This is a genomic window from Marinobacter sp. F3R11 (genome assembly GCF_003318275.1).
In the GTDB taxonomy this organism is placed as follows: Bacteria; Pseudomonadota; Gammaproteobacteria; order Pseudomonadales; family Oleiphilaceae; genus Marinobacter.
In genome coordinates, this window is sequence record NZ_QOCH01000015.1 from 1,234,311 (window position 1) to 1,291,981 (window position 57,671).

At 54.5% G+C, this 57,671-nt stretch carries 51 protein-coding genes and 2 riboswitches (1 of these 53 only partly in view); of the genes, 16 read left to right on the forward strand and 35 right to left on the reverse strand.

Features of this window, described 5'->3' with window-relative positions; genetic code table 11:
• On the reverse strand, window positions 1–939 hold the 5' portion of the coding sequence (ppk2, locus tag DS878_RS14095; protein ID WP_113816544.1) for a polyphosphate kinase 2. It extends 93 nt beyond the left edge of the window; the window shows 939 of its 1,032 coding nt (coding positions 1–939); the start codon lies at window positions 937–939; its stop codon lies beyond the left edge, outside the window.
• Between the two features lie 181 nt (window positions 940–1,120).
• Between ppk2 and DS878_RS14100 the strand changes: the two genes are divergently transcribed.
• Together DS878_RS14100 and DS878_RS14105 are read left to right on the forward strand one after the other, a co-directional pair.
• Entirely contained in the window at window positions 1,121–2,011 is an 891-nt protein-coding gene (locus DS878_RS14100) for a prenyltransferase (protein WP_113816545.1), read from the forward strand.
• A 126-nt stretch (window positions 2,012–2,137) separates the two neighbouring features.
• Window positions 2,138–4,639: an acyl-CoA dehydrogenase gene (locus DS878_RS14105; protein ID WP_113816546.1), complete on the forward strand. Its 2,502-nt coding sequence runs from the start codon at window positions 2,138–2,140 to the stop codon at window positions 4,637–4,639.
• A 186-nt stretch (window positions 4,640–4,825) separates the two neighbouring features.
• Here the strand turns inward: DS878_RS14105 and DS878_RS14110 are convergent, their stop codons facing one another.
• On the reverse strand, window positions 4,826–5,776 hold the full coding sequence (locus DS878_RS14110; RefSeq protein WP_113816547.1) for a LysR family transcriptional regulator: 951 nt from the start codon (window positions 5,774–5,776) through the stop codon (window positions 4,826–4,828).
• Window positions 5,777–5,901: 125 nt separating this feature from the next.
• Between DS878_RS14110 and DS878_RS14115 the strand changes: the two genes are divergently transcribed.
• Window positions 5,902–6,840: a DMT family transporter gene (locus tag DS878_RS14115; RefSeq protein WP_113816548.1), complete on the forward strand. Its 939-nt coding sequence runs from the start codon at window positions 5,902–5,904 to the stop codon at window positions 6,838–6,840.
• On the opposite strand, the gene DS878_RS14120 is transcribed toward DS878_RS14115, so the two are convergent.
• From DS878_RS14120 to DS878_RS14165, 10 genes are all read right to left on the reverse strand, one after another.
• Window positions 6,818–7,117 carry a hypothetical protein gene (locus DS878_RS14120; protein WP_148707081.1) on the reverse strand — a complete coding sequence of 100 codons (300 nt, stop codon included), beginning with the start codon at window positions 7,115–7,117 and terminating at the stop codon, window positions 6,818–6,820. The genes DS878_RS14115 and DS878_RS14120 overlap by 23 nt on opposite strands.
• Before the next feature lie 150 nt (window positions 7,118–7,267).
• Entirely contained in the window at window positions 7,268–7,852 is a 585-nt protein-coding gene (locus tag DS878_RS14125; RefSeq protein ID WP_113816550.1) for a gamma-glutamylcyclotransferase, read from the reverse strand.
• A 22-nt stretch (window positions 7,853–7,874) separates the two neighbouring features.
• Complete coding sequence (locus DS878_RS14130) at window positions 7,875–8,498, reverse strand: MarC family protein (RefSeq protein WP_113816551.1); 624 nt, start codon at window positions 8,496–8,498, stop codon at window positions 7,875–7,877.
• An 89-nt stretch (window positions 8,499–8,587) separates the two neighbouring features.
• A complete protein-coding gene (locus DS878_RS14135; protein WP_113816552.1) occupies window positions 8,588–9,571 on the reverse strand; it encodes a transglutaminase N-terminal domain-containing protein in 984 nt (327 codons plus the stop codon).
• A 10-nt stretch (window positions 9,572–9,581) separates the two neighbouring features.
• The gene (locus DS878_RS14140; protein WP_113816553.1) at window positions 9,582–12,086 is read right to left on the reverse strand and encodes a circularly permuted type 2 ATP-grasp protein; all 2,505 of its coding nucleotides are present in this window, start codon (window positions 12,084–12,086) and stop codon (window positions 9,582–9,584) included.
• A gap of 92 nt (window positions 12,087–12,178) precedes the next feature.
• Window positions 12,179–15,502 (reverse strand): DUF2126 domain-containing protein, encoded by a 3,324-nt coding sequence (locus DS878_RS14145; protein WP_113816554.1) that lies wholly within the window; start codon window positions 15,500–15,502, stop codon window positions 12,179–12,181.
• 35 nt (window positions 15,503–15,537) lie between these two features.
• Window positions 15,538–16,476: an alpha-E domain-containing protein gene (locus DS878_RS14150; protein WP_113816555.1), complete on the reverse strand. Its 939-nt coding sequence runs from the start codon at window positions 16,474–16,476 to the stop codon at window positions 15,538–15,540.
• Window position 16,477: 1 nt separating this feature from the next.
• Window positions 16,478–17,938 (reverse strand): circularly permuted type 2 ATP-grasp protein, encoded by a 1,461-nt coding sequence (locus tag DS878_RS14155; RefSeq protein WP_113816725.1) that lies wholly within the window; start codon window positions 17,936–17,938, stop codon window positions 16,478–16,480.
• Between the two features lie 55 nt (window positions 17,939–17,993).
• The gene (locus tag DS878_RS14160; RefSeq protein ID WP_113816556.1) at window positions 17,994–19,055 is read right to left on the reverse strand and encodes a putative zinc-binding metallopeptidase; all 1,062 of its coding nucleotides are present in this window, start codon (window positions 19,053–19,055) and stop codon (window positions 17,994–17,996) included.
• Window positions 19,056–19,297: 242 nt separating this feature from the next.
• Entirely contained in the window at window positions 19,298–20,410 is a 1,113-nt protein-coding gene (locus DS878_RS14165; protein ID WP_113816557.1) for an NADH:flavin oxidoreductase, read from the reverse strand.
• Between the two features lie 137 nt (window positions 20,411–20,547).
• Here DS878_RS14165 and DS878_RS14170 point away from each other — a divergent pair, with 137 nt between their 5' ends.
• Together DS878_RS14170 and DS878_RS14175 are read left to right on the forward strand one after the other, a co-directional pair.
• Window positions 20,548–21,021 (forward strand): winged helix-turn-helix transcriptional regulator, encoded by a 474-nt coding sequence (locus DS878_RS14170; RefSeq protein WP_113816558.1) that lies wholly within the window; start codon window positions 20,548–20,550, stop codon window positions 21,019–21,021.
• A 151-nt stretch (window positions 21,022–21,172) separates the two neighbouring features.
• Window positions 21,173–21,886, forward strand: coding sequence for an OmpW/AlkL family protein (locus tag DS878_RS14175; protein WP_113816559.1), 714 nt, complete (start codon window positions 21,173–21,175; stop codon window positions 21,884–21,886).
• Between the two features lie 173 nt (window positions 21,887–22,059).
• Here the strand turns inward: DS878_RS14175 and DS878_RS14180 are convergent, their stop codons facing one another.
• The 6 genes from DS878_RS14180 to rlmE all read right to left on the reverse strand — a co-directional run bounded on the left by DS878_RS14180 (window position 22,060) and on the right by rlmE (window position 27,459).
• Window positions 22,060–23,376: a DEAD/DEAH box helicase gene (locus DS878_RS14180; RefSeq protein ID WP_113816560.1), complete on the reverse strand. Its 1,317-nt coding sequence runs from the start codon at window positions 23,374–23,376 to the stop codon at window positions 22,060–22,062.
• 270 nt (window positions 23,377–23,646) lie between these two features.
• Window positions 23,647–24,951, reverse strand: a complete 1,305-nt coding sequence (locus DS878_RS14185; protein WP_113816561.1) for a hypothetical protein — start codon at window positions 24,949–24,951, stop codon at window positions 23,647–23,649.
• Window positions 24,952–25,048: 97 nt separating this feature from the next.
• Complete coding sequence (locus DS878_RS14190; protein WP_113816562.1) at window positions 25,049–25,504, reverse strand: DUF302 domain-containing protein; 456 nt, start codon at window positions 25,502–25,504, stop codon at window positions 25,049–25,051.
• A gap of 104 nt (window positions 25,505–25,608) precedes the next feature.
• Window positions 25,609–26,367: an SGNH/GDSL hydrolase family protein gene (locus DS878_RS14195; RefSeq protein ID WP_113816563.1), complete on the reverse strand. Its 759-nt coding sequence runs from the start codon at window positions 26,365–26,367 to the stop codon at window positions 25,609–25,611.
• Between the two features lie 15 nt (window positions 26,368–26,382).
• On the reverse strand, window positions 26,383–26,673 hold the full coding sequence (locus DS878_RS14200) for an encapsulin-associated ferritin-like protein (RefSeq protein ID WP_113816564.1): 291 nt from the start codon (window positions 26,671–26,673) through the stop codon (window positions 26,383–26,385).
• A gap of 165 nt (window positions 26,674–26,838) precedes the next feature.
• The gene (gene rlmE, locus DS878_RS14205) at window positions 26,839–27,459 is read right to left on the reverse strand and encodes a 23S rRNA (uridine(2552)-2'-O)-methyltransferase RlmE (protein ID WP_113816565.1); all 621 of its coding nucleotides are present in this window, start codon (window positions 27,457–27,459) and stop codon (window positions 26,839–26,841) included.
• A 171-nt stretch (window positions 27,460–27,630) separates the two neighbouring features.
• On the opposite strand from rlmE, the gene DS878_RS14210 reads away from it, so the two are divergent.
• From DS878_RS14210 to DS878_RS14220, 3 genes are all read left to right on the forward strand, one after another.
• Window positions 27,631–29,268: an NAD(P)/FAD-dependent oxidoreductase gene (locus DS878_RS14210; RefSeq protein WP_113816566.1), complete on the forward strand. Its 1,638-nt coding sequence runs from the start codon at window positions 27,631–27,633 to the stop codon at window positions 29,266–29,268.
• Entirely contained in the window at window positions 29,265–29,999 is a 735-nt protein-coding gene (locus DS878_RS14215; RefSeq protein ID WP_113816567.1) for a TrmH family RNA methyltransferase, read from the forward strand. Before DS878_RS14210 ends, DS878_RS14215 begins: the two co-directional genes overlap by 4 nt.
• 131 nt (window positions 30,000–30,130) lie before the next feature.
• A complete protein-coding gene (locus DS878_RS14220) occupies window positions 30,131–30,799 on the forward strand; it encodes a transglutaminase-like domain-containing protein (RefSeq protein ID WP_113816726.1) in 669 nt (222 codons plus the stop codon).
• On the opposite strand, the gene DS878_RS14225 is transcribed toward DS878_RS14220, so the two are convergent.
• Both DS878_RS14225 and ahpF read right to left on the reverse strand, forming a co-directional pair.
• A complete protein-coding gene (locus DS878_RS14225; protein ID WP_148707082.1) occupies window positions 30,727–31,893 on the reverse strand; it encodes an ABC transporter substrate-binding protein in 1,167 nt (388 codons plus the stop codon). The genes DS878_RS14220 and DS878_RS14225 overlap by 73 nt on opposite strands.
• A 282-nt stretch (window positions 31,894–32,175) precedes the next feature.
• Window positions 32,176–33,741, reverse strand: a complete 1,566-nt coding sequence (gene ahpF, locus DS878_RS14230; RefSeq protein WP_113816569.1) for an alkyl hydroperoxide reductase subunit F — start codon at window positions 33,739–33,741, stop codon at window positions 32,176–32,178.
• 285 nt (window positions 33,742–34,026) lie between these two features.
• Between ahpF and DS878_RS14235 the strand changes: the two genes are divergently transcribed.
• Both DS878_RS14235 and DS878_RS14240 read left to right on the forward strand, forming a co-directional pair.
• Complete coding sequence (locus DS878_RS14235) at window positions 34,027–34,758, forward strand: DUF3581 domain-containing protein (protein WP_113816570.1); 732 nt, start codon at window positions 34,027–34,029, stop codon at window positions 34,756–34,758.
• Window positions 34,759–34,834: 76 nt separating this feature from the next.
• Window positions 34,835–37,693 carry a cation-translocating P-type ATPase gene (locus DS878_RS14240; protein ID WP_113816571.1) on the forward strand — a complete coding sequence of 953 codons (2,859 nt, stop codon included), beginning with the start codon at window positions 34,835–34,837 and terminating at the stop codon, window positions 37,691–37,693.
• A 103-nt stretch (window positions 37,694–37,796) separates the two neighbouring features.
• On the opposite strand, the gene ahpC is transcribed toward DS878_RS14240, so the two are convergent.
• From ahpC to DS878_RS14260, 4 genes are all read right to left on the reverse strand, one after another.
• Window positions 37,797–38,360, reverse strand: coding sequence for an alkyl hydroperoxide reductase subunit C (ahpC, locus tag DS878_RS14245; RefSeq protein WP_113816572.1), 564 nt, complete (start codon window positions 38,358–38,360; stop codon window positions 37,797–37,799).
• A 143-nt stretch (window positions 38,361–38,503) separates the two neighbouring features.
• The gene (locus DS878_RS14250; protein WP_113816573.1) at window positions 38,504–39,808 is read right to left on the reverse strand and encodes a TRAP transporter large permease; all 1,305 of its coding nucleotides are present in this window, start codon (window positions 39,806–39,808) and stop codon (window positions 38,504–38,506) included.
• Entirely contained in the window at window positions 39,798–40,292 is a 495-nt protein-coding gene (locus DS878_RS14255) for a TRAP transporter small permease (RefSeq protein WP_113816574.1), read from the reverse strand. Before DS878_RS14255 ends, DS878_RS14250 begins: the two co-directional genes overlap by 11 nt.
• 84 nt (window positions 40,293–40,376) lie before the next feature.
• The gene (locus DS878_RS14260; RefSeq protein ID WP_113816575.1) at window positions 40,377–41,387 is read right to left on the reverse strand and encodes a DctP family TRAP transporter solute-binding subunit; all 1,011 of its coding nucleotides are present in this window, start codon (window positions 41,385–41,387) and stop codon (window positions 40,377–40,379) included.
• A 236-nt stretch (window positions 41,388–41,623) separates the two neighbouring features.
• Between DS878_RS14260 and DS878_RS14265 the strand changes: the two genes are divergently transcribed.
• Window positions 41,624–42,790, forward strand: coding sequence for an AI-2E family transporter (locus DS878_RS14265; RefSeq protein WP_113816576.1), 1,167 nt, complete (start codon window positions 41,624–41,626; stop codon window positions 42,788–42,790).
• A gap of 15 nt (window positions 42,791–42,805) precedes the next feature.
• Here the strand turns inward: DS878_RS14265 and DS878_RS14270 are convergent, their stop codons facing one another.
• The 4 genes from DS878_RS14270 to DS878_RS14285 form a co-directional block, all read right to left on the reverse strand.
• The gene (locus tag DS878_RS14270; RefSeq protein ID WP_113816577.1) at window positions 42,806–44,680 is read right to left on the reverse strand and encodes a Gfo/Idh/MocA family oxidoreductase; all 1,875 of its coding nucleotides are present in this window, start codon (window positions 44,678–44,680) and stop codon (window positions 42,806–42,808) included.
• Window positions 44,681–44,735: 55 nt separating this feature from the next.
• Window positions 44,736–45,656, reverse strand: coding sequence for a lysophospholipid acyltransferase family protein (locus DS878_RS14275; RefSeq protein ID WP_113816578.1), 921 nt, complete (start codon window positions 45,654–45,656; stop codon window positions 44,736–44,738).
• A gap of 111 nt (window positions 45,657–45,767) precedes the next feature.
• A complete protein-coding gene (locus DS878_RS14280) occupies window positions 45,768–47,102 on the reverse strand; it encodes an LLM class flavin-dependent oxidoreductase (RefSeq protein WP_222837471.1) in 1,335 nt (444 codons plus the stop codon).
• A complete protein-coding gene (locus DS878_RS14285) occupies window positions 47,102–47,875 on the reverse strand; it encodes a 3-oxoacyl-ACP reductase (protein WP_113816579.1) in 774 nt (257 codons plus the stop codon). Before DS878_RS14285 ends, DS878_RS14280 begins: the two co-directional genes overlap by 1 nt.
• A gap of 58 nt (window positions 47,876–47,933) precedes the next feature.
• A riboswitch (TPP riboswitch) is annotated at window positions 47,934–48,029 on the reverse strand.
• 80 nt (window positions 48,030–48,109) lie between these two features.
• Window positions 48,110–48,217, forward strand: a riboswitch (TPP riboswitch).
• A 98-nt stretch (window positions 48,218–48,315) separates the two neighbouring features.
• On the opposite strand from DS878_RS14285, the gene DS878_RS14290 reads away from it, so the two are divergent.
• Entirely contained in the window at window positions 48,316–49,755 is a 1,440-nt protein-coding gene (locus tag DS878_RS14290) for a sodium:solute symporter family transporter (protein ID WP_113816580.1), read from the forward strand.
• Window positions 49,756–49,765: 10 nt separating this feature from the next.
• Here the strand turns inward: DS878_RS14290 and DS878_RS14295 are convergent, their stop codons facing one another.
• From DS878_RS14295 to DS878_RS14305, 3 genes are all read right to left on the reverse strand, one after another.
• Window positions 49,766–50,635, reverse strand: a complete 870-nt coding sequence (locus DS878_RS14295) for a phytanoyl-CoA dioxygenase family protein (protein WP_113816581.1) — start codon at window positions 50,633–50,635, stop codon at window positions 49,766–49,768.
• An 87-nt stretch (window positions 50,636–50,722) separates the two neighbouring features.
• The gene (locus DS878_RS14300) at window positions 50,723–51,079 is read right to left on the reverse strand and encodes a YkgJ family cysteine cluster protein (protein ID WP_113816582.1); all 357 of its coding nucleotides are present in this window, start codon (window positions 51,077–51,079) and stop codon (window positions 50,723–50,725) included.
• A complete protein-coding gene (locus DS878_RS14305; RefSeq protein WP_113816583.1) occupies window positions 51,066–51,776 on the reverse strand; it encodes a pseudouridine synthase in 711 nt (236 codons plus the stop codon). Before DS878_RS14305 ends, DS878_RS14300 begins: the two co-directional genes overlap by 14 nt.
• 93 nt (window positions 51,777–51,869) lie before the next feature.
• Between DS878_RS14305 and rlmF the strand changes: the two genes are divergently transcribed.
• Window positions 51,870–52,826 (forward strand): 23S rRNA (adenine(1618)-N(6))-methyltransferase RlmF, encoded by a 957-nt coding sequence (gene rlmF, locus DS878_RS14310; protein ID WP_113816584.1) that lies wholly within the window; start codon window positions 51,870–51,872, stop codon window positions 52,824–52,826.
• A gap of 61 nt (window positions 52,827–52,887) precedes the next feature.
• Here rlmF and DS878_RS14315 read toward each other — a convergent pair whose 3' ends face one another.
• From DS878_RS14315 to DS878_RS15495, 3 genes are all read right to left on the reverse strand, one after another.
• Window positions 52,888–53,796 carry an alpha/beta hydrolase gene (locus DS878_RS14315; protein WP_222837472.1) on the reverse strand — a complete coding sequence of 303 codons (909 nt, stop codon included), beginning with the start codon at window positions 53,794–53,796 and terminating at the stop codon, window positions 52,888–52,890.
• 82 nt (window positions 53,797–53,878) lie between these two features.
• Complete coding sequence (locus tag DS878_RS14320) at window positions 53,879–54,244, reverse strand: hypothetical protein (RefSeq protein WP_113816585.1); 366 nt, start codon at window positions 54,242–54,244, stop codon at window positions 53,879–53,881.
• 101 nt (window positions 54,245–54,345) lie between these two features.
• The gene (locus tag DS878_RS15495) at window positions 54,346–54,486 is read right to left on the reverse strand and encodes a hypothetical protein (RefSeq protein ID WP_187298799.1); all 141 of its coding nucleotides are present in this window, start codon (window positions 54,484–54,486) and stop codon (window positions 54,346–54,348) included.
• Window positions 54,487–54,522: 36 nt separating this feature from the next.
• Between DS878_RS15495 and DS878_RS14325 the strand changes: the two genes are divergently transcribed.
• The 3 genes from DS878_RS14325 to DS878_RS14335 all read left to right on the forward strand — a co-directional run bounded on the left by DS878_RS14325 (window position 54,523) and on the right by DS878_RS14335 (window position 57,048).
• Window positions 54,523–55,218 carry a GntR family transcriptional regulator gene (locus tag DS878_RS14325; protein WP_113816586.1) on the forward strand — a complete coding sequence of 232 codons (696 nt, stop codon included), beginning with the start codon at window positions 54,523–54,525 and terminating at the stop codon, window positions 55,216–55,218.
• Between the two features lie 111 nt (window positions 55,219–55,329).
• Window positions 55,330–56,040, forward strand: a complete 711-nt coding sequence (locus DS878_RS14330; protein ID WP_113816587.1) for an SDR family oxidoreductase — start codon at window positions 55,330–55,332, stop codon at window positions 56,038–56,040.
• A gap of 27 nt (window positions 56,041–56,067) precedes the next feature.
• Window positions 56,068–57,048, forward strand: coding sequence for an isopenicillin N synthase family dioxygenase (locus DS878_RS14335; protein WP_113816588.1), 981 nt, complete (start codon window positions 56,068–56,070; stop codon window positions 57,046–57,048).
• 70 nt (window positions 57,049–57,118) lie between these two features.
• On the opposite strand, the gene DS878_RS14340 is transcribed toward DS878_RS14335, so the two are convergent.
• Window positions 57,119–57,520 carry a nuclear transport factor 2 family protein gene (locus DS878_RS14340; protein WP_113816589.1) on the reverse strand — a complete coding sequence of 134 codons (402 nt, stop codon included), beginning with the start codon at window positions 57,518–57,520 and terminating at the stop codon, window positions 57,119–57,121.
• Between the last annotated feature and the right edge of the window lie 151 nt (window positions 57,521–57,671).

The window sequence follows — 57,671 nt, forward strand, 5'->3', positions numbered from 1 at the left end:
GTTGGGGCCGCGCACAACATGGCGGTCTTTATCCGGGTAATTCAGTTTACTGAGAAAATGCTGCATGCAGTCAAGCCGCGCACGTTTCTTGTCATCAGACTTGACCACCATCCAGGGTGCGTCTGCGGTATCCGTGTAGAAAAACATGGCTTCCTTGGCCTCGGTGTAGTCCGCCCATTTTTCCTGTGCTAGCTGGTCGATCGGGCTAAGCTTCCACTGTTTTAAAGGGTCCATTTTCCGTTTATTGAATCTGGCGGTCTGTTCCTTCTCGCTCACCGAAAACCAGTATTTGAATAGATGAATATCACTGCGCACCAGCATGCGCTCCAGTTCCGGCGTCTGGCGCATGAATTCCAGGTACTCGTTGGGTTCACAGAAACCCATCACGCGTTCTACACCCGCACGGTTGTACCAGGAGCGGTCGAACAGCACTATTTCGCCACCCGTGGGCAGGTGTTTGATATAGCGCTGGAAATACCACTGGCCTTTCTCTTCCTCGTTAGGCTTTTCAAGTGCCACAACGCGAGCGCCCCGGGGGTTGAGGTGTTCCATAAAGCGCTTGATGGTGCCACCTTTCCCGGCGGCATCCCGGCCTTCAAAGATAATGACAACTTTCTGTCCGGTTTCCTTGATCCATTTCTGGGCCTTAAGCAGTTCTATCTGTAGCTCTTGCTTATGGCTTTCATAAGCCTTACGGCTGATTTTTGTCTTATAAGGGTATTCTCCGCTCCGGAAAGCTTCTGCGATGTATTCCGGATCATGGCGATGTTCTGCAATTGCATGTAGCTGAGCACCAACGGAGGGTTTCGGTTCAGATTTGGTAGCGTTAGCAGGAGCCGAACCCTCCACGGAGTTTTTGGTTTTGGGCTTGGTTTTTGGCTTGGGCGTGGTTTTGGGCTCGGTTTTACTGGCAGTTACTGAGTCTTGGGTATTAGCCATGGGGGCTCCTCTCTTGATTGCTGGTATAGCTACCAGTTTACGCCCAAAAGTGCTCCTCCAGTGCCTTAACCAAGCTTGCATTGACCCACGTCAGTGAGCGAGGTTGTGGTTATAATCACGGGCTAGGGTATGTCTTTCATTGCTATGGCCCGCCAGCACTGTTTTGTCGAGGAAAACGTCTATGTCCGAATCCATTGCGGTGGTTCGCGCCTCCCGCCCCAATTTTCTGGTTCTTGCACCTCTGTGTGTCGGGCTGGGGGTTGCTGTAGCATGGCAACAAGGCTCCCCACCAGCACTACTGGACACGCTTCTGGTTTTTGTTGGCGCCATTCTGGCCCATGCGGCGGTAAACCTGTTCAACGAGTACGAGGATTTCGTGTCCGGGCTGGATATGATTACCACCCGCACTCCGTTTTCCGGTGGTAGCGGAGCACTCCCGGAAACACCCGATGCAGCAAAGTACGTGCTATCGGCAGCCATAGGCACACTGGCTCTGGTTATCCTTATCGGTCTCTATTTTCTGTGGCAGCGCGGCCTGCCAATGCTTGTTCTGGGTGCCGCAGGGGTCATGCTGGTGCTTACCTATACCCGCTGGATTACCCGCTCTCCCCTGTTCTGTCTGTTTGCACCCGGCATCGGCTTCGGGCCAGTAATGATTCTCGGCACCCTGGTAGCGCTCGGTGGCCGGCTTGATGCTACCGCCATCACCGTATCCATTGTCGGCCTGTTCCTGGTGAGCGAGCTGTTGCTGATCAATCAGATCCCGGATGCGGAAGCCGATCGCAAAATAGGTCGTCGCCACCTGGTCATCACCCTCGGGACTCTTGCTGCCGCCCGGCTGGTGTCCGTTCTGTTTCTTTCAGGCTACATTGCTGTGGTAGCAGGTATTCTTGCTGGCTGGTTGCCATTCCCGTCTATACTGTCATTGGCAACTGCGCCCTTCGCACTCTGGCTTTCCTGGCGGTTGCCGGGGGCGGTCAATCAGCCAGATTCTCTCAACGTGTTGCTGGGCACCAATGTAGCCATTCTTCTGGCAACGCTGGCCCTGCTGATCGTTGGCCTGAGCCTGTAAGACTGAATCCGGAAGTCAGCGGGGCGACAAACAGATACTCAGGCGCTGCCCTTGCATGTGCAGGGACTTTCGCCGAAGGTTAAAACTGACATTCTCTGATTTCATCCAAGATACGGAGGTCTGCCCATGAGTGTACTGTTCCTGCTTATCAGCGCCCTGATTCTGATTTATCTGGGAGTTGGCGGCACCATCGCTGCTCTGGTGATGTCCATTGCCACCCTGGTGGGTCTGTTTCAGGATGAATGGCATATCGCCAGCATTGTTTTTGGCGGTCTTTTTCTGGCTCTGGCCCTGATTCTGGCTATCCCCAGCGAACTGCGCCTCGACAAATTCAGCCGCCCGCTTCTGGGCTGGGTTCGCAACCGCCTTCCCAGGTTATCATCCACCGAAGAAGAAGCCCTGAAGTCCGGCTCTGTAGACTGGGATGGCGAACTCTTCTCCGGCAAACCCCAATGGTCAAAACTTCTGGACGCCAAGCCTGCACACCTGACCAGTGAAGAGCAGGCATTTCTGGACGGCCCGGTAGAAAAACTCTGCGCCATGCTGGATGACTGGAAGATTACCCATGAGCACTACGACCTGCCGGAAAAAGCCTGGAAGTTTATCCGGGAGAACGGCTTCTTTGGCCTGGTAATCCCGAAAGAAGACGGTGGTATGGGCTTCTCCAACACAGCCCATTCAGAAATCGTGATGAAGATTTCTACCCGCAGCGTTTCAGCAGCCGTTACCGTGATGGTACCCAACTCCCTCGGCCCGGGTGAGTTGCTGATGCACTATGGTACTGACGAGCAGAAAAAACATTACCTGCCCCGGCTCGCCGGTGGCGAGGAAGTTCCCTGTTTTGCCCTGACCTCTCCAGTCGCCGGCTCCGATGCGGGCGCGATTCCGGACAAGGGTATTGTGTGCAAGGGTGAATGGAACGGCAAAGAAGTTCTGGGCCTGAAAGTAACCTGGAACAAGCGGTACATCACCCTGGCCCCGGTCGCCACGCTTATCGGCCTCGCCATCAAGGTTTACGATCCGGAAAATCTGCTGGGTGACAATGCCGACATAGGCGTAACCTGTGTTCTGGTTCCCCGCGAAACCGAAGGTGTGCATGCAGGTGCACGACACCTTCCCATGAATACGGTATTCATGAACGGCCCGACCTGGGGCAAGGATGTATTCATTCCCATGGATCAGGTCATCGGTGGCCAGGACATGCTCGGCAAGGGCTGGACCATGCTGTTGGAATGCCTTTCCATCGGCCGCTCAATATCATTGCCTGCGCTGGGAACAGGTGCCGGCAAGGTTGCCAGCCTGGCGACCGGCTCTTACGCCTATACCCGGGAACAGTTTGGCCGCTCCATCAGCCAGTTTGAGGGCGTTCAGGAAGCTCTGGAGCCCATTGCCGGCTATACCTATATGATGGATGCTGCGCGCCTGCTGACTTCCGGCATGCTCGACAGAGGCGTCCGGCCCGCGGTGCCCTCAGCGCTGCTGAAATACCGCAATACGGATCTGATGCGGATAGTCATCAACCACGCAATGGATGTGGTCGCGGGCCGCGGTGTCATCACCGGCCCCCGCAACTTCCTCGCTCGCGCCTATCAGGCTGTACCCATAGGCATTACCGTGGAAGGCGCGAACATCCTGACCCGCAGCCTGATGGTATTCGGCCAGGGAGCCATTCGCTGCCACCCCTTTATTGTTGATGAAATTGCAGCTGCCGGTATGGAAGATGAAGATCAGGCTGCCAAAAAATTCGACAGCATTTTCTACCGGCATCTGGCCCACACCACACGCAACGCACTGCGGGCTCTGGTTCTGGGTCTTACCGGCGGGCTGCTGGAGACAGTTCCCAGACAAGGCAATATCCAGTCATCTTACCGCCAGCTGGCCCGATTCTCGGCGGGGTTTGCTCTGATGACCGATGTAACCCTGCTTTCGGTAGGTGGTGGACTCAAGGCCAGGCAACGGCTATCTGGCCGTATGGCAGACTGTCTGGTGCAGCTGTATTACGCCACAGCAGTGATTAAACAATGGCATGAAGAAGGTTACCCGGATGATCAGCGGCCGCTGGTAGACTGGTGCCTGCAGACCTGCCTGCGGGATCTGCAGCACTCCATGCGCGAAGCAATCATCAACTTCCCGGTCGCTGCCCTGCGCTGGCCTTTGCGCCTGCTGGTTTTCCCTCTGGGAGCAACAGGCCTGAACGGGCCAAATGACAAGCTGGGCACCCGCGTGGCCGCCAGTATTGTTGAAGACACACCACTGCGACAGCGCGTCAGCCGCGGCGCCTACACCACCATGGATCCGGATGATCCTCTTGGCCGTGTTCTCAACGCCTACAAACTGGCTAACGAAACTTCCGGGATGCGCAGCCGCTTGCACGACGCCATCCGCAACCGTGATGAAGACGACCTGGACGGTATCGCCTTGCTCATGGGTCATGAACGTAAGGAACTGGTGGACTGGGCCTGCGCAGAAGGCATTGTAAAAGCTGACGAGTGCGACAAGCTACAGGAAGCACTGACAGCCCTGTACGACGTTATCCGGGTGGACGCGTTTGATGAAGAAGGTCTGAAAGCACTGTCCCGGTGTGCCAAGGGCAAACGCAAAGTTGTTGAAAGGCCCGTTAAGGAATAAAGCCCATCCTGCACGGGGCGCTTAGCAGGTCTTGTGCACATGCTTTGGCTTTGGGGTCTGGAACTTCTGAAAACTGCTGCAAGTACATCCCTGTACGCTTGCTCTTCGCCATCCATGGCTACGGGCATTTTCAGAAGTTCCAGACCCCAAAGCTTTCCGGCATGTCACGTGCCTGCTGCGTGTTGCTCATGGATCGCTGCGCAGCCCACCCATAATCGCTTCATCAACCAGCCAGCGGCGCAATATCTGAATACCGCGCTCCCGCCTGCGACTGGTTTTCCAGGCAAAGTAGAATTTGTCACCGGTTACCACCGAATGGCTGGGCAGGCGAACAAACTCTTCCGAATCTTTCCGGGTACTCAGCATGTAATCGTTGGTCAGGGCGATCCCCTGATGAAAGCGCGCCGCTTCAAGGGCCAACAGCATATGGCTGAAATGCTGAAGCCTTGCACCAGAAGGGATGACCTCACCCTCTGCCCGATACCATGCCTCCCAGTCTCCGGCGGCTGTATCATAGATACTGTGGGTGGATAGCAGGGGGAACCGGGCTATCTCGTCCATGGTTATGGCTGGTTCACTGCCACCTGTTGGATCGGCCTCCCGCCCGAGTTCCCGGCGGATACGTTGCCAGTAATCCTGACTGCATACCGGGAAAAGCCGTTCTACGTACAAAAGCTCGTAACTGTAGGCCGATGAATTCCGGTGGATGGTGATAAAACAATCCGCCACCCGATCAGACAGCACCGGATTTTCGCTGCTCATTTCCAGCGCCAGCTCCACCTGCGGATGCAATCGCTGCAGATGCGGCAGTCTGGGTACCAACCAGCGTACGGCAAATGAACTGAATACCGATAACCGCAACCGGGATTCCTCGTGCCCCAGCAATTGCTCGCTGGCCCGCTCAATCTGCAGCAGAGAGGTACTGATGGCATCCAGATACTGCCGGCCTTCGTCGGTCAGTGTCAGGGTTCGCCCGCTGCGCCAGAACAGCTGTTCACCCAGATAGGTTTCCAGCTGTTTGATCTGATGACTCACCGCGCTCTGGCTCACTGACAGCTCCTCGGCAGCCATAGAAAAACTGTTGAGGCGACCGACGGCTTCGAACACGGGTAAGGCTTTCAGAGGGGGCAGTTTCATTATCTAATTTTCTAATATCTGATTAATAAACATCATTTTATCGCATATTAAAGCTCAACTAGACTACGACTGCCACTCATTATCACCAGTGTTTTATTCATAACCGGATTTCAGGAAAAGAAGACATGTCAGGCAAAACCGTAAACAGCGCAATTCTTCTGCTAGTGCTTGGCAACGCTATGGCCTTGATCTCGGACGTCTTTATCAAGCTACTGGAACCGGGCGCCCCGATTCTTCAGTTTGCGTTCCTGCGCTGCCTGATCACTCTGGCATTCCTGGTGCCAGTGGCGCGCAAAATCGACCGGAACAACCTGTTTTCAGGCTTCAGGGTACATGCACTAAGGGCACACATTCATCTGGCGGGCTTACTTTTCATGATTGTGGCACTGAGCAACCTGCCACTGGCAACGGCTAACGCGGTATTTTATGCAGCGCCGATTATGGTCATGGTGCTTTCAGTCCTTTTTTTCAGGGAATCTCTGACGCCTCTGAGCGTGTTTGCGGTATTCAGCGGTTTTTTCGGCATCATCGTTATCCTGCGCCCCATGGACTTCAACTGGGCCGCTATGGCTGCATTGGCGTCTGCTCTGGCCCTGGCAATCAACGCAGTCATGGTACGTAAACTGCCCAAAGGCCAGACCACAGTGCACAAGCTGTTCCTCAATTATCTGCTGATGGTTCCCGCCTCCGGTTTGCTCGCTGCCTGGGAGTGGCAAAAGGGCGCCTCCTGGCAGCCGGAGGTTCTGTTCATCGCGGCCGGATCTGCAGCGTTTATTCTGGTCTACAACATCACGGTGCTGCTGGCTTACAGGCAGGTGGACGCAAATCAGGTGACCAGTGCGGAGTACACAGGATTGATCTGGGCAGTGGCTATTGGCTGGATCTGGTTTAACGAGGTGCCGGACTGGTGGTTCCTGTTGGGCAGCATGATGGTTGTTGTGCCCTTGGTGTTGATTGGCCTGCAGCAACGGCGCAAGGCGCCTGCCCGGGGATTCAATCCGGTTCCGAAGCAAGGTAAGCCTCGGAACCGGGCTGGTTCACTCAGTGCCGGGACAACCCTATGAGTACGTGGGTGTCATAAATGATCCGCCCGATCCTGGCTTCTGGCGACAGCCTGACTCTGGTGCCCGGTTTGACGTGGTAGACAACCGAGTGGTGATGGCGCCAGTTTTGCTGCTTGGCGCGATTGTGGCGATGCGCGTTATGGGTTTGTTTCTGACTATGGTGTTGGTTGTGGTGTTTTTGGGCATCCGGCCCATGCCGGCCTTCCTCATGCGCCATCGCCGGAGCAGATGCCAACAACAACCCCCCAACCAGACTTCCGATCAACAATCGTTTCATGGTGATTCTCCCGTTGTATTCAGAGGCATATCGCGCATCCGAACCCTGTGCCGGATGCCACAGACCCAGACTATCGAACCGGGAGAAAATGTCAGGGCCTGGGGCCGGGCTTTGCATCATCTTTACTCAAAACCACGTCTCCTTGACACTCTAGTGGCCGGAAATGTCTTTTTTCGCGGTACACCGGAGGTGGGATTCGATGGAAAAGGTATGTGGACAATCCGCCCCAAGTGCCCTTAACGACTCTGCAAGCCTATAAAGATACTCCGCATTGGTGCCGCTGGGCCCCGAAGCAGAGGCAATCTGGCGGGCAATATCGGCATCCGGCGCATGACCAAGGAAGGCTTCGTTGTCTTCAGTGGCAATGTAGACCAGGCCCTTGGCCTGACCGCCCTCGCCGAAGGTCAGGGTAGTATCCAGGCGCAGATAACCGTTCTTCTCCCGAACATCCAGATGTTCAAACACATCGGGCGACACTCTGAACGCCATGCCTTTGCAGACAGCTCCGGGCTGTTCAATCAGAGTTACAACCCTCCCCGGAGCTTCCGGAGTGCCCCTGTGGTCGTGAGACCCCTGCCAGAAACGACGGGTCCAGCCTTCGATAAAAGCAGGACGCTGCTCCAGGAATGGGAAGTCCACCTTGTATATCAGCGAGCCATAACCAAACAGCCAGATCGACTCGATGCCGGAGAAATCATAGCGCTGTCGATTAAGCTCAGTAGTATCGGCAGACATTGCTACTCCTGGAACGCAAAATTCAGATATTGGCAATAAACCCGGTGATGCCGGTCAGTACGATTTCGGCAGCCATGGCCGAGAGAATAAGACCGCTGATCTTGGAAAGGATATTCAGGCCGGTTTTACCCAGCACCGTTTCCAGATACCCCGACAACCGCAGCAAGACTGCAAGAATCAACAGGCTCGACACCAGACCCAGCAGGCCTCCGGCAACTTCCGATGCTCTCTTGAGTTCCGCACCGTAGACCAGAATAGCACCGATCGTAGCAGGGCCAATCATTACCGGAACAGCCAGTGGCACGACAGCAATATCATCGCGCTCTTCGTCGGGCAGGCCCGTCGCATGGTTGCGGGTGCCGTTGGTGACCAGACTGATAGCCGTCAGAAACAGCAATGTGCCGGCACCAATCCGGAAGGAATTCAGGGTGATGCCAATGATGCTGAACAGCAGCGGCCCGGCGAAAAACAGGATAATACCCATGATAGCCGCCGCGATGCAGGCCCGACGGATAACGAAAGCCTTCTCGGATGCCGACAAGCCCCTGGTCAGAGCCAGAAACATGGTCACCACAAAAAACGGCGCCAGCAGGAATAAAAAACGGATGGTGCTGCTGATGTAAGTTGAGAAAAAGGCTTCAAGCATCGCGGGTAATCCAGAGTTCAAAGAAAGCCGCTAAGCATAGCCTGCCACAACATTCTCCGCCGTAAGGAAGTGGACGTATGAAGCGCTTTTTAACCCGGGTCCATGGCACTGCTGGGCGGAGATATGGACAGATGATCCAGATAGGTTTCGCCGTCACCGTACAGCGAAGCGAACTCTTCCTCAGGCACAACTGTGACGGCTATCTCCGGTTCATGCTCTCCGCCGCCAAGCAATACACCCCGCATAGGAGTGATGTCTGAAAAGTCCCGACCCCACCCCAAAGTGATATGTTCCAGACCTGGCCACAGGGCATTGGTGGGGTCCAGTTCAAGCCAGCCATATTCCGGCACAAAAACCGCTACCCAGGCATGGGTGGCATCGGCTCCGACCAGTCGTTTTTTGCCCTCAGGCGGATGTGTGAGTATGTACCCGCTCATATAGCGCGCAGCCAGACCTATAGATCTCAGGCAGGCAATCATGATGTGAGAGAAATCCTGGCATACGCCACGACGTGCCTGAAACGCCTCTTCCACCGGAGTGAAGGTTTCGGTTGCCGACGGATCAAAACTGAAATCGCGATGAATCTGCTTCATCAGGGCATCAGCCGCCTCAATCAGAGGCCTCCCTGGCAGGAAGGACTCACGGGCATACGCCGCATACCGGGAATCAATGGGAACGTTGGGGGAAACGAACCGAAAGGCAGTCGCCTCCAGATGCTCCGGCGAGAATTTCCGGTCTGCACGATACCTGAGGCTGTCACGAACGCTCTCCCAGGCCACTTTCGTAGCATCTACGGAAGGCTTAGGACGATCGCGCAGCTCTACCCAGAACTCGCTGGTTATCTTCAGATAATCGTGGTCGGCGGTGAAATGAATCGCCGTAATCCGGTTTCCGAAACTGTCCAGAAACGTGCGTTGTACCGAGGGTTCGGGGGCGATGGCGAGGTGGTGCTCGAGGTTTTTCTGCCACGGCAAAGCCCGCGGAGTAAGCCGAAGCAGGTGGTGGGATTCGCCCACCACCTGACCGTACTCGTACAGGGTCTCATGACGCACATGGTAGTGAACAAATGTCATGACAGCCGCCTCAATGCGGTTTCACAGATCGGTTTGAAAACCGGGTATGAATAAAACACTGCCTCTGGATTTCGTCAGAAACACGATAGACCTCAGAGCGCACGTCTTCCAACAGTTTGCCCAGGGCTTCACAAGGTTCGTCGGTGTCCTTGCACTCAAACGGATGCATGTCCACTGCCTTCAGCCTTTCCATACATTCACCAAGATCCGGTGGAAACAGCTGACCGGTTTTCCGCCCCATTTCAGGCAGATCCTTCTGTAACTGCCGGATCTGGAACATTACCGAATGCGGGTTGCTGGCGTCCATCACCAGGGTGTGGAGAACTCCCAGAATCTCGGGCGTCCGACGGTACCGGGTACGGTAAGTCACTTCCGAATTCGCCACCTCCAGCAACCATTCAAGCATGGCATTACGGCTGAACCTGTCACTGAACAGCGGCACGCAGATCAAGGTGCACAGATTGGCCAGGCGTTCCAGACGCCGGCCAATTACCAGAAAAACCCAACTCGCATCACGGGTAATATCATCCATAGCGAATCCGGCCAGCGAGATACAGTCCAGAAGCACCAGGTTCAGGGCCCGGATTGACTGGTCCGGAGTGGCTGGCGGTGGGGTCAGCGGCTTACCTACACGGTTGAGCGTATGCCAGTTGTCAGATGATAACCTGTCCCTGACCTGGCTGGCATTTAACAGCAGAGCCTGAAGAATCGAGGCGATCGACCCCGGGAGCTCAGGATCACTGACGGCTTTGAGTAACATTTCTGGCAAGGGTTCCGGCACTTCGTCCGGCTCAGCTTCACGAAGTGTACCGAACTGTTCCGCCGCCGTCTGCAGCCCATGAAGCGCGTATTCTCCGGCCTGGTCATGGCCGGACAAGCGATTGAATGCCGCACGTAGCAGGCGGGCAGTGGCCTCCGCCCTCTCCGAATGCCGCCCCATCCAGAACAGGTTTTCACCAACACGGGAAGGTGTGTCCCGCTCTCCCTCAAGTAAATCGGAAACCTGAAGCCGCTTCTTGATAAGGGATTTTGAGTGGGTGGTGTAACGGGCTTTCACCCAGGTATCTTTGGAAAGCCCTCCCCGTTGCATGGAGATGACTTCGACGCCTTCATCGACCGCTACCCGGGTCAGCCCCCCCGGCATGACCTGCCAGCCGGAGGGCGTGGCTGCAGCAAACAGGCGTAAGCCTATGGACCGGGCTGCCAACGGGCGATTGCGATCACCCTGCCAGACCGGCGCCTGGGAGAGATGCACCAGTTCCTGTCCTACAAATGCATGAGGATGTGCGTGCATTTTCCGGATTAGGGCATCACGCTCCGCGCCCTTCACCTGATAGCCAAAAACCGGCTCCATACGCATGCTTGCGAAAGCCGGCTTGACCACCAGCTCATCCAGATGTTCGATAACATAATCAAGGGCCGGTTTTTCTCCGCACCACCACGACGCCACCGACGGCATGGCCAGCGATGAACCCAGTAATTTTTTCGAAATCTGGGGCAAAAAGCCGAACAGCGCAGCACTCTCCAGAACCCCGGAGCCAAGTGCGTTTGCCATGAGCACCTTGCCTGCCCGCACTGCCCCCAGAAGGCCTGGAATACCCAGAACGGAATCCGCGCGAAGCTCCAGAGGGTCACAGAAACCATCATCCAGCCGGCGATAAATGGCATGCACCCGCCTGAGGCCCTGAAGCGTCTTCAGGTAAACCGTATCGTCACGTACGGTCAGATCCCGCCCTTCCACCAATGGCAATCCAAGATATCGCGCCAGGAAGACGTGCTCAAAATAGGTCTCGTTGAACCGGCCCGGGGTCAATAGAACACACAAGGGTGATTCCGTCCCGGCTGGTGACATGCTTGCCAGGCTGTTCTGGAATCCCTGGAAAAAATCCGACAGGTTGGTCACCGGCAGGTTATGAAAGGGTGCCGGAAAAGCACGGGAAATCACCAACCGGTTCTGCAGCGCGTAGCCGGCACCCGATGGTGCCTGGGTACGATCTGCCATAACCCACCAACCACCGTCCGGGGCCCGCGCCAGATCCAGTGCGTAAAGATGCAGAAACCGGCCGCCAGCCGGCTGAATCCCCTGACAAGGCCATTGGAAACCTGCCTGTCCATATACAAGGGCGGGGGGCAGAAGCCCCTCTTTTAACAACCTCTGGGAGCCATAAAGATCTGCGAGTACCCGGTCCAGCAGTTCTGCCCGCTGGATTACAGCGCTGGAAAGCCAGCGCCATTCCTCGGCGCCCAGCACCAGAGGCAGAAGATCTACCTCCCATGGCCGGGCGTCTCCGCGAGGATCTTCGTATACGTTGTAGGTAACACCATCTTCAGCGATGGCGTCAGCAACGGCCTGTGCCCTCTGGTTCAGCCCGTCAACCGACTCAAGATTGAGCTGCTGCAGCAAGGGGCGCCAGTGCGGTTTCGGCCCGGAGCCCTTGTAACCCAGCTCATCAAACCGATCAGGCACCGGGTCGTACTGGCGGAGAATGTCCGTTACTGCGTGTTGCTTCGCCACCTGTTTTCAGACTCCATTGGATCAGTGAGCCAGAAGCATAGCCGTATTGGGGTATCCGGAGCCAGTACCAAACCCTAAGAGTCGCATTATCCTTACGCCTCAGTACCGTCATCTTGCTTGTGATATCGCAGGTCCAGAGTAAACGGGAACTCCCGGTGTTTCCGCACAGGGCGCAGTGGCTGCCGCCCGGAGCTGTGCCCCATCCGGAAAAAACGAGCCATACGCCGGCCTTCTGCTTCGAATGAATTGACTGGCAGAGTTTCGAAATTGCGACCACCGGGATGAGTCACATGATATTCGCAACCACCCAGGCTGCGCTCGTTCCAGGTATCGATCACATCAAACGTCAGCGGACCATCCACACCAATTGTCGGGTGCATGCACTGAGCCGGCTGCCAGGCCCTGTAACGCACACCTGCGACAAATTCACCCTGGGTTCCCGTCGGCTGCAAGGGTAAGGGGACTTCATTGCAGGTAATCTGGTAACGATCCGGCGCAGCACCGCGAACTTTCACCTGTAAACGTTCCAGCGAGGAATCCACATAACGCGCAGTCCCCCCAATCGCCCCGTGCTCGCCAGTCACGTGCCATGGCTCAAGAGCCGACCGCAACTCAAGTACAATGCCCTCTACCTCGTAATCGCCGATTCGGGGGAAACGGAATTCGAAATGAGGGGCAAACCATTCGCTCTTGAGGGGGTAACCATGCGCCTTCATATCGCCGATCACATCCTCGAAATCCTGCCACACAAAGTGCGGAAGAAGGAACCGGTCATGCAGCTCTGTACCCCAACGCACCAGCCTGGGCGGCGTATAAGGCTGCTCCCAGAAGCGAGCCACCAGCGCCCGCAATAACAGTTGCTGGGTCAGGCTCATCCGTGCATGGGGAGGCATTTCAAACGCCCGCAACTCCAGCAGCCCAAGGCGACCAGCCGGGCCATCCGGGGAGTAGAGCTTGTCGATACAGAACTCGGCCCTATGGGTATTCCCGGTGACATCCGTCAACAGATCCCGGAGCAACCGGTCTACCAGCCAGGGTGCGACTTTCTTGCCAACAGGGCAAAGCCGTTCCATCTCGCGGAAGGCCAGTTCCATCTCGAATACCTGATCGTTCCGGGCCTCATCAATTCGCGGTGCCTGGGAGCTGGGGCCGATGAAAAGACCTGAAAACAGGTAGGACAGGCTTGGGTGGTTATGCCAATAGCTGATCAGGCTACGCAACAGATCCGGCCGCCGTAAAAACGGTGAATCCTCAGCTTTACCTGCACCCAGTACGAAGTGGTTGCCACCGCCGGTGCCTGTGTGGCGACCATCCATCATGAACTTTTCAGAGGTCAGCCGGCATTCATAGGCATCTGCGTATAGTGTTTCGGTTTGCTCAACCAGTTCATCCCAGGTATGCACAGGCTGAACATTCACCTCAATCACCCCCGGATCTGGCGTTATCCGGAACTGACTAATGCGGGGGTCGGAAGGGGGTTCATAGCCCTCCAGCAACACTGGCTGTTTAAGGCCGGCTGCCGTTTTTTCAATCGCCGCAACCAGTTCAAGGTAGGGCTCAAGTTCCTCCAGAGGGGGCATGAATATGCGAAGGATCCCGTCACGGGGCTCCACACACAGTGCAGTTCTGACAATGTCGGCCGCTGATTTGCCTTTCGCCGGGGGCTTGGGTTCCGGTACTGACTGACCCGCTTGCCCCCGGCTGTTCCATTGTCGGATTTCCTCATTTTTCGGCAGCTCACTACGGGAAGCAAAAGGATCCTGCTCATGTATCCAGGGGTAATCAGTTTCTTCTACCCATGGCTGGCTATCGAGTGGCAAGCGGTGGCCCATGGGAGAGCCTCCCGGAATCAGGTAGCAACGCTGGCTGCGCAAAAACCAGGGACCACTCTGCCATTGGTGTTCGTCTTCGGTTATACGCAACGGGAGTACGTAGCCAACAGGCTCATCCAGCCCCCGACTGAATATCTGCTGTAATTGCTGGCGCTCCAGAGGATTGTCGAGCTTGGAATCAAACGGATCAACGTTGACCGGAAGACGGCGCTCCCGCCAGAGGTAATAAAAAGCGTCCTCAAAAGCCGGGAAAATCTGACCGGCATCAACGCCTAACTGTTTTGCCAGGCCCTGAAGAAAGCGCTGTGCGGCCTCAGGTGTAACCTTGCCGGCTTTTCGTTCATCCGCCAGCCAACGCTCATCCTGCCAGACGGGCTCTCCGTCTTTGCGCCAGAAGCAGTTCAACGACCATCGGGGAAGAGGCTCCCCCGGATACCACTTGCCCTGCCCGAAATGGACGAGCCCGCCAGTACCATAACGGTCTTTCATGCGGTGATAGAGCTCTATTGCTTTCAGTCGCTTGGTCGGCCCCACCGCTTCAGTATTCCACTCTGGCTCGTCACGGTCGTGGTTCGCCACAAAGGTGGGTTCGCCGCCCTGGGTCAGGCGCACATCCAACTCCTTCAGCCGCTGATCCACGTCATGGCCGAGCCCGACAATCTGCTCCCACTGGGCATCGGTGTAGGGTTTTGTAACCCGCGGTGCCTCCCAGATGCGGGTAACACTCATCTGGTGATCGAATTCCACATCGCAGGGTTCTGCCATGCCGGTGACGGGAGCGGCAGACGATGGCTCCGGACTGCAAGCCAGCGGAATATGGCCCTCCCCGGCAAACAGTCCAGACGTAGCATCCAGGCCAACCCAGCCTGCACCGGGCAAGAAGACCTCACACCAGGCGTGCAGATCGGTAAAATCGGCATCCGGCCCCGAAGGACCGTCCAGGGATTTCTGATCCGCCGTAAGCTGAATCAGGTAGCCGGACACGAACCTCGCAGCCAGACCAAGATGTCGGAGTGTCTGAACCAACAACCAGGCGGAATCCCGGCAGGATCCCGAGCCATTCCTCAAGGTCTCTTCCGGCGTCTGCACACCAGGCTCCATCCGGATCAGATAATCAACACGCTCGGAAAGACGTTGATTCAGGCCCACAAGGAAATCCACACTGGGCGCTTCTGTGCGGTCGATTGAGGCCATCCATTCCCGGAACCTGGGAGTTTCTGGCAGTTGCTGTAAGTAAGGCGCCAGCTCAGCTGTCTGCCAGTCCTCATAGGTGAAGGGGATGGTTTCTGCCCGGGGTTCAAGGAAGAAATCAAACGGATTGATCACCGCCATTTCAGCCACAAGATCAACAACGATCCTGAATTCGTCGGTTTTCTCCGGAAACACCAGGCGGGCCAGATAGTTGGCTTGCGGATCCTGTTGCCAGTTGAGGAAGTGATCCGCTGGCTCAACCTTCAGTGAGTAACTCAGTATCCGGGTCCGCGCGTGCGGACAGGGTCTTAGACGAATGACCTGAGGCCCCAGTTCAATGGGGCGCTCGTATCGATAGTGAGTGGTATGGCTTAGTGCTACATGGATTGACATGGAACCTATCTCGCGGTCAAAGGTAAAAGGTGACCTCAGGCTGCCTCATAGGCAGGGAACCAGGTCTTAGCTATATCATCGTGAAGCTCACCGATCTCCAACTGCAGGTTCTCCAGAAAGAGAATAACTTGTTCTTTCCGGATCAACACCTCGACATCGCCTTCACGAACATGACGAACCGCTTGCAGCGCGGTTCGCAAAGGTATCTCGTTCAATGGCAAACGACCGAGAGCGCTGGCAACCTCGGTAAGGCTGTGAACAACGGAGCGGGGAAATGGCTCGTTCTGCAACAGAAAATGGATAACCAACGGCCCGTTGACGCCACGCCGAACGTTGTGCCGGTACATCTGGAACGCGCTCTGATTGCGCAGAACGCTGGTCCACAGAAGACCTCCGTAGGATTCGGTTCCGTCCCAGCCATCCAGAAACTGCAGTGCCCCCACCTCGATCTGGCGAGTGCCCATATCGGCCCGCTCCAGATTGCGTCCTACCCGAATAAAATCATATCCCGCATCATGGCTCATACACCCTGCGAGAAGCCCATTGAGCATCTGGCAGCGGCCAACTATTTCGTTCAGAAATTCATGCCGCGCCCGCTTTCCAATGCCCTGCTCCAGGTTGTCCAGTGTGTACCGGTAAAGTTCGTTGATAACTTCCCAGGCATCCGTGGGCACCTGATCACGAGTGGTACGCACATTCTCCCGGGCAGCCTTGATGCAGGACGCGATTGAACTCGGATTGTAGTTGTCAGCCATCAGAAACTTCACACAATTGCGCTCATCCTGCCGCTGGTAATGCTGATCAAACAGCTCTTCCATACCCGTGACAGCAACAAGATCCTTCCAGGACAGGCGTGTTTCCCTGGGCATATCCATCGCCATAGAGTTAAAGGCCATAATCATCCGGGCATTGTTTTCTGCCCGCTCAAGATACCTGGCCATCCAGTACAGTCGTTCAGCTACACGTGACAGCACATTAATTCTCCTCGTCTACAATCCAGGTGTCCTTACTTCCTCCACCCTGGGAGGAGTTAACCACCAGGGAGCCTTTGCGCATCGCCACCCGGGTCAGCCCTCCGGAAGTCACATAAGTCCTTACGCCCTGCAGCACAAAGGGCCTTAGATCCAGATGGCGTGGGGCCAGGCCCTCGTCGCAGAGCGTGGGAGCAACGGACAGGCTCAACGTGGGTTGAGCAATGTAGTTACGCGGGTTCTTTTTGATCAGGGCAGCAAACTCTGCCCGCTGTTTCTTCGTTGAATGCGGTCCTACCAGCATGCCGTATCCACCGGATTCGTTCGCCGGTTTTACCACCAGTTCCTCAAGGTGCTCCAGCACATACTCCCGATCCTGCTTGTTGACACACATCCAGGTGGGAACATTGGGAATGATCGGTTCCTCATCCAGGTAATAACGGATCATGTCCGGTACGAACGCATAAATGACCTTGTCATCCGCAACACCTGCTCCGGGTGCATTGGCCAGGGCAACCTTGCCGTTGCGCCAGGCTCGCATCAGGCCGGGTACACCCAGGGTAGAATCCGAACGGAAAACTTCCGGGTCCAGAAAGTCATCATCAATACGCCGGTAGATAACATCTACGCGCTCCAGTCCCTCGACTGTGCGCATGTAGACACAATCATCATCACCAACCACTAGGTCTGCGCCCTCCACCAGCTCAGCACCCATACGCTGGGCAAGGAACGAATGTTCGAAATAAGCGGAATTGAAGATACCGGGCGTCAGTACAGCAATTTTCGGATTATCCTGGGGCCGGGGCGATATGGATGCGAGCATGTCGAACAACTGGTTGGTGTAGTCGTCCACGGGAAGGATACTGGTGTTATCAAACAGCTCCGGGAATACCCGCTTGGTCAGCTGCCGGTTCTCGAGCATATAGGAGACACCGGAGGGCACCCGCAGGTTGTCCTCCAGAACATAAACCGTACCGTCCTTATCGCGAACCAGATCCGACCCGCAAATGTGAGCCCAAACCCCCAGTGGTGGTGAAAACCCCCGGCACTGTTCGCGGAAGTTCTTGGAATTGGCAAATACATACTTGGGAATTACCTTGTCCTTGACGATCTTCTGTTCGTTGTAGATATCATCAATGAACATGTTGAGGGCAGTAATACGTTGAGCGAGCCCCTCTTCAATGGTTTTCCACTCCCGCAGGGAAATAACCCGGGGAATGATGTCAAAGGGCCAGGCCCGATCTATATTTTCTCCCTCACTGTAGATAGTGAAGCTTATTCCCATCTCCAGTATCGCCAGCTCAGCCGCCTGCTGACGAGCCTGAATCTCGTCCGAGCCAAGGTTTCCAAGGTAATCAGTAATGGCGGTTGCAGCTGGCCGGGGCTGCCCTTTGGCGGCAATCAGTTCGTCAAAGAACTCGCCTGGATCGTAATTTTTCCAGTCAATGAGTTTGGTCTTTTTCATCTTGGGTCCTTTCATTGCTGACTGCATAAACCAATGTGCCTCATCTGTGGCTGCGTTACCCACCATTTACTATGCGGTGTACCAGCCGGAGTTTCTCCACCACCGGATCCGCCAGCACGAAGGGATAAGCATATTCATGTCCCATACTCCGGTTCAGGCTGTTAAGTGCAAGCGTCAGGGGCAGCCAGTGCTTGATCAGCCCATCAAAATCGTGAGCCCTGTATGGATCAAATCCGTACTCTGGCCCACCATTCGCTCCTGACTCCTGGCTGGCGTTCACGCGTAATCCGAATTGCCAGGCAGTCTCCAGTGTATCCACCATATGCAGGTAGTGTGCCCAAGTCTCTGCCCAGTCTTCCCAGGCGTGGCTGCTGGCATATGCGCTGATGTAGTGATTTTGCCAATCGGCCGGCGGGCCATACTGGTAATGCTGGTCGAGTGCCTGTTTGTAGTCTCTGGTGTCATCGCCAAATACATCCCGAACACTGCTCAGCCATGGGCCAGACCGGACCAGCAGATCCCAGTAGTAATGGCCGGACTCATGGCGAAAATGCCCCAAAACAGTGCGATATGGTTCAGCCATCTGGCTTCGCATACGCTCCCGCTCCACCGGATCAGCCTCAGCAATATTCAGGGTAATAACGCCGTGTGAATGGCCGGTCATCACCTTCGCACGCTCGTCAAACATGGCTGGCTGATCCGCAAGAAAATCGAAAGCCAGGCCTAGCTGATTCTCCTGCAGGGGTTCGCATGGCAGCCCCAGACGCAACAGCGAATATACCAACCGGCGTTTCTCTCTCTCCAGGCGCACCCACAAATCATGATTCCGGGGGACGCTGAGGTCAGGGATCGTGCGATTAAGACGGCAAGCAACACAGAACGCATGTGAATCAGTGAGCGGCACCAGCCAGTTACATGCACCCTGATTCTGGTAATTGCCACAGAGCCGGTACCGATTGCCACTGGCAACTTCTCCCCAGGTGTCACCACCCTTCGGATCAACAGCCAATAGTTCCATGACATCGGGTGCGAACCCAACGTTCGCCCCGCAGGTAGTGCAGCGACTATTCTCGAAGTAAAGCAGACTGGCGCATCGGCCACAGTGAAACAGCTTCATCAGAGCACATCCTTGGCCGGTATTAAGAAGAACCGTGTTTTCAGTATTGGCGATACCGGCAAAAACGCAACCTCAGGCTTCCTCGTGGCTGAAACCCGGGCCTGTCAGCATACCCCCGTGCGGGCAGTCTGGAAGGAAAGTCTGGCGGTGATTCTAAAAAAAGGAGCAACAGGAAGGGAGCCCCGCTGCGGCACCCGGAGCTCCCGGATACCGCATCGGAGAAGAAATATTTCCGCGTCGGATCAGTACAGTGTAGTGAGAGATTTACGGGCGAAATCCTCTACCTCGTCAAGCCGCCCTTCCTTCACTTTGGTGAGCCACTCGGGATCCTGAAGAAGAGCGCGACCCACCGCAATCAACTCAAACTCATGGTTGCTCATGCGCTCTACCAACTCGTCAATGCCTGACCGCTCCACCGACTCTTGCTTGCTTGCCATGGTGCCGCTGATGAAATCTTCCGTCAGGCCTACGCTTCCAACCGACATAGCAGGCTTGCCAGACAACTTCTGAGTCCAGCCTGCAAGGTTGAGGCTGGAACCCTCAAACTCCGGCTCCCAGAAGCGGCGGGTTGAGGCGTGAAAAATATCTACACCGGCGTCAACCAGAGGCTTGAGGAACTGTTCAAGCTCTTCCGGGCTGTTCACCAGTTTCGCGTCATAATCCTGCTGTTTCCACTGAGAAAAACGAAGCATAACGGGAAACTCGGGGCCCACGCGATGACGAATCGCTTCCACAATCTCAACCACGAAGCGCAGGCGGTTTTCCATGCTGCCACCATACTCATCATCACGCTGATTCGTCCCTTCCCACAGGAACTGATCAAGCAGATAGCCGTGGGCACCATGAATCTCGACACCGTCAAAACCCAGAACTTTTGCATCCTGCGCAGCATCGGCGAAGGCCTTGACAACATCCTGAATGTCTTCTTTGCTCATCGCCTTACCGTTTGGTTTGCCGGGAGCAAACAGACCTGACGGGCTGTAACCGGGAACAGAAGGATCAGGATCTACCCCTTCCTTGCGCACCGCGCCCACGTGCCAGAGCTGAGGAAAGATGGCACCGCCTGCTTCATGCACTGCATCCACGACTTTCTTCCAGCCGGCCAGAGCCTCGTCACCATGAAACGCAGGGACATTGGGATAACCATTGGCAGCGGGATGGTTTACAGTCGTGCCTTCGGTAATGATCAGCCCCACACCTGCCTCGGCTCTGCGACGGTAATAGGCAGCCACATCTTCACCAGGAACACCTTTTGGCGAGAAATTACGGGTCATGGGCGCCATGGCAACGCGATTACGAAGGGTAAGATTGTGAACCTCGAAAGGCTCGAAAATGGGGCCAAGATTCATGGTCATCCGTCACTACTCCCTGAAAAATCAGTACTGAATGAAGCAAGCGTAGCGCGCCGGCAGCTACCTCACCAATTTGGTTTCTTTAAGCAACTCTATTTAATCTGGTTTTAGGATGCAACCTTATTCTGTACACTTGCATCATGGCCAGAAAACGTTTTGACGACTCCAATTGCTCCGTCGCCCGCGCCCTGAATCAGGTGGGAGACTGGTGGTCGCTGCTGATTGTGCTGCAGTCCATGTACGGCACCCGACGTTTCGTGGATTTTCAGCAGGAACTGGGCATAGCCAAAAACATACTGTGTAATCGCCTGACCCGGCTTGTGGAAAACGGCGTGCTGAAAAAAGTGGACGTTGGCGAGCACGGTTCCCGCTTCGAATACCGGCTTACCGAAAAAGGTCGTGATCTTTTCCCCGTAGTTATTGCCCTGCGCCAGTGGGGCGACAAATGGAACCCTGCGCCTGATGATGAAGCACCGCTTGATCTGCGTGACCGGGCAACAGGACAGCCTATCCCGCCTGTTCAGGTACATAACGCTATCGGCGAGCCCCTCACTGTGAGGGATGTATTCGTACCTGACACACCCCCTCCAGGCAGCAAAAAAGATCCAGCCTGACAATCAGCACAACTACGTTTAAAGCCTGTTTCTTGAGTTGCGTCAATCAGCCGCATGAACACCACCAACCCGCCGGCGATATTTGAGCTATGTCAAGTTCCAGAATTCCAGGGCCTTTAACCTTAGCGCAACAATGATTAAGGAGATAAATATGTCCCGTACTTTCAAACTCAGCGTTATGGCAGCTGCCGTTATGGCCGTAGCGCCAGCCGCACAGGCTTTCGAGGCCGGTGATTTCATCCTGCGTGCAGGTGCTGTGCATGTGGCTCCGGATGATTCGAGTGACTCAATTACTGTTGGTGGCGCACCACTTCTGGGCGCTGGTGTTGATTCTCAGGTTACCGTAGACACCAACACCCAACTCGGCCTGCGTGCCACCTACATGCTCACCAGCAATTTCGGTATTGGCGTTCTGGGCGCAACACCGTTCAAACACAACATCAATGGTGGCGGAGACCTTCCAACCAGCCTGAAACTTGGTGAAACCAAACACCTGCCACCAACGTTGACACTGCAGTACTTCCCGATGCATAGCTCATCGGCGTTGCAGCCTTATGTTGGCGTGGGCGTGAACTACACGACTTTCTTTGAAGAGAAAACAACCGCAGCCCTGAACGGCGCTATTGGTGCGCCTGCCAGTGAGCTTGAACTGGATGACAGCGTTGGTGTCGCAGTAGAACTGGGTATGGATTACATGCTGAGTGAAAACTTTGGCCTGAACGCAGCCATCTGGTGGGCAGATATCAATACCGATGCCACCGTAAAGGTCTACGATGGTGCCGGTAACTACCTTGCAGAAACCGACGAATTTGAAGTCGAAATCGACCCGATGGTTTACATGGTAGGTTTCACTTACAAGTTCTGATTACCGTATACCGGCAACCTCATGATTCATGGGTAGCCGGAGCGCGCGTTCTTTAAAAAGGGGCTTATCAGCCCCTTTTTTGATCGTCTGGTTCCTGCTTTCCCGTATTCAGAAACAATAATGCGGAGCCGAAGCTCCGCATTATTTAATCAGTTACCTGAAGCCTTTCGGCTCTAGGCACTCTGGCTCTGGCCAGAGCGGCCACGCTGGCCATTGCCGTTCTGACTGCGGCCTCCGCTGCGCCCGCCGGGCTTATCACCAAAACTGCGCGGCTTGCCACCGGGCCGGCCATTTCCGCCACCGTTGCGATTGCGCGCTTTGCTGGGATCCGCTTTGGCTTTGGGCTTGAGCGGCAGATTGTTCTTTGGCTCAAAACCTTCCACTTCTTTACGCGGCAGCTGTTTCTTGATCAGCCTCTCAATACCTGCCAGCAGCTTGCCTTCATCGGCACTCACCAGTGACAGAGCATGACCGCTCTCGCCTGCACGACCGGTCCGGCCGATGCGGTGTACGTAGTCTTCCGGCACGTTTGGCAGCTCAAAGTTCACCACCTGGGGCAGCTGTTTGATGTCCAGACCACGAGCTGCGATATCGGTAGCAACCAGAACGCGGACAGCGCCCCGTTTGAACTCGGCCAGTGCGCGGGTGCGAGCGCCCTGGGATTTGTTGCCGTGGATTGCCGCGGCCGTAATACCGTCTTTTTCCAGCTTCTGGGTCAGGCGGTTAGCCCCGTGTTTGGTACGGGTAAACACCAGCACCTGTTCCCAGCTGTTATCACGCACCAGCTTGCTAAGCAAAGCCGTTTTCTGGCTCTGATCAACTGCATAAACCGACTGTTTCACTTTCTCTGCCGTCGTATTCCTGGCTGCAACTTCCACCTGTACCGGGTTATTCAGCAGGCCTTGGGCAAGGGTACGGATTTCTCCGGAGAAGGTAGCTGAAAACAGCAGGTTCTGACGCTTGGCCGGCAACAGTGCCAGGATTTTCCTGATATCGCGGATAAAGCCCATGTCCAGCATGCGGTCGGCTTCATCCAGTACCAGGATTTCCACTTCGTTGAAGCGCACGGCATTCTGCTGATACAGATCCATCAGGCGTCCTGGTGTTGCCACCAGCACATCAAGACCCTTGCGAAGCTTCATCATCTGCGGATTGATTTTCACACCACCAAAAACCACTGCGGCCTTGGTAGGAACGTATTTGCTGTACAGGTTTACGCTGTCATGAACCTGCGCCGCCAGTTCACGGGTAGGGGTCAGAATCAGTGCGCGCGGGCCTTTGCCCGTACGGGGATTCTCAGCCAGACGCTGCAACAATGGCAGCGTAAAACCAGCGGTTTTACCTGTGCCCGTCTGGGCTGCAGCCATAACATCCTTACCGGAAAGTACGGCAGGAATAGCCTGAAGCTGAATGGGAGACGGGGTTTCATAACCCTGGTCGGTAGTTGCACGGACCAGCTGCTCGGACAAACCGAGTGAAGAAAAACTCATATATGATTAACTCTTGATTGTTCTGCCTCAACGAACACCATTCTCGGCGAATGCGGGCAGATGCCATGAAAATTCATGGGATACAAAGACGACTACAGTCACGCGCCGTTATCGGGGTGACGTCCTCTGACAGGTCGTATGGGTGGTTTGCAACGCGACTTTAGAGCCGGAAACTGCAGAATCCCTAGAGGCAGGATGCACGTACAATAACAGAGGCATGGGGATTTAGCTATAAGTGATTATGGCGGGGCGGCACATGCCGGCAGAGCCTTATATCAGAGCAAGGGTAACACCGGAAGCAAGCAGGCTCGCAGCAAGAAGGCCGGCAAGCGACAGCCGGAGATTCCAGAGAAAGGAGGCATCCGTCGCCTTATAACCGGTCAAACGTTCCATGATAAGAGCGTTGGCCGCAAAGGGGGTTCCAAACGCGGTAACCCCCCACCCGGTTACCATACCGATACCCAGACCAATCAATGCATTAGCCGGCCAGATCCCTCCGAGAATGCCTCCCGACAGAGTGCCAATAACAATGGGATTAACACCAGCCAGACCGGCAGCGAAGTAGATCCAGGGTACGCAGGCCGCCAGAACCGGCCAAATCCAGACGGGCATATCGGGATCGCCGTTAATCTGCCCCAGCACAGCGCCACTGATAATGGAACCGATAAACGCTGAGCCACCCACAATAGCCAGTTCGTTGCTGACGTTGGCCATGCTCACCAGTGGCGGGTTTGTTTTCCGGCTCCAGGCCAGCAGCCTTGCACCAACCACCGCCCCCATACAGCTCAGGGTTACCGCGTGGGCATAACTGATCGGGTACCAATGGCTGAGCAGGAACACGCCCGCACAAATTGCCAGGATAAGAGCACCAAACCTTAGCCAGGGTGCCAGGCCTGCACTTGGCTCGGAGGTATCGGTTTCCTGCAGGGTTTCAGGTTCACGCCAGATTAACCCACACAGTATGAGCGCGGCGGAAAACGGGACGGTAAACAATAACAAATCAAGGCTGCCAAGCCCTGGCAGAAGGGTGAGTGTCAGTACCACTGAAATCGATAGTGGAGAAAACGTAGGCGATACACCAAACCCTCGCAATACCGCCCGGGTAGCGTTGCGGGTAGCTGGCGAATTGCCGTCACTGCGAACACGCTCGCCAACCAGGCTGCCAACAACAGCCACGGAGCCAAAGTTAAGAGGTATAGAAACGAGAGAAGTACCAAACGCAAGGCTCAGATAGCGGGCCAGTGGCTTACCGGCAAAAAGGCTGCCCGAAATCTGTTGTAAATCGCGGGTTCTGCTGAGCACGGAGGAAAGCAGCATAACCGCCAGAACAAGCCCCGCCAGTCGCCCCATGTTCCCAGCAGCAGAACCAATCAGCCCGGGATCCCGACCCAGGGCAAACACCAGGCTCAGCCCGGCTACAAGGAATACCGCCTTGGGCACCCGCCGCATGTCCCGCCAGCCCAGAATCACCGCCAGGCTGACTGCCCCGGCACCCAGGAAGGCCATACCCGGAACCAGCGCCAGAATGGCTGCAATAAGCGCGATATAAGCGAGAGCAGAGCGTACCAGTTGCAATGAGAAATTTCCTGAACGTAGAAACTGGTAAGCCTAACTATTCAACTCAGTGCCGGGTATCCGCAATTATGAGGATACCCCTGGTCTGCTCCGGGTCTCAGTGGGTTGCCGCCTTGGCAAAGTTCGCCAGCGCATTACCTACCTTTTCAAGAACAGCATCACAACCTTCTATGGAATGCCTTGTTTTGAGGTATTGCGGATCGTTATATCCGAGCCACACCTGCCCGCTTTCGTCTTCCCATATCAGTGCTTTCTGGGGCAGGTCCACCGCCACACTCTGTGCGCACTGCATCAGTGGCGAGCCTACCTTCGGGTTGCCAAAAATCACCACTTCGGTCGGTCGCAGCTCAAGGCCTGCCGACTCAGCACCGGCTGCGTGATCAATCCGGTTCATGATTTTCATGCCCTTTTCGCTCAAAACTGCTTCAAGCTTATCGGCAGTGGCAGCTACACCATGGTTACTTTTTACCACAATCAGGCCTTCCGCAGCCTGGGCCACGCCCGAGCACAGCAGAAAAATAAGGGGCAAAGCAACAGCCTTTAATGTCTTCATATAATGTGTCCTTAAGTGAAAGGTGAACCTCATACTAGACCACTTCGGCCATGCAAAGGGGTCCGGATACTTGATCAGAGAGTTTGTTTTCATTCAACTAAGTGTTAATACGCATGCCCTGAAGACCCGCTAATGCCCTGCTGGATTTCAGGGGTTGGCGCCTGGCCCCCATTGCGAATACAGCCGGCAGAATGCCCGGCCCAGAGCCGGTACGCATCAGGGCCGGGATGAAAACCATCCGAAGCCATAAATCCGGGTTCAAGGGGAAAGGACACACTCAGGTATTCAAGCTCACTGCGACTCTTGCACACGCTCTCCATCAAACCGTTCATCTGCCTGGCCCGCATACCCAGATACCAGCGCAAAGGCTGAGGCAAGGCGGGGAAAAGATGCATAGGCGGAATTGCAGTGAACAGTACCCGGCTAGCGCCCACGCGGTTGATCAGGTGATCTGAAAGCTCGTTCAGGAGCGACAGCCACTGCCGGGTGCTGGTGCGACCGGTCACATCGTTAACGCCAACAGAAACGAGCACCACGTCATAGTGGTCGCCCGGAACAGCGTTGAGAGCCGTCAGCACATCGGCTGCCTTGCGGCCAGTTTCCGCCAGCAAACTCCAGGTCACGCGGTGGTCTCCGGACAGAGCACTGACTAACTGACCCGCCAGGGCATCCTGCTGGTTACTCGCGCCCACACCGGCAGCAGCAGAGTCGCCAAGAATCAGCAGCCGGAGCTCCGGCCCTTCACCAACAGTGCCCTGACGCTCACCCTCAGGCTCAGGCAAACGCGGTGTTATCCGGCGAACATAACGCCCCTGACCAATGAGAACCGGAGCCAGTAAAAGCGTCGACAAGGGATACAGCACAGGGATTACATCCGGTCAGTCGTGGTGGCCAATCGGACCTTCCGTAAACAGGAATTCCCGCAGGTGTTTGTCCATGACCGGATCCTTGCGGCGAATCCACTCAAGAACCATGGCGGCATGTTCTTTTTCCTCGTCGCGGTTATGCACAAGAATCGCTTTCAGCTCCGCATCCTTGCAGGCGTCCACGCGCTGGTTATACCAATCCACCGCTTCAAACTCTTCCATCAGTGAAACGACGGCACGGTGCATTTCGCGGGTATCATCCGTCAGTTCGCCTACCGGCTCATGGTAATTGTCACTTGCCATAGTTGTGCCCCCTCAGGGTAGGTAAATTAAGATACATTCAACACGACAGTACTCTCTGACAATAGCCGAAAATCCGTGGCTTACCACCCTGTCTTCGTTGGAGCCATGGCATGGTGGTGCCTGGCGGGCATATAGGTCTGACGCCGGATATGCGCAGCAGGGATTTCAGCCCTTGAACCCTTTACCAACCACATAGACTTCCCGGGAGCGGGCGCGGGAAGAATCCGGCTTACGCACCACTACCTTGTCGAACACCGCCCTGACGGCTTTCAGGTAGTCATCGTAGCCTTCACCCTGAAACACCTTGGCCACAAAGCTGCCCCTGGGTTTGAGCACCTGGCAAGCCATATCCAGCGCCAGCTCTATCAGATACATGGAGGATGCCTGGTCAGCCACTGTTACCCCGCTGATATTCGGCGCCATATCTGAAATGACCACATCCACAGGGCTATCCCCGAGCGTGGCCATGATCTCTTCGAATACCGTGTTCTCAGTAAAATCTCCCTGAATAAACTCCACTCCGGCAATCGCAGCCATAGGCAGTATGTCGGAGGCCACCACCCGGCCCTTGTGGCCGACCAGTTTAACCGCCACTTGCGACCAGCCACCTGGCGCAGAGCCAAGGTCCATCACCACCATATTGGGAGCAATCAGCCGGTCCTTCTTGTTGATTTCAAGAAGCTTGTAGCTGGCCCGCGAGCGATAGCCGTCTACCTGCGCCTGTTTTACGAAGGGATCATTCACGTGCTCTTCAAGCCAGCGGTTACTGCTTTTGGATCGGGCCATAGGGACTCATCAAAAGGGGAAAGCGGACGGGTTATTCTACGTGCCCAGCCCGCCTGCGGCAAAATCCTGACAACCGGGCCGGGCGCACGTACAATTGCCGCAACATTTTCCAACTCTTATAGAACCGGCAAGTAACCCGTCATCGACGGGAAAGGCCGGGCAGGACGTACTATGATCCGCCTTACTGAACTGGCGCTGCCACTGGACCACCCCGAAAGCGCACTGCGGGCCGCAATTGTTGAGCGACTGGGCATTGACGACTCAGACCTGGCTGACTTCACTGTGTTCAAACGCAGCTACGACGCCCGCAAAAAGAACACCGAGATCAAATTCGTTTACATCATTGATCTGAATGTTCGGGATGAAGAGGCTGTTCTGGCCCGTTTTGAAAAAGACCAGCACGTTCGGCTTGCACCGGATACCACTTACTATCCTGTCGCCCGGGCACCCGCAGATCTCACCGAGCGCCCGATTGTAATCGGATTCGGCCCCTGTGGGCTCTTTGCTGCTCTGATCCTTGCCCAGATGGGGTTCCGTCCGATCGTACTGGAACGCGGCAAGAACGTGCGCAGCCGTACCAAAGATACCTGGGCGCTGTGGCGGAAAAAGCAACTGTCGCCGGAATCCAACGTTCAGTTTGGTGAAGGCGGTGCAGGCCTGTTCTCGGACGGCAAGCTCTATAGCCAGATCAAGGACCCGAAATTTTTCGGTCGCAAGGTAATGCACGAGTTTATCCGGGCCGGTGCACCGGAAGAGATCCTGTACGTCAGCAAACCCCACATAGGAACCTTCCGGCTGACGGGTGTGGTGTCCACCATGCGCGAGGAAATTATCCGCCTGGGGGGCGAGATCCGCTTTGAAAGCAAGGTCACAGACCTGCTTATCGAAAACGGACGCATCGAAGGCGTGGAACTGGACACCGGAGAACGCCTGCATAGCCGGTACGTCATTCTGTCTGTCGGTCACAGTGCGCGTGATGTCTTCCGTATGCTCCAGCGCAACGGCGTGTTTATTGAAGCCAAGCCCTTCGCCATCGGCTTTCGTATAGAGCACCCGCAATCGCTCATCGACAACGCTCGTTTAGGCAAATACGCCGGTCATCCTGCGTTGGGAGCCGCAGACTATAAACTGGTGTACCACGCCAGCAACGGGCGCGCAGTTTACAGTTTTTGCATGTGCCCCGGGGGAACCGTAGTCGCTGCAACCTCGGAACCCGGCCGGGTCGTCACCAATGGCATGAGCCAGTATTCCCGCAATGAGCGCAACGCCAATGCCGGCATTGTGGTGGCTATTCATCCGGAAGAAGACTTTCCCGGAGGCCCTCTGGCTGGTGTGGATCTGCAGGAAGCTCTGGAATCAAAAGCCTATGCGCTTGGCGGCAGTGATTATTGCGCGCCCGCACAACTGGTGGGGGATTTCATCAAGCGCAAACCCTCCAGCAAACTGGGCGAAGTCGAGCCTTCCTACAAGCCTGGTATCAAACTGGGCGATCTCGCGCCCTCCCTGCCCTCATACGCCATTGAAGCCATCCGTGAGGCCCTGCCTGCTTTCGGCAAGCAGATACGTGGCTTCGACCGGAAAGACGCCATTCTGACCGGTATTGAAACCCGCACCTCCTCGCCGGTGCGCATCACCCGGGATCGCACAACCCTGCAAAGCCTGAATACACGAGGGCTGTATCCGGCAGGCGAAGGAGCCGGCTATGCTGGTGGTATCCTCTCGGCCGGCGTAGACGGCATCAAGGTTGCCGAGGCCCTGGCCCTGGCCATGCTGGAAGATCGTAAAACCAACGGCGGAACGCCATCGTGAAGCTGGACGACATAAAAAAACTACACCAGAAAAAATACCGGCAGGCACTGGGCCACTATCTGGTAGAAGGCGAACATCTGGTGCTCGAGTTGCAGAAGGCAGCAGCCCGCCAGCCCGCGCTATTCGCTTCAGAACTATACGTTACCGGTGCTTATGAACATTGGCAAAGCCCGTTCAGAACTCACCAGGTCAACGACCGGCAGATGGCCCAGCTCGCTGACACCCGGACGCCCCAGGGGATTCTGGCTGTAGTACCCATGCCGGGCAACGACCTTGAGCCAGTGCAGGAACCGGGCGAAAAAGCCATCTATCTGCATGAAGTTCAGGACCCCGGGAATCTCGGAACGATTTTACGCACTCTGGCCTGGTTTGGTGGTTTTCGCTGCCTGCTGAGCCCCGGCAGCGTCGACCCTTACAACCCTAAAGTTGTGCGTGCCAGTATGGGTGCTATCTTCCATGTCCCGCTGGAAACCGAGGTATCCCTGGGCAGCCTGACCCACAGGTACAAATCCATTGCCTGCCTCGATCTGCAAGGTGAGAAACTGACAACAAAGTCTTTCGGCATGCATGACTGTTACCTGTTTGGTAACGAAGCCCGGGGCGTTCCCCGCGAAGCGCTGGTCCAACTGGCGGCGACGCCTTACACCATTCCGGGCAAGGGCGAAATTGAATCCCTTAATCTGGCCTCGGCAGTCAATATGTGTGCCTATGAACTGGTGCGCAACGCCTGACATCCCGCCGCAGGCTTCTTTCAGACACACAGGGTGATGTATTTCGACACTCATGGTGGTGGTTATCGTCATTGCCTGCAACCAGCTAAGCAGACATGATCAACGGCCGGCCCCTGAATGGACAAACAACAATGGAAGCATACCTCCAGCCCACTGAGTTTTTTGATTACAATCAGCCCGAGCTGAAAGCCTGGATTGCAGCCCGGCTTGAAGGTGTTCCAGAGGAACCGGTAGAACAGGCGAAAGCCCTGTATCTCGCAACCCGGGACAGTGTGAGCTACAACCCCTATGTATTCCGTGCAGAGCCCGAAACCTTCAGTGCAAGCTACGCCCTCAGCGCCGGCGAAAGCTACTGCATTCCCAAGGCGGTATTGCTCGGCGCCGCAGCACGGTCCATCGGCATACCCAGCCGTCTGGGCCTTGCAGATGTGCGCAACCATCTCTCAAGCCCGAAACTGATTGAATGGCTGCGCTCGGATATTTTCCGCATGCACGGCTATATCGAACTCTACCTCAATGGTCGCTGGGTCAAGGCCACGCCGGCTTTCAACAGGCAGCTATGCGAATTGATGGGCGTAGAACCTCTGGAATTTGACGGTGTGAGTGATTCAGTTTTCCAGGAGTATACAAAAGCCGGTCAGGCTCACATGGAATACATCAACGATCATGGGGTATTCGACGACCTGCCCCACGACTTCATTTTGTCCGGAGTTCGGAACGCCTACCCTCACCTTTTCCCGGAATCAGGTGCAGAACTCACGCCGGGCCCAAGCAGCAGCCTGGAAGCAGATATCGCGTAAGCTTCAATGAGCGCCTTGGTGAATTCGTTTATCAGTTCATCGGCGCTTGGCTGACTTTCTGGCTTACCGGAGCCAGGCGCACGACTGAAACGGCTGAAATCAACGTTTCTCCACTGTTCACGACCCATGATCTTCTCAACGATATCAACGTTGTTTATGTTAGCAGGCTTGAGCTTGTAACTTAGCACCGGTGACGACCTGCCATCCAAGAAATCGGCGCCGAAGTGATAGTCGTGCAGTAGCAGGAGGGTTAGCCCGCCGCCCATAAAATGGCGACCAAAACTAACCGCAAGATCACCACTACGAATCGCGTCAAGGGCCTCGGCTTCCCAATCAAAACCGCCAATCACGACATCCCTTCCAGGCTTCCTTCCCGACTGCCTTGCTGCTTTAACAGCGCCCAGAGCCATACCGTCACTGGCACTCCAGATTGCTGTGGCCTGTGGATGACGCTTTAGCAATACCAGAGTCTTTACTGCTGCCAGTTGGCGGTCCCACTCTGCATCTACCAGTTGCAAAAGCTTGCTTCGATCGGCATCAACTGTGTTCATAAGCCCCTGCTGCCGGTCTTTGGCAGCGGATGAATCAAGGGTTCCGGAGAGTGCAATCAGGGGGACCGGCTGCCCCGGCTCGATCAGGCCGAGGCGGAGGGACTGCTGTTCAAGAAGGATCGCCAAATCGCTACCTGCACCTGAGTCGTCAGACATGACGTGCCCAATCCAGTTCGGCAGTGTTTCTCTCGGCAACCCGACGGAAGCCCTGGTGGACGCCGGAATGCCAGTATTAAACGTGAAAACCTTAACACCCATCTCATTGGCGTACCTGAGCATTCGGGTGGTGACCTGCTCCTTACACATGAACACAAGGTAGTCCGGCTTATGTTCCCGGCTAAGCACATCATCAGCCGTTTGGAGGTAACTGTAACGGTGAGCATTGCGGTCCAGCAGCACTTCAAGGTCCAGATGCAGATCCGCAGCCACTTCTGTCATGAACCCGGAAACCATGTGCCAAAAAGGGGAGTCATCAGGCGATAAAAAGACTACTTCAGGGCGAGAACTAAGCGGAACCGCTGCTCCCAGGCCAGAAAAAGCCATTGACAGGTACAGTAAACAAATCAGTTTCAGTATCGGGCGATCAAACACACAAAACCCCCACTTCTGAAATGTCCGTATTGTTATTGTATTGATGTCATCACGCTACCGAGCATCAGTAGTAGACGCAAGCAGGAATTCAAATGAATACCCCAGCTCACCGGCTGCACCTCCAAGCAGCACTTCCTGCAAACAAAAAAGGCACCGGCTTACGCCAGTGCCTTGCTCTCTCATCAGTTATTGCCCGGCACTCAAATCAGAGATTGTGAGTGCCGGCTCTTCGCTTTATTTCGCAGAATTACGGATCAGGAAATCGAAGGCACTCAATGCAGCCTTGGCGCCTTCACCCATGGAAATCACTATCTGCTTGTAGGGCACAGTCGTAGCGTCACCTGCCGCAAACACACCGGGAATAGATGTCTCGTTACGGTCGTTAATAACGATCTCTCCATGCTGGCTCAGTTCAATATCACCTTTCAGCCACTCAGTGTTAGGCACCAGACCAATCTGCACAAATACACCCTGGAGCGCTACATGATGGCTTTCGCCTGTATTGCGATCCGTGTAGGTCAGACCACTGACCTTGCCATTTTCGCCAACCACTTCAGTGGTCTGGCCGGAGGTGATAATGTCCACATTGTTCAGACTCCGAAGCTTTTTCTGCAGCACCTCGTCAGCCCGCATTTCAGCACCAAACTCAATCAGCGTGACGTGGCCAACAATACCCGCAAGGTCAATGGCTGCTTCTACGCCAGAGTTACCGCCACCAACCACCGCAACATGCTTGCCTTTGAACAACGGACCGTCACAGTGCGGGCAGTAAGCGACACCTTTATTGCGGTATTCCGCTTCGCCCGGCACACCCAGAGGGCGCCAGCGAGCGCCGGTAGCCAGCACAAGGGTACGGGCTTTGAGCGATGCTCCGTTTGCCAGGCGGATTTCATGGGGCATGCCGCGCTCGGCAGCCGGGATAAGCTTTTCCACGTGCTGCATATTCATGATATCCACGTCATATTCTTTGACGTGCTGCTCCATCGCCGCTACCAGTTTCGGGCCTTCGGTATAGGGCACAGAAATCAGGTTCTCAATACCCATGGTGTCCGCTACCTGGCCACCAAAACGATCGGCTGCAATACCAGTGGAAATACCTTTACGAGCCGCATAAATTGCCGCCGCTGAACCAGCCGGGCCGCCACCAACCACCAACACTTCAAAGGTGTCTTTCTGGTTGATCTTCTCGGCTTCTTTTTCGTCAGATTTGGTGTCCAGTCTGGCAACAATCTCTTCAAGTGTCATACGGCCCTGGCCCCAAGGCTCACCGTTAAGGTAAACACTCGGCACCGCCATCACCTCACGCTTTTCCACTTCGTCCTGGAACAAGGCGCCATCAATTGCGGTGTGCCGGACGCCAGGGTTAAGAACACTCATCAGGTTCAGGGCCTGAACAACGTCCGGACAATTCTGGCACGACAGAGAAAAGTAGGTTTCAAACTCATAGTCGCCGTCCAGTTGCTGAATCTGCTCAATAACCTCCTGCGACGCCTTTGAGGGGTGTCCGCCCACCTGTAGCAGAGCCAAAACCAGTGAAGTAAACTCATGCCCCATAGGGATGCCGGCAAAGCGAACACCTGTGTCGCTGCCAATGCGGTTTATCGCAAAGGATGGCCGACGTACATCATTCGACTCCTCGGTGCGCAAACTGATTTTGCTGGACATGGGTTCGATTTCTTCCAGAAGCTGCTTTAACTCCTGGGACTTATCACTATCGTCATAGGCAGCTACAAGCTCAATCGGCTGCTGCAGTTTTTCCATGTACGCTTTCAGTTGCTGCTTGATATTGGCATCCAACATGTAAGGATTCTCCTTATGGATTACTGGTCTGATCGTTTGAATATCGAATCCAGAATGATCTTTGATTTGAATATGTTTAAACGATACGGCCTGGCAACAAAATCCTCAAATTAATTGATCAAACTCGTTTGATAGGAGCCGGCTATCACAGGAAAGCCTGGAAGGTTCTTAAAAGGCGTCTGGTATGATGAAAGGACGAATGGCGCATACCCATACAGGCCAGACACCGGTACCATACCGAAGGACGTTGTCACGCCAACCCTTTGCACTCAGGACAAGTACTACATGTTTCCAGACCGTTATCACTCAGTCCAGGACGGACGCATACATATTTCCGCATCCCAGGCCAGCCTGTTCGCCAAGGAAGTGGCCGGCGATTTCAATCCGATTCATGACCCTGATGCCCGCCGGTTCTGCGTTCCCGGTGACTTGCTTTTTGCAGTAGTGGTTGCGCGTTTCGGGCTTTCCCGGAATATGACATTCCAGTTCCGTTCGCTGCTGGGTGACGGCATACCTCTGGAGTTTCGGGAAAACGGTGACGAGACCATCGAAGTCTGCGATCAGAATGGCAAAGTCTATCTGGACGTCACGCGCAGTGGCGAAGTAACCCGGGACAGGCAGGTTATCGAAGAGTTCATTCGCTGCTACGTGGCAGCCTCCGGCAAGAATTTCCCTCACACCCTGAAGCCTCTGATGGAATCAAAGGGTGTGATGTTCAATCCGGATCGCCCCATGGTGATGTATGCGAGTATGAGCCTTACCCTGGACAGTCTGGATGCCGCCTCTCCGGAACTGGAACTGCATAACGCAGACCTGGAAGCGAATGGCAAGCGCGGCAATGTCACGCTTGATTACCGCCTGCTCTCCAACGGCAACTCCGTGGGAGAAGTGACGAAACATCTGGTATTAGGCAGCCTTCGCCCTTATTGCCAGGATGCCATGGCAGAAGTGATAGAAGAGTTCTATCGCCTGAAGGCACGTGGATCCCGGTATGGTGTCGATACAGCCAACTCCTGATACAGATCGTCTTTTCGTACAAAATATACGGCTACAATGATCTTTCCGAACGTCGCAATATCGAGGATGGAAAATCATGGCCAGCGAACGCTCGTCGGAAGAGCCGGTACCCGCTTACCGGCTATCTCCCGACGCCGTCATATCCGCTCTCGGGACCAACAAACTTCAAGGCCTTGATGACCATGAAGCCCGGCGGCGCCTGGAACAGGATGGCCCGAACGAATTAACGGCCTCCAGGCCCGTGCCAGGCTGGCGAAAACTACTTGCCCAGTTCACCGACACCCTGGTTATTCTGCTTTTGCTCGCTGCGGCCATCTCTATAGGCCTGTGGCTGATAGAGCAAGACTCACCTCTTCCCTATGAAGCCTTAGCCATTCTGGCCATTGTTCTCTTCAACGCCGCCATGGGTTATGTACAGCAGGCGCGAGCAGAACAGGCAGTAGCAGAGTTACAGCAAATGTCTGCCGCCCAGGCCCGGGTTATACGGGGTGGAGAACAGCAAAGCATCCCCGCGGCACGGCTGGTAACTGGCGATATTATCCTTGTGGAAGAAGGCGACACGGTTCCGGCGGATTGCCGCCTGATTCAGTCCATTTCACTGCAAACTTCCGAAGCAGCCCTGACCGGCGAAAGCCTTCCCGAATCCAAGGATCCTGAAACCATCACCGACGATGCTCCTGTCGGTGATCGCCAGAATATGATTTTCAGCGGCACCACGGTTACCTATGGGCGCGGCACTGCGGTGGTCACAGCGACTGGCATGCAGTCACAGATGGGCCGGATTGCAGGCATGCTGGAACAAGCTCCACCTGAAACCACTCCTCTGCAGCAGGATCTGGCCCGGGTCGGCAGAATGCTGGGGCTGGTGGTCATCGTGATTGCTGTCGTGATGATTTTCACCATCATTCTGGCAGAGCACGTCACCAGCTTTTCTACCCTGTTCGATGTTCTTATTCTTGGCGTGGCTCTGGCCGTAGCCGCAGTGCCTGAGGGCTTACCGGCCATAGTAACGGCCGTGCTCGCCCTCGGGGTACAACGCATGGCACGCCGCAATGCCATTGTCCGACACCTGGCTGCCGTAGAAACTCTAGGGGCGGCCAATGTGATCGCTTCCGACAAGACGGGCACACTCACCCGAAACGAAATGACCGTACGCGCCATAGTTACGGCCAGTGGACGGATAACACTGGGAGGCACAGGGTATGAGCCAACAGGTGATATTACTGTGCATGGCACCTCTCCAGGTAATGGTACAGGTACTATCAGTGAGCCTTTGCGTATGGAGTTGGAGCGGGCCCTGACTGTAGGCGACCGTGCAACCAACGCTGTTTTGCAGGAGGATCAGGGCCTGTGGACTGTTCAGGGTGACCCAACCGAAGGTGCACTGGTGGTTGCTGCACGCAAAGTCGGGCTGACTGAAGCCATACTCGACGCGCGCTACGAACGGGTTGGTGAAGTACCCTTTTCGTCTGAACGCAAAATGATGTCCACACTTCACACCGACAGCCAGCATAAAGGCCATATTCAGGTATTTACCAAAGGTGCGCCGGATGTTCTTCTCGGCCGCTGTAACCGCGAACGCGTGGGTGACAGCAGTCGCGCGCTGACACCGGAACGTCGTACCGAGATTCTGCAGGCTAACGAAGAGCTGGCCAGTGAGGCACTTCGCACTCTGGGTGTTGCCGCGAGGTATATTCCGGAAGAGGGCTTTGAACCGGATGATATCGATGAGGACCTCGAAGAGGATCTGATATTCGTAGGCCTTATCGGCATGATCGATCCGCCCCGGGAGGAAGCCAAAGCGGCTGTTGCTCGCGCCCGGTCAGGGGGCATCCGGCCGGTAATGATCACCGGCGACCATCCGGTTACAGCCGCGGTTATCGGCAAAGAGCTGGGCATCTGCACGGATGGCCGCGCCGTTACCGGGGTAGAAATAGATGCTATGACGGACGACGTTCTGATACGGACGGTAGAGGAAGTCTACGTCTATGCCAGGGTTAACCCGGAGCACAAACTGCGAATCGTCAAAGCTCTTCAGAACGGGAAAAACATCGTCGCAATGACTGGCGATGGCGTGAATGACGCACCCGCCCTGAAGGCTGCCGACATTGGCGTCGCCATGGGGATTACCGGCACAGACGTGTCACGCAAAGCCTCGGATATCATTCTGGCAGACGACAACTTCGCTACCATTGTTGCTGCAGTAGAGGAAGGCAGAGCCATTTTCGCGAATATCCGCAAGTTCCTGCGTTACCTGCTGTCATCAAACATCGGCGAAGTGATGACCATGTTCTTTGGCGTGCTCCTGGCCGATGTACTCGGGCTGACCGCAAACGGCACAGGCCTGGCTCTGCCCTTGCTGGCGACCCAGATCCTCTGGATCAACATGGTAAGCGATGGCGCACCAGCCCTGGCGCTCGGGCTGGATCCCGGCGACAGTGAAGCAATGACCAAACCACCAAGGCCCCGGAATGAAGGCGTGCTCACACACAATATGTGGGCAGGGATAATTTTCGTTGGCGTTATTACCGCAGCCGGCACTCTCCTCGTGCTCGATGCATCCATGCCCGGCGGCCTGATCACAGGCACTGGCAGCCTCATCTATGGCCAGACCATGGCTTTCACTACTTTAGTGCTGTTCTCACTGTTTACCGTGTTTATTTCTCGCTCCGACGAACAAAGCGCCTTCGTGGGACTGTTTTCCAATCTATGGCTGTGGGCGGCTGTAGGTGTGTCAGTGTTGCTGCAAATGGCGGTGGTCTATCTGCCTTTCCTGCAGAAAGCCTTTTCCACCGTTAGCCTCAGCTTTGGGGACTGGATACTCTGTACAGTCGTGGCCAGCTCAGTATTATGGCTACGGGAACTGACAAAGCTGATCACCCGCCTGCGTAAAAAAGGCGCGAACAGCGGCCTTATCGCTTACAAGGGGTATTAGTCTGAACGCCTGAATGTAAAAAACCCCGGAAAACCGGGGTTTTTTACTAATAACAGGCCCGTACAACGAGCCTGTATTAATCAGTTCCTTTTCAGAAGGAACCTTAGATTTTGCCAACCAGATCCAGTGAAGGAGACAGAGTTGCTTCGCCTTCCTTCCACTTGGCAGGGCAAACTTCACCCGGATGGTTGCGCACGTACTGAGCAGCTTTCACTTTACGCATCAGATCAGACGCATCACGGCCAATACCTTCTGCAGTGATTTCCATTGCCTGAATCACGCCATCCGGATCGATCAGGAAGGTAGCGCGATCCGCCAGGCCCTGGCCTTCACGCATCACACCAAAGTTGTTGGTAATGGTGCCGTTCTGGTCGCCAACCATGTAGTACTGGATTTTACCAATGGTTTCAGAGCTATCGTGCCAGGCTTTGTGGGTGAAGTGTGTGTCTGTGGAAACAGAGAAAACTTCAACGCCCATTTTTTGCAGCTCTTCATACTTGTCGGCTACATCGCCCAGCTCAGTAGGGCATACGAAAGTAAAGTCAGCCGGGTAGAAGAAGAAAATAGCCCACTTACCTTTCACATCTGCTTCGGAAATTTCAACGAACTCGCCCTGTTTGAAAGCGGTTGCGTTAAACGGTTTGATTTCGCTGTTGATCACGCCCATTGAAAATACTCCTGTTGGTTCGTTTGCGTGTTGATAAGTCTAGGTTCACTACAATAACCAATGAATCAACTTCAGGAAAATTGATTATTCCCAAACTGTCCATAGGCAGTACCTATATTATAACCACCTTGCTGAACATGCTCTTACCAAGGCCCGACCACATAGCCGAGCTTTTCCGGAAGCCAAAGCGCAATGCCCGGCATCAGCGCCACCAATAGCAGGCTTAGCCCCATTGCGGCAATAAAGATTAACGCCCACCCAATGGTATGCTCCAGGCGAATATTCGCAATACGTGTTGTAACCATCAAGTTGACAGCTACCGGTGGCGTAAACTGGCCAATAGCAATATTCATGGCCAGCAGGATACCAAACCACACCGGATTCCAGCCAAAGTGGTTCATCAGCGGCAGTACAATAGGGATGAGGATCAGATAGATCGATACCGCATCCAGCAGCATACCAGCTATCAATACCAGTACCATCACCAGGCCCAGCAGCACCCAGCCGTTTTCGGAAAGTGACAGCAACGCGTCCGCCAGATGCTGGAAGGTACCCAGAGTTGTACCTGCCCACGCAAATATACCCGCCAGCGCAATGATCAGCATGACAACACCAGAGGTCACCGCTGCGTCTGTCATTAAATCAAACAGACTACGCAGACTCAGGTTGCGGTATACAAAGGCACCCACAAATATACCATATGCCACGGCAACCACAGCCGCTTCCGTAGGCGTGAAAAGGCCGGAGCGCAGGCCTCCCAGAATGATAATCGGGGCAAACAGGGCGGGCAACGCCGCCTTGAAGCTGGGCCAGAAAGGCGGACGCTCAGAGGTTTCAGGGCTCTCCCAGCCAAACTTGCGGGCCAGATAAAGCGCCGGCACAAGCAACGACAAACCCGCCAGAATGCCCGGAAACAGGCCGGCAGCAAAGAGCGCCCGCAAATCCACACCGGGCACCACGATAGAATAGAGAATGAGCGCAATTGAGGGCGGAATCAGGATAGCCGTGGAAGACGATGCAGCGATCAACGCGGCGGAAAAAGGCTGTGGGTAACCCGCCTTACGCATACTGGGCAGCATCACCATAGCTACCGCAGCCGCATCGGCTGGCCCGGATCCGCTCATCCCGCCCATAATCAGGCAAACGAGAACGGCCACAACGGTCAGGCTGCCGTGACGTGGACCAATGACCGCCTGGGCGAAACGCACCAGGCTGGCAGCTACGCCTGCACGCTCAAAAATAAGCCCGGTCAGAATAAACAGCGGTATTGCAATAAGCGGATATTTTGCCACGCTGTTGTAGGTATTAGTGCCGAATGTGGCAAGCATATCGGGGGACAAGCCGGAAACAATACCCACAAGCCCACCAAATCCGAGAGCAAAGGCTACGGGAACACCCAGCAACAACGCCAGCAGGAAACTGCCGATCATCAGAAGGTCAGGACTCATGGATAACCTCCGGATCTTTCTTGCCGCGCAGGCGGTCAACGAGGTTTTGAGTCATTCTGAAAATGATCGCCACCGCCATCAGTGGCAGCCAGACCACATAAATCCAGTTTGGCAGCCCTAACCCAGGGGACAACGACTCCCATTCGTACTCCTGCATCGCGAAAGTGACGCCATACCAGGCCGTTACTCCCATTACTGCCACGCCTATAAGCCATTGCAGCACAAACAGCCCCTTCAGAGCAGGTGGCGGCAGATAGTGCTCAACCAGCTCAATGCGTATGTGCTGATTGTTTCGCGCCGCCACCGCTGCGCCGGCGAAAGTCAGTATTACCAGAAGAAACACCGAAAATTCTTCGGTGAATGCAAAGGAAGCATCGGTGGTGTAGCGGACAATTACATTACCAAGACTGATCACGCAGATCGCAATCAGGGCCACAGACGCCAGCCAGGCTTCCGGCCGGAACTTCGGGGATCGGGAGGGCATGAATACTCCGTTTGAGACAACGTCCCCTGACACAAAGAACCCAGCGGAACCAACAGGCTCCGCGGGCACTCTGGCAGGTAGGTTTTACTGATTGCGGTTAGCGACTGCAGACTGAGCCTGCTTCACCAGATCTTCACCAATGCGAGGTGTCCATTTTTCATATACAGAGCGGGTAGCCTTCACAAACGCATCATGCTGTGCCTGGCTCAGCTCAGTTACAGTCACGCCACGATCCTTGATGGCCTGCAGCGTATCCTCAAGCTCACCACGGGATTTTTCAATCTCCCATTTGCCAGCATCCACAGCCGCCTGTTTCAGAAGTGCCTGGTCCTCTGCGCTGAACTGGCTCCATACACGGTTACTGACAGCGAACACCAGCGGATCAGCCATGTAGTGCCACAGTGTCAGATGCTCCTGACCAACCTGATCAATACGTGCGACATCAAATACCGAAAGCGGGTTTTCCTGACCATCTACGGCACCGGTAGTCAGCGCCGGCTTGGCATCTGCCCAGCTCATCTGCGTGGGGTTAGCACCCAGTGCGGTGAAGGTATCCTGAAACAGCGGCGAGCCTACAACCCGGATTTTAAGGCCTTCCAGATCCTCAGGTTCGCTGATAGCAAGCTTGGAATTGGACAGTTCACGGAAGCCATTCTCACCCCAGGCCAGTGGTGTTACGCCACGCTTTTCAATCGCTTCAAATACTGCCTTTCCAGCCTCACCCTGGGTGATCGCATCAATGGCTGCATTATCCGGCATCAGAAATGGCAGGGAAAAAAGATTCAGCTCAGGAACCTGAGGCGACCAGTTAATGGTAGAACCCACGGCCATATCAATCAACCCTGAGCGCATGGCAGAAAACTCTTTGGTCTGATCCCCGGAAACCAGCTGGGAATTGCTGTAAATCTTCATGTTGATACGCCCCTCAGAGCGCTCTTTGACCAGCTCGACCCACTTGTCGGCAGCCTGGCCCCAGGGAAACGCCGACGGGAGTACTGTAGAAACTGTATATTCATCTTTGTATTGAGCCTGAGCCACAGAACTGAGTAGCAGAGTGGCCGCAGCAACAGCAGCCAATGAGCGGGATTTCAGCATTTTGCTTTCCTTTTTATTTGGCAAGGGGATCTCTACGACGGGACAATCAACACGCCGCGCAATGGGGGATTATAGGAGGCGGTGTTGTTGTGACGCAAAATAAAACGACAGCTAGCCTTCTATTTCTTGCCTTCACTGAATTGCCGGCTTATTACAGATCCGTTGTTTTTATTTGCACGACGCTGTACCCGTCTACACTTAGCAGGATATGAAACGGGCAAAGAACAGGTGCAGCTATGGAAGGCAAAGAGCATATTGAGCTCAGCAAAAACCAGACAGATGACAGCACTGTTTCCAAGCCTGAACTTCTCAGGGCTGTGAACATACGGAGCCTGTCACTGGCGATTCTCACCAGCATAGCGTCTCTCTTCTTTATTGACTGGGCACAAGCCGTACTGCTTCCTTTGGTGGTTGCGGTAATGATCAGTTATGCGCTGGATCCCCTGGTATCAACACTTGATCGCCTCAGAATCCCCAGACCACTGAGTGCGGCTATTGTAATGATCCTGATACTCGGCGCTGTCTCTGCCGCTAGCGTTCCACTGCAACGCGAAGCCATGGCCATGCTGGACAAAGTCCCTATGGCCATCAGCGAGTTCCAGCGCAAAGAAGCCAGATCGCCGGACAAAGAAGAAGGCATCATGGAGAAAGCCCAGGCTGCCGCGAAGAAAATTGAAGAATCGGCCACTCAGGACCAGAGCAGCAGGAACCCCACTCACGAAAGTGTGACTCCTGTTCGGGTAGTGGACAAACCCATGGATGTTCAGGAATACGTGTTAAAAGGATCGCCTGCTGCAATCGTGCTTGTATCCCAGCTTTTCTCGGTACTGCTACTGGTGTATTTCATACTGGCAGCCGGGTCACTTTATAAGCGTAAATTTGTGAGAATCTCTGGCCCTGCATTCGGACGAATGCGTAAAGCCGCAAGAATCATGAACGAGTTTCACCATCAGGTCCGGCGCTTTCTGTTTGTGATGCTTATAGGCGCTCTGTTTGTGGGAATACTGACCTGGCTGGCATTTCTGGTGCTGGGGGTGGAACAGGCCATGTTATGGGGCGTAGTCGCGGGTGTAGCCAGCGCAATCCCCTATCTGGGGCCATTTCTGGTGCTCGTTGGCACCGGTGTTGCGGCGTTCATCCAGTTTGGAGAGATCAATATGGCAGTTGTTGTGGCCGGTACGTCGCTGGTGGTCACCAGCATTCAGGGATACCTGCTGACACCCTGGCTAACAAGCCAGGTTTCAAGCCTCAATGCCGTAGCAATCTTTATCGGGCTTCTGTTCTGGGGCTGGCTCTGGGGCCCTGTTGGGCTGGTCATCGCAACACCACTCCTCATGATCATCAAAACCCTGTGCGACCATGTTGTAAACCTGCGCCCGGTGGGCGAACTACTGGGCAAATAGAGCACAGGCAGCCGGTTACCCCAGTTTTTTGTAATCCGCTTCGCTCAAGGGTATTGGCCGGTAAAAATGTGATCCACCGGTATCCGCTTTGAGCCAGTCAGCCATCGCAGACAACACATCGATCTGACCGGGGTAATCATCATAGCGCTGTGCACTCCAGTACCCCTGGTTGTGAACAAAGCTGTCAAAGAGGGTCATCTGAACATCATACTTGAGCGATGTTTCCCCATCCGCTGTTCCGTGACGCACCGAAATAGCTACGTCTGCCAGTGATCCCGCGCCGGGGCAGGTGATTGAGCACTGACGGGTATCCAGGTTCATACGGATCACGCCGTTTTCAAACCGGATTACCATCGACCGCTCTTTAACCGACATATATTTGCCCGTACGCACATTGATGGCACAGGCCGCACCCGGCTGTGAACGCAATGACACATAACTGGCCCCGTAATCGTTCAGGTCAGACGCTGTGCTGTTAAACACCTCCGGCAAGGTGTCCAGCAGGAACCATTCAGCATGCAAACGTTCGAGTTGCATGGGTTCATCCAGCACATGGCTGAGTAAGGTTATCGGATGTATCAGGGTTTCGAAAAACAGACCGCCAGTCTGCTTAGTCAGACTCCACGCACGGGGATCCTTACCCTCAAAAAAAGTAATATCAACACTGACCAGCTTACCAAGCTGCAGGCGAAGATACGCCAATGCATCAGGCCCGGCAGGCCCCGCGTCCGGGCTGCTTTTCACTTTGATATCGAGGAAACGGTGATATTGCGGGTTCAGTGTGAGGAAGTAGTTAAGGGGCAAGGCTTTTTCAAGCCAGTAATAACTGAACAGAAAGCCTCGCTCCATCAACTGATCCTGGCACTGTCCGAGCACTCTCAGTTCTGCGGCCGTAGCCACCAGGGGCTTTTCAACGCCATAAACAATGCCCTCTTTGGCCAGAGCCGAAACGTACCCAAAATGGCTTTCTGTAGGTGTTGCCACAATTGCGTAGGATGATCGTTTTTTTATAAATTTGATCACCTCCTGCACTTTCTCTTCACTGGATGAACTGCTCTTCAGAACCTGATATGCCACACCATCTTTCCTGAGCTGATCCTGAAACCCCTGATCAATGCGATCACTGATGATGGCTACCTGGCCAGGCAAATACAGCTTTTCAGCCAGCAAAGCGGGGAGCATGCGGTGCTGAACCACATCACCCGCGCCGATAATCGTAATGTTAGGCCGGCGGCCAACGGGAATGGCAGGGATCAGATTGATAATGTTGGCAATGATAAGCGCCGTGTAAACATACCCGAATGTGCCGATCGTAAGCTGCGCTGAGGAACTTGTCTGATAACCCTCGAAGTCCAGATTCAGCGCCAGCGCCAGCACCTCAGACACACCGACATCAAGCAGGCCCGCCAGCAGGAAAAACTGCGTCGCCAGTACAAATGGCAAGGCAATAAAGTACTCCGCTTCATTAAATATGGTCAGGTGCTTTTCAATAAGAATCCGAAGCAGCATGTAGTAGAAAAGCCACATCACCGATTCAAACAGCAGCAAGGCTGCAATGGCATACGAAAGCACACCCAATCCGGAGATTATTGCCCCGGGAATACCGGGCATAGCCGGAATGAAAGGCGGAACAAAATAGAAAGCCAGCGACAGACACAGTACAACCAGAAGATAAATCTCTGAGTGCATGGCATGGAAATCAACCCGCTCTTTCTCGTCGTTATTCGCTGCCTGCCGCTTCCGGAAAATCAGCTTTATCCACTGCAGTGGAGAGAGAATCCTGAGAAGGAAAATCAGCCAGTAAAGAACCGAAGCAAAAATACTGCGGTGCTTTCCCCAGGTATAAGATTCGTAGTGCGGCTTGGTGCTGACTTTCGAGAACAGGTCCATTAGTTAAAATCGTTCCTGGCATGACAGTTATTTATGGACCATGAGAGCCAAACCATCAATAGACCTTCTCGGCCCCTTCGGGGCGGGTTTTGAAGCGCTTGTGCAGCCACAGGTACTGATCAGGCTGTTCACGGATAGCGTCTTCAATATAGCGGTTCCAGAGCCGGGTATCCTTGTGCTTGTCCACTCCGAAATCAGACTGCACCGGTGAGAATACCACTCGATATCTCCCATCGGGCATTCGCAGATGGCTGACGCAGACTACAGCGGCACCTGATACTTTTGCGATATAGCTTGGGGAGGTAATACATCCGGTTTGTACACCAAAAAATGGCACAAACAACTCGGTTTTCTTGCCGAAATCCTGATCGCAGGCAAACCAGACTTCTCCGCCTTTTTTCAGAAAAGACACCATTGGGCGCAGTTCGCGCTTGGTGAATGCCCGGATACCGAAATGGCGGCGGCGACCTTTTTCGATCATGCGGTCAATAACCGGGTTGTTGTTGGGCCGGTATACGTATCCGGGGTTTTTCAGGTGGCTGGCAACCAGGGGTAACGCGAAATCAAAAATACTGTAATGGCCGCCAATCAGGAGTACACCCCTGCCCTTGCTTCGTGCCTCCGCAAGATACTCCAGCCCCTGCACTTCCGTATTTTCGAAATAAGGCGACATATCCTGCCACCAGGCATGGGTACTCTCCAGAAAACCACGGGCACAGGCGATAAAATTGTCCTGCACCAGTTTTTCCCGGGCTTCTTTATCCAGATCGGGCAAGCAGATAGCAAGATTCCGGTCAGCAACGCGGGCACGGGATTTCAGTTTGCCGTTCAGAAAACGCCCTAAGGTTTTCCCAAGTTTTTGCTTGGAAGACATGGGCAAAAATGACAACAGATATAGCGTAAATACCAGCGCCCAGGAAGGCCATAGGCGCGGATGCCAAAGCGGTAATTTATTTTTTTTGGAAGATTTGCGCATACGTCGCAGCCTGCTCAAATGGAGACTGTGAGCCTGACACAATCGGGATCTTTAGGGTAGCTGCACGTTTCGATCAAGAGGTCTGAGTCCCAAATCAGGCGCCGAACAACCTTATGATGAAAGTTTACCCTTAAAACACTCAGGCCGGGCAAGCCCAAGATGGCTGCGCAAGGTAGAGCCCTGGTATTCGGTACGGAAAAGACCGCGCCGCTGCAATTCGGGCACTACCTGTTCAACAAAGTCCTCAATGCCGGAAGGCAAAGACGGCGGCATCAGATTGAAACCGTCGGCTCCTTCGTTGTTGAACCAGTGTTCCATTTTATCGGCAATCTGCTCCGGCGTTCCCACCATGGTGCAGTGGCCTCCGCCCGCTGCCAGCCGGCCCAGCAACTGGCGCAGACTGGGTTTCTCGGTTTCGATAATGCGCAGGATGGTGCTGTAACGCCCCTGGGGCCCGCTGAACTCTTCAAGCGAAGGCAGGGGTGGTACCGGCGCATCCAGATCCCAGTCTGAACAATCCTGATCAATAAACGTGGCCAGCTGGCGCAAAGACGCATCGGCAGGCAACAGCTCATCCAGCTCCCGCTGCTTTGCCAGTGCTTCGGCTTCGGTAGGCGCCACATAGGTAACCAGCCCCGGTAAAACCGGCACAGTAGCATCGCGACCTGTCGCTTTTACCCGTCGCCTTATATCACGGTAATAACTTTGCGCCGCCGGCAGATCGTAAGCCACTGCATAGATAGCCTCAGCACATCGGGCCGCCAGCTCACGGCCCTGCTCCGAAGCGCCAGCCTGGAACAGAACCGGATGCCCCTGCACCGGGCGGGGCACATTCAGTGGCCCGTCTACGCGAAAAAACTCGCCCTGATGGTTTATCGGTTGTACCTTGCCCGGGTCGGCATAATGGCCTTTCCGGTCAAACACCAGAGCATCGTCAGCCCAGGAATCCCACAACCCCAACACTGCCTGCACAAACTCATCAGCCCGGCGATAGCGCTCGGTATGGCCGGGCATGGATTCATATCCGTGATTACGCGCTTCCACATCAAACATCGAGGTAACAACATTCCAGCCGATACGCCCGCCGGAAATATGATCCAGCGAAGCCACCAGCCGGGCTGCGTGGAACGGCGTATAAAACGTGCTGGAAACCGTGCTGATAAAGCCAATATGTTCGGTGACTCGGCTCATGGCAGCGATGGCGGTAAGTGGTTCCAGATACCACCAGCTGCCATCTGATACGTTGCCTACCGTGTTGCTGTCAGCAAAAAACACGGCATCCAGCTTTCCGCGTTCAGCGGTTTGCGCCAGACGCTCGTAATAGCGAATATCACCCAACTGTTCTACTGCCGATTGCGGGTGACGCCAGGCGGCCCGATGGTGGCCGCAGCCCATCAGAAACAGATTCAGATGCATCATGCGCTGGTCGGATGATGAAGCTGCCATCAGTTTTTCACCAATCCACCATCGACTACCAGGTTCTGTCCGGTAACGGAGCGCGCCCAGGGCGAGGCAAAAAACAAGGTGGCATCGGCAAACTCTGCCGGCGTGGTTACCCGCCGCAAGGGTGTACTGGCGGCAATAAAATCGAACACAGCCTCGGGCGTAGCGGCGGACGCATCGGTGGTACGCAGCAGACCGCCAGACACCATATTCACAGTGATATTATCTGGCCCAAGATCCTGCGACAGGGTGCGGGTAAGCGACAGCAAAGCGGCCTTTCCGGCGGTGTAATCATGATATGGCACAACCGGATTCTGGAACAGATTGGTTCCGACATTCACAATGCGCCCAAACCCCGCTTCTCGCATACCATCCAGCGCCGCCTGAGTGGTATTCAGGGCACCACCCACCACACCGGAAAACTGTTGATTCAGGCCCTCCCAGGTAAGCTTGTCTGCATTTGCGCGGGCATCACCGTTGAATGAGAAGTCCGGCAGGGCGTTGTTGATTACCGTGGTCACTGGCATACCAAAATGCTGTTGAGCAGAAGCAAACATAGCCTTTACCGCTGTGCGGTCAGTAACATCGGCCTGCACCGCCAGCGTCCGTTCCGGAGCTTCAGCGGCCAGTTTTTTAGCCGCATCGGCACTGTTGCGATAGTTGATCACAACCCTGGCTCCCTCTCGCAGGAAAGCACGCACCAGGTGTTCACCCAGACCACGGGCACCGCCTGTTACCAGCACGAGTTGTTGGTCAAGACCTAAAGAATGTTGCATAGACACCTCAAAAGAGAGGCGAAGGTATGAATGGGCAGATGCGGCACAGCATCCCGGCTGCGCCTGCGGCTGACATCCCTTCGCCAGTGTGAACTGGATCAGGTTCAACGGGTGTTATCTCAGCCCTGCATGCAGGACACCCCGTGTCGAATCGAAACCATAGCACACCAGGTGCTCAGGTATGTAGGCCAGAACACCTGCAATTGACAACTACTGGCAGACTTTCTACTCTGTCAACATTCCTGGGGGAGCCGGTTAACGGCTGAGATTCCGCATCCTGTGCGGTAACCCTTCGAACCTGATCCGGGTAATGCCGGCGAAGGGAAGGAAAGCGCCCGCTGTGCGCATGCCTGCGTGTTTTTTCTTCCTTCGCGACCATCCCGGTGGCAAACAACTTCTGGCTATTACGCTATCCGCCTGCAGGGCAAGGAAGACAACCCATGTTAAGCTCCTCTACCGCACTGGTGTGGCTGGTTTTATTTGCCGCTCTGTTCGCCATACCCGGCCTGATATACGCCCGCCGCAAGCAGGACAAGCTGGATGACTTTCTGGTCGCCCGAAACAGCCAGAGCAGCTCCGCCACTCTGCTGACTCTGCTGGCCACCACACTGGGCACCTGGATACTGTTCGGGCCGGCCCAGGCCGCGACCTGGGGCGGCATTGGAGCGGTTACCGGCTACGCCCTGGGCGCGCTGGCTCCACGCCTCATTATGATTCCGCTGGGCAATCGCATCCGCACACTCATGCCCGAAGGCCACACCCTCACCGAATTTGTGCTCGGCCGTTATGGCCGGGTGATGTACGGATTTGTGCTGGTCATCATGATTTTCTATCTGTTTATCAGCCTCACGGCTGGCCTGACCGCCATCGCAAAAATGGTCTCCCTGCTCGCTCCCGTGCCACTGTGGCTCACCGCCAGCATAGTGATGGGGGCGTCCCTGCTCTACACCCTTTACGGCGGCCTGCGGGTAACTATCTTCACTGACCGGGTACAGATGCTGGTCATCCTGCCCTTTCTGGTTCTGTTGATCGGCTTCGGCTGGCATGCCACTGGCGGCCTTGCTCCGGCGCTGCAGGGCTTGCAGGATAAAGCTCCGCACCTGCTGGACCCGCTGGACATCAACGGGCTGAAATCCGGCCTCACATTCTTCATCGCGGTAGTGCTGACCGGGCTGTTTTATCAGGGAACCTGGCAGCGTATTTTCGCCGCCCGCGATAACAAGGTCATTCGGAACGGATTTATCATGAGCGGCCTGCTGAGCTTTCCCATTATCTTTATCATGGGTTTATTCGGGCTGGCGTTCGTGGGGCTGGACTTGCCCGGGGACGGTTCGGTGGCGCTCTTCAGCGTGCTGCTGGCAGATGTGCCACTCTGGTTTGCGATTGGTCTTTTACCCTTCGGGCTGGCGCTGATTATGAGCAGCGCCGACTCCACCATAAGTGGGTTGACCAGCATTATGGTGGTAGATCTGCGCCGGTTACTGCCTGAACTGAGCAACCACAGCCTGCTATCACTGTCGCGCTGGCTGATTGTGGTTTTGTCTATACCAGTACTCTTCGTAGCCGCTCAGGGCTACAGCGTGCTCTACCTGTTTCTGCTGGCAGACCTGTTGTGTTGCGCTGCGGCCTTCCCGGTCTTTTTCGGCTTCTACAACGCTCATTACCAAAGCTACAACGCCGCGCTCAGTACCTTTGCCGGTCTGGTCGCCGGGCTTATGGTGTTTCCTGCCCCAGGCACACCAACCACCTACCTGCTGGAATCCTTCCTGCTGGCATCTTTGGTACCTATCGCCGTTTCACTAATGCTCTTGCTTCTGCCCAAAGGAAAGCGCTTTGACTTTTCCATACTGGCGCAGCGAGTACGGAATCTGGAAAGTTAAAACAAAAGTGCTATTCCGCCTTTCCGGGCTGCAGCGTTCGCTTGGGGTGCATGCCATTAACCATGCCCATGAATGGCGGGTGGATTGAGTAACCAACCATACTCAGCAACTGCTCAGGAATCCGGGAAAGCGTTTCCTGGCTGAGCTCGAGAAAGAAGTTCTCTTGCGGCCTTAGCCAGGGTTCACAGTATTGGCAGGTAACCGCCAGGCGATCAGCGCCCGAGCGGTTGGCTCCGCCACCGTGCCAGAGCGTCCCTAAAAAGAAGACAACGGAACCGGCAGGCATCACCGCGGGTACCGCCTGAGTCCGGTCAGTAACAATTTCCTTCCCCCAGTTATGGCTTTCGGGAATTACGACCGTCGCGCCATTCTCTTCCGTAAACTCATCAATAGCCCAGACGGTTGCTGCCCCGAACGGAGGACGCGGGCGCGGAACCGGATAGAAGCCGTCATCGTAGTGCAGCGGCTGTGCCGACTCGCCTGGCAGAATATTGATAATCTGAGCCTGGCTGAGGAGATAATTGGGCAGGAATAGCCGGTCCAGCAATCCGGTAACACGAGGGTGCGTTGCCAGCAGATCAATGGCTCGCGTTTTCTCCAGGACATTGTATAGCCGCTGAGTTTTTACGCCTTCAAATGTATTGCGCCCGGACCTCCCCAGCAACGGCAAGGTTGCTTCACGAATCAACTCAAGCTGCGACCTGGTAAGAAGCCCCTCAATGATTACATAGCCGTCTTTCATAACGGCTTCAAAATCCCGGGCAATCTGGCTTTTGAGCGCATATGAAGCCTTGGCTTCATCAGTCCGGAAAGACTTGTGCGTAGCGGCAAGGTCTTCGGTCAGCTCCAGAACGGATTCGATTTTTTTCTTATTGGGCATATGCGTGGCTCTCAAATTGCTTTCGTACGGGCGACTATTTTTATGTGCCAGCCTGTTGATGCGAGGAAATTACGATAAATCGGATAACTACACTAACACTTGCCGTGTGTTAGCTATGTAGTTGTGAACCTGAAGCTCGGTTTCGGAATCAACCATCACTTCCGGCCGACGTCCATTTGGGCAGGGCATATTGGGTGTTGTACCAAACAACCGGCAAATCAGAGGACGCTCCCCGTATACATTGCAGCCATCCGGGCCAAGGTGCACACAGTTCAGCTCACCTAATGCTGCTTCATGTTCCGCATCCGTCTTCACTGGCAGACGCGACATTTCCTCCGAAGACGTAGTCACCGGGCCACAGCAATCGTGGCAACCAGGAACGCATTCGAACGAAGGAATACGCTCACGCAGTCGCGCGATAATCTTCTGGTTATTGGTTTTCAATTACAGCTATCTCCTCACAGGTAAGCTGCCTGCAGTGTCCCTCATCAAGTCCTTCAAGGGAAATATGCCCGACAGAAACCCGGTGCAAAGCCAGAACTTCATTCCGAAAATAGCCAAACATACGTTTGACCTGATGATACTTGCCCTCAACCAGTGAAAGCCTGGCGGTGTAATCAGAGAGTATCTCTAAACGTGCGGGCCTGGTTGTAATGTCTTCGTAGGCAAAATAGATACCTTCCCGAAACACCCGAATATACTCATCCGTTAATGGTTTGGATAAGGTAACCTCATAGATCTTTGCGAGCTTCGTCTCGGGCAAGCTTACCTTGCGTGACCATGCGCCATCGTTAGTCAGTAACACCAGCCCGGTTGTATTCAGATCAAGGCGCCCGACTATGTGAAGTTCGTGCTTCTGAGGGTGGTCAACAAGGTCCATCACAGTGGAATGCCTGGAGTCTTTAGTCGCGCTGACAACACCCCGGGGTTTATTCAGCATAAGATACACAGGCCGGTTATCTCTCAGGCAGCAACCATCCAGAACAACATGGGTAAATTCCGTCACTTTCTGCTGAATTGAATGGGCAGCCCGGCCATCGAGAAAAATCCGTTTTTGAGCGATTAAAAGGCGCGTATCTGCAAGCGAGAAAGCACTGTTCTGGCTGATAAAACGATCGAGCCGACTGGTCCTGGACTTCATGATTTATCTTCAACAGCCTTTATATTGCAGTTACAATCAGGGACCAGGCCAGCAGCTACCCCACTTTTAAACCCAACCCTCGGATTCATTACTTTGAGCAACCCCAATCGAGGTAAAAATATCCGGAGCAGGCGTGACCCAAAAGGCCTGCACCCGAGGAACCTGCATCAGAGAGGCTATGATTTTCCAGCTCTCACACAAAGTTACCCGCCACTAGCCCCTTATGTGAAAACAAACGCTTACGGCAATCTTTCCATAGACTTTTCAGACCCGCTGGCCGTAAAAGCCATAAATGCCGCACTACTGAAGCGATACTACAACATTATCGGCTGGGATATTCCCGAAGGTGCCCTCTGCCCCCCTATCCCGGGCAGAGTTGACTATATCCACTACATCGCAGAGTTGCTGGGAATTGATGAACCGGCCAAGGGCGCCACTGAAAGCCAGCCCAGAGTTGCGCTGCTGGACATAGGAACCGGCGCGAACGGAATCTACCCGATATTAGCCTGCGCAATATACGGGTGGCAGTGTGTGGGGAGTGATATCAGTAGTCGTTCACTTGATAACGTTGCGTCGATTATCGCCAGAAATCCGGTTCTGGAAAGCAGATTCACACTGCGTGCACAAGACAACACAAATCACATTTTTGAGGGCATCATTCAACCGGGAGAGTTCTTTGATGTCAGTGTATGCAACCCACCCTTTCACGCTTCGCAGGAAGAGGCGCTCAAAGGCAGCCAGCGCAAGCTCAACAACCTTGCCCGTAATCGCGGTGAGCAAGCACCACCCAAAACTCCCACCCTCAATTTTGGTGGTATGGAAGCCGAACTCTGGTGCAAAGGCGGCGAACGAATGTTCCTGAAGAAGCTGATAAAAGAAAGCCAGATATTCTCAGCTCAATGCCGCTGGTTTACGTGCCTGGTTTCGAAAATCGACAATATAAAGCCTGCGACAAAACTGATCCGCAAGCTTGGGGCTGTTGATGTAAGGAAGATAGAAATGAAACAAGGAAACAAGATCACGAGAATACTGGCGTGGACATTCACCTGAATCAGGCAGGCTCCGGGTAACTGGACAAGAATCGCAAGATTACTCCAGACAGCACAGGAGTCTAACCACAGTTTTTCCGTGTCCGGGCACTTTGGCTAGAGAGCATTGAATTTATATCAGGGTGCAACCGCCGGAGAAATTCATCAACGCTTTGCGTGTAGCAAGCATCTTTTCCAAGCTCTGAATTTACCTTTTTGTGAGAATAATCTACTTCCAGCAATTGCGCATCGGTTCCAAGGCTTTTGGATTTTTCAATATAACTCCTGGCCTGGGAGCAGCTATCATCTTTTCTGGGCAACGCACAAACAGCCAGAAATGGAGGAGTCTTTTCTGACAATTGATAAATAGGAGAGGCTTTCTTCCAATAGGCCATCTTTTCACCAAATGCGTTTTTATAAAACCGGGGAGGCCTCCTGGCGCTCATCACCTGAACTACATCATATACTGCAGAATCAAGCGAGATCACACCTAACCAGGGTTCTATTCTTTTTTCCCTGGCGGCATTCAAATCGGAGGAAACAAGAGACACAAGATGAGCACCGGCAGAATGCCCCATCAATATAAATTTATCAGGTGCACCGCCCCATTTATCTATCTCTTTCTGTGAGAATATCAGTGCTGCCTCTACGTCCGCCGCCTGTTTCAGCGGATGTGCCTCAGGTAACAGACGATAGTTAACAGAAATAAAAACAAAGCCTTTATTTACCCAGTGATCTACCTTATTTCTTACTACCGCCTTAGCCTCTTTATCTCCAAGGCGCCATGCTCCTCCGTGCACCATAAAGATCACAGGCGCATTTTTTGCGTCAACCGGCATGTAAACATCAAGTTTTTGTTTCTGGCTTTCCCCATAAGGAATATCTTTCAATATTTTTATGTTATCCGAAACAGCATAACTATCTGTTACAGCCATAAAATTTAAAACAAAAATCGAAACAGCAACAAAAAACAACCTTATGCGAGAGTCCATTCTCAATCCTTATAGATTCAAAAAACCTCTGAATCCTAGCCAGAAAATTGAAGAAAAATACCAATGTCATGTTTATGTGGGCTTAACGCAACTCAACACTTATGGTTTTGCCACCATATCCATGAACAGAGTCATGAGCACGTATCGTCACAGTTTTAACCTGTTCGGGAATTTCAACTCCCGAAAGGCTTCGGGTGAACGGTTGTTCATTAACGTGGGGATGGTACAGGGTTCTGGTTCCTAAAATAGTCCCGGCTTCATCAACAACTTCCCATTTATTGGCATAGTGTTCCCATCCGGTATCCTGATGCAACACTGATACGTTAAAACTGAACGAGTTCTTTCTGTTTTCGCTGACGCTTACTTCAACCACATCAGCTTCCCCCGAAAATGAGACAGAACTCCATAAAATCAAAAAGAAAATCAGTAGTGGCCTGTAGCTCTTCATAGCATCCTTCCATTTATGTGCGCTCCACCGTTTTTAGCCGGTTTCAACGCGATTACGTCCAAGCTTCCTGGCTCGATAAAGTGCTTTATCAACACTTGCGATCATAGCGCCTGCTTATGGTTGTCGATATTCAACAATATGCCAGTAATCCGCTGCCGTTTGAACATGGCGCCTGCCGGATCATCGGAAAACATGCTGGCGTTGGACGCCCCGCTCGATTTAAGTGCTAGAATTGCAATCAAATCTATCCTGATGCTAGCAATGGTGATCGCAATCTGATGGGAAAGTCTTCAAGAAAAAACAGTGGTAAACAGCAGGAAGTCCAACGGATTTTTGATGCGCTTTCAAGCGCCATTGCCCGACATTCGCTCCCGCCTGGTACTCGCCTGGTTGAGGCCCAGATCGTTGAGGCACTCAATGCCAACAGGAACCACGTTCAATCTGCCATTCAACGACTTGCGCTTCAGAACCTCGTTACCATTGAGCCAAATCGCGGCGCTCATGTCTCAGAGCCCTCGGCACAGGAAGCCCGGGACATTTTCGAGGCCAGAAGAGCGGTAGAGCGAGGCCTTGTGGAAAGCATCTCGCAAGAAAAGATGAAGCGCCATGCCAAAGCTATTGAAGCTCATATGCAAGCCGAGCATGGAGCTACAGCCGGCGATGATCGGCGCGCAATCATCCGGGAACTCAGCAGTTTCCATCGATTGCTTGGAAAAGTCGCCGGAAACAAAGTGCTGTCAAGCATCCTGGAAAATCTGATGCTGCGCAGTTCATTAATCGTTGCACTGTATCAGCGCAACGATATTCCTGCCTGTCAGCACAGCGAGCATCAGGAAATCCTCTCGGCGCTGGAATCAGGTGACAGCAGGCGGGCAGCTGCGCTCATGCTTGATCACCTGAACCACCTGGAAAGCCAGCTCCAGTTCAATGACGAAAGCAAGCCCTCCGTAGACCTCCGCGAGGCGCTGGCCTGAGGAACCTGAGAAATACAGGCACACCCTCCCGAATCATCACCACACAGACGTGGCACTTTTTTTGCTAGCAATATTTCTAATTTTTGCTAACAATGCAGTGAGGATCACGTCATCAAAAATCAACGCGTACTAGTCATAGGTGGCAGCTCAGGTATTGGTGAGGCCACTGCCCTGCGGGCAGCCAACGCCGGCGCAACAGTTACCATCGCCTCGCGCTCACCTGAACGCCTTAATGCCGCCCTGCAACGCCTGCCAGCGGATGTGGCTGCTCTGGAACTTGATGTCCGGTCAGCCTCTGCCGTCGAGAGCTTCTTCAACAGTCAGGCCCCATGGGATCATGTCATTCTCGCTGGATCCTCCACTCAGGTGGGAACCGTCAAGGCGCTTCCTCTAGATCAGGCCCAGGACGGTACCCAGAGTAAATTCTGGGGTGCCTACCATGTCGGTCGCAGTGCCCTCATCTGCGAGGGTGGCTCACTGACCTTTGTCTCCGGTGTCTATGCCCAGAGACCTAACGCCAATGCAGTGTTACAAGGCGCGCTCAATGCTGCAGTTGAAGGACTTATGCGAGGACTGGCCCTTGAGCTTGCGCCAGCAGGAATCCGGGTCAACGCTGTGTCACCCAGTACCACCGAAACGCCACTCTGGGACCGCCTGGGGCCAGAGGGCCGCGAAGCAAAATTCGAAACCATGCGACAGCGACTACCCACTGGGCGCGTAGCTGCTGCCGACGATATCGCCCACGCCATTTTGTATGTCGCGACCAATCCCTCCGCCACTGGCTCGACCGTGCTGGTGGATGGTGGTGACGCACTGGTCTAACCCCCCATGTACCCGCAGGAGCCAGCCATGAAACTTTTAAATGTACCTGTCATTGATCTCGAACCCTTCCGTCTCGGCACCAAATCCGATAAAAACCTGGTTGCGGAGGCCGTGAACCAGGCCTGCCGTGACATCGGCTTTCTGGTCATCAAAGGCCATGGCATCAGCCCCGAGCTCATCGCCCAGACCCGCAAAGTATCCCGTGAATTCTTTGACCTTCCGTTAGCAGAAAAGAAAAAGGTGGCGAGGCCATCGATGGACGTCACCCGGGGCTATACGGGTGTGGATGAGGAGTCGCTCGCACGCTCCAGGGACCCGAACGCGACTGGTAGCGATCTGAACGAAAGCTTCATGATCGGCCCCGTAGACGTACCTGATCAGGACTACGCCAGGGCTCCGGCAGCCGGCAAGCATTTTGCACCCAACATATGGCCTGAACAGCCAGCCGAACTGAAAGAAGTCTGGACTCGTTACTACCGGGAAATGGGGCAACTTGCCGCTCTTCTGATGCGAGTTTTTGCGTTGGCTCTGAAGCTTCCGGAAGACCATTTTGATGCACTGATAGACAGGCACATCAGCCGTCTCCGGGTACGCAACTATCCGGCACAGCTAACAGAACCCACCCCGGGGCAGATCCGTGCGGGAGCCCACTCTGACTATGGCAGCCTCACTATTCTCGCTACCGAGGACCGGCCCGGAGGCCTTCAGGTCTGCAACGCCGAAGGCGAGTGGGTCGACGTGCCCATTGTCCCGGACTGTTTCATCATAAACATCGGCGATCTGATGGCGCGCTGGACCAACGATACCTGGGTTTCAACACTGCATCGCGTAGTGAACCCGCCGGCGAACTCCGGCCCCGAAACCCGACGCCAGTCTCTGGTGTTTTTCCATAACCCCAACTACGACGCAACAATCAGCAATCTGATACCGGACACAGAGGCGAAATACCCACCCACCACGTCCGGAGATCACCTGCGCGCGCTATACGTAGCAACCCAGAACAAATAGAACCTCCGACGGGGAAACCGGAGACCGGCGCCTTCAATGACGGATCTCCGGAATGTACCTCCCTGGCGCTCTATGCTTCCCGGTTCAGGTCCGGCGTCAGTATCCACTCAGCACTGTCATTCCAGACATCCATGCGGGTAATCTTTCCATTACGAACTTCAAACCTGTCCAGATAGCGATTGCCAGCAAACCGCCGGCCATCAGGCCATTCTCCATAAAGCGTACCGTTGGAATAGACCACCGTGTGATCGGCATGCTCAGTCCAGTCGAAGGCACCCAGCTCCTTTTTTACCCAGGCATAGCGGCCACCGTTAAACTCGGTAATTGCCTGGGTGCTGGCCATGGCGCGCCCTCCAGTGAAAGTAATGCGTACGTCCGGTGCCATATAAGTGGCAGCACGCACTGGATCCGGTGCCATAGACGCCTCCAGAAAATTGCTAACAATCTTTATTGCTTCATCTTTAGCTGACATTCTCAAATCTCCTGATTGATGATCGCTCTCTAAACAATATTCGCGCTATTTCGGGGCAAAAATATTCATAAAGCGCTTTTTTAGTGCCAAAAAGCTGAATTTTTCTGAATAACAGACACATTATAGTGGCATCCATGTTGCTAGCAATATT

Coding starts and splice junctions, on each gene's coding strand:
- DS878_RS14255 (WP_113816574.1), bottom strand. CDS start 40,292: ATGCCCTCCCGATCCCCGAAGTTCCGGCCGGAAGCCTGGCTGGCGTCT.
- DS878_RS14100 (WP_113816545.1), top strand. CDS start 1,121: ATGTCCGAATCCATTGCGGTGGTTCGCGCCTCCCGCCCCAATTTTCTG.
- ahpC (WP_113816572.1), bottom strand. CDS start 38,360: ATGGGCGTGATCAACAGCGAAATCAAACCGTTTAACGCAACCGCTTTC.
- DS878_RS14315 (WP_222837472.1), bottom strand. CDS start 53,796: ATGGACTCTCGCATAAGGTTGTTTTTTGTTGCTGTTTCGATTTTTGTT.
- DS878_RS14105 (WP_113816546.1), top strand. CDS start 2,138: ATGAGTGTACTGTTCCTGCTTATCAGCGCCCTGATTCTGATTTATCTG.
- ahpF (WP_113816569.1), bottom strand. CDS start 33,741: ATGTTGGATGCCAATATCAAGCAGCAACTGAAAGCGTACATGGAAAAA.
- DS878_RS14270 (WP_113816577.1), bottom strand. CDS start 44,680: ATGGACCTGTTCTCGAAAGTCAGCACCAAGCCGCACTACGAATCTTAT.
- DS878_RS14235 (WP_113816570.1), top strand. CDS start 34,027: ATGTTTCCAGACCGTTATCACTCAGTCCAGGACGGACGCATACATATT.
- DS878_RS14265 (WP_113816576.1), top strand. CDS start 41,624: ATGGAAGGCAAAGAGCATATTGAGCTCAGCAAAAACCAGACAGATGAC.
- DS878_RS14190 (WP_113816562.1), bottom strand. CDS start 25,504: ATGAAGACATTAAAGGCTGTTGCTTTGCCCCTTATTTTTCTGCTGTGC.
- DS878_RS14285 (WP_113816579.1), bottom strand. CDS start 47,875: ATGCAACATTCTTTAGGTCTTGACCAACAACTCGTGCTGGTAACAGGC.
- DS878_RS14155 (WP_113816725.1), bottom strand. CDS start 17,938: ATGAAAAAGACCAAACTCATTGACTGGAAAAATTACGATCCAGGCGAG.
- DS878_RS14290 (WP_113816580.1), top strand. CDS start 48,316: ATGTTAAGCTCCTCTACCGCACTGGTGTGGCTGGTTTTATTTGCCGCT.
- rlmE (WP_113816565.1), bottom strand. CDS start 27,459: ATGGCCCGATCCAAAAGCAGTAACCGCTGGCTTGAAGAGCACGTGAAT.
- DS878_RS14240 (WP_113816571.1), top strand. CDS start 34,835: ATGGCCAGCGAACGCTCGTCGGAAGAGCCGGTACCCGCTTACCGGCTA.
- DS878_RS14115 (WP_113816548.1), top strand. CDS start 5,902: ATGTCAGGCAAAACCGTAAACAGCGCAATTCTTCTGCTAGTGCTTGGC.
- DS878_RS14160 (WP_113816556.1), bottom strand. CDS start 19,055: ATGAAGCTGTTTCACTGTGGCCGATGCGCCAGTCTGCTTTACTTCGAG.
- DS878_RS14200 (WP_113816564.1), bottom strand. CDS start 26,673: ATGGCAAGTGACAATTACCATGAGCCGGTAGGCGAACTGACGGATGAT.
- DS878_RS14260 (WP_113816575.1), bottom strand. CDS start 41,387: ATGCTGAAATCCCGCTCATTGGCTGCTGTTGCTGCGGCCACTCTGCTA.
- DS878_RS14340 (WP_113816589.1), bottom strand. CDS start 57,520: ATGTCAGCTAAAGATGAAGCAATAAAGATTGTTAGCAATTTTCTGGAG.
- DS878_RS14320 (WP_113816585.1), bottom strand. CDS start 54,244: ATGAAGAGCTACAGGCCACTACTGATTTTCTTTTTGATTTTATGGAGT.
- DS878_RS14145 (WP_113816554.1), bottom strand. CDS start 15,502: ATGTCAATCCATGTAGCACTAAGCCATACCACTCACTATCGATACGAG.
- DS878_RS14225 (WP_148707082.1), bottom strand. CDS start 31,893: ATGGCTTTTTCTGGCCTGGGAGCAGCGGTTCCGCTTAGTTCTCGCCCT.
- DS878_RS14325 (WP_113816586.1), top strand. CDS start 54,523: ATGGGAAAGTCTTCAAGAAAAAACAGTGGTAAACAGCAGGAAGTCCAA.
- DS878_RS14180 (WP_113816560.1), bottom strand. CDS start 23,376: ATGAGTTTTTCTTCACTCGGTTTGTCCGAGCAGCTGGTCCGTGCAACT.
- DS878_RS14165 (WP_113816557.1), bottom strand. CDS start 20,410: ATGACCATGAATCTTGGCCCCATTTTCGAGCCTTTCGAGGTTCACAAT.
- DS878_RS14280 (WP_222837471.1), bottom strand. CDS start 47,102: ATGGCAGCTTCATCATCCGACCAGCGCATGATGCATCTGAATCTGTTT.
- DS878_RS14250 (WP_113816573.1), bottom strand. CDS start 39,808: ATGAGTCCTGACCTTCTGATGATCGGCAGTTTCCTGCTGGCGTTGTTG.
- DS878_RS14220 (WP_113816726.1), top strand. CDS start 30,131: ATGGAAGCATACCTCCAGCCCACTGAGTTTTTTGATTACAATCAGCCC.
- DS878_RS14335 (WP_113816588.1), top strand. CDS start 56,068: ATGAAACTTTTAAATGTACCTGTCATTGATCTCGAACCCTTCCGTCTC.
- DS878_RS14175 (WP_113816559.1), top strand. CDS start 21,173: ATGTCCCGTACTTTCAAACTCAGCGTTATGGCAGCTGCCGTTATGGCC.
- DS878_RS14135 (WP_113816552.1), bottom strand. CDS start 9,571: ATGACATTTGTTCACTACCATGTGCGTCATGAGACCCTGTACGAGTAC.
- DS878_RS14125 (WP_113816550.1), bottom strand. CDS start 7,852: ATGTCTGCCGATACTACTGAGCTTAATCGACAGCGCTATGATTTCTCC.
- DS878_RS14130 (WP_113816551.1), bottom strand. CDS start 8,498: ATGCTTGAAGCCTTTTTCTCAACTTACATCAGCAGCACCATCCGTTTT.
- DS878_RS14120 (WP_148707081.1), bottom strand. CDS start 7,117: ATGAAACGATTGTTGATCGGAAGTCTGGTTGGGGGGTTGTTGTTGGCA.
- DS878_RS14305 (WP_113816583.1), bottom strand. CDS start 51,776: ATGAAGTCCAGGACCAGTCGGCTCGATCGTTTTATCAGCCAGAACAGT.
- DS878_RS14170 (WP_113816558.1), top strand. CDS start 20,548: ATGGCCAGAAAACGTTTTGACGACTCCAATTGCTCCGTCGCCCGCGCC.
- DS878_RS14295 (WP_113816581.1), bottom strand. CDS start 50,635: ATGCCCAATAAGAAAAAAATCGAATCCGTTCTGGAGCTGACCGAAGAC.
- DS878_RS14110 (WP_113816547.1), bottom strand. CDS start 5,776: ATGAAACTGCCCCCTCTGAAAGCCTTACCCGTGTTCGAAGCCGTCGGT.
- DS878_RS14210 (WP_113816566.1), top strand. CDS start 27,631: ATGATCCGCCTTACTGAACTGGCGCTGCCACTGGACCACCCCGAAAGC.
- DS878_RS14275 (WP_113816578.1), bottom strand. CDS start 45,656: ATGCGCAAATCTTCCAAAAAAAATAAATTACCGCTTTGGCATCCGCGC.